Below are 57,671 nucleotides of genomic sequence, written 5' to 3'. Positions count from 1 at the left end.
ACTTAAAGCGGCTTCACACATTGGTTATTTTAAAAATGACTTAGTTGATGAGTATAAAAATAATGTTATTGATTTATTTTTAATGGCGTGCGAGCCACTAAGAGTAAATGGCGAGTTTGATTTTAAAAACAGCGAACTCGCGCTCAAAATTAAAAATGCAGGGCTTGCCCTTAGTGCGCAATCTAAGCAATGGCATACACCGCCCGTTGATGCGCTATTCATTCATCGAAAACTTGCAGGACTTTATTTAATTGCCGCAAGGCTAGGTGCAAAAATAGATGTAAAAACGTTATTTAAGCACTATTTATAGCTTTTTAACTTACGCGTAAGTGCACTTTAAGTAATGAGTGCACTTAGCGTATAAAATTGCCATAATGCTCGCGATATTTCGCGAGGTGTATTTATGATAAAACAATTTTTAAACGATCCTAAATTATTGCTAAACGCAGTAGGTGAGGGCATATACGGTTTTGACCTATCGGGTAATGCGGTGTTTGTTAACCCTGCCGCTGAGCGCATGACAGGCTGGTGCGCTGAGGAACTATTAGGTAAAAAAATACATCAATATCATCACCATACTCATGCTGATGGCACACCTTATCCCGCTAATGAATGCCAAATATATTGCACCATGTTTGACGGAAAACGTCGTGAAGTTAAAAATGAAGTTTTTTGGCGTAAAGACGGTAGCTCATTTGCAGTGGAATACACCTCAACACCGGTTTATCAAAATGATGAGTTAATTGGTGCTGTAGCGGTATTTCGCGACATATCACTGCAACAGCAAACACAAAATGCTCTGCAAGAAGCACTTACTCAAGTAAAGCATTTAAGTGAGCAGCTAAAAGATGAAAACAACTACTTAATTGCAGAACTTAACGAAGATTGGCAAGACTCAGGGCTAGTTGGACAAAGCCATATATTTCAAACCATGTTAGATCAAATAAAACTGGTAAGTGAAACCGACAGCACAGTGCTTATACTTGGCGAAAATGGCACGGGTAAAGAATTAGTAGCTCGTAATTTGTATCGGCTAAGCAAACGTAGCGAGCAAGCTTTTATAAAAGTAAATTGCGCTGCATTTACACCGAGCTTGCTAGAGTCGGAATTGTTTGGCCATGAAAAGGGCGCGTTTACAGGTGCCAATGAACGCCGTAAAGGGCGCTTTGAGCTTGCTGACAAAGGCACCTTGTTTTTAGATGAGATAGCAGAGCTTCCACTTGAGGCGCAAAGTAAATTACTGAGAGTCCTGCAAGAACAAGAGTTTGAACGCGTAGGTGGTAGCAATACGTTAAAAGTAAACATTAGAGTAATTGCAGCGACTAATCGCGACCTGTGGGAAATGGTACAAAAAGGCACGTTTAGAATTGATTTGTATTACCGGCTAAATGTATTTCCTATAAAAGTACCCGCCCTTAAAGATCGAAAAGAAGATATTCCTTATTTATGCGCTAATTTAATTGCACAGCTAAATAAGCGGCTCGGGAAAAACTTAAAAGGGCTAAGTAAAAAAGCAATTACGCAGCTGCAGGCTTACGATTGGCCAGGCAATATTAGAGAGTTGCAAAATGTACTTGAACGCGAAGCTATTTTATCTAATCAAGCGGTACTTCAGCTAAGCCAGCCTTTGCAAGCGGGTGGTGAAGTCGTTATTAATCCCTCACTTACGCTCGATGAAGCGCAAAAGCAGCATATAATCTCTGTTCTTGCGTTATCGCACTGGCAAATATCGGGTGATAAAGGGGCGGCAGTTAAATTAGGCTTACCTGAGAGTACACTACGCTCAAAAATGCGAAAGTTAGGTATTGCTAAAAATTCGTGATATATCGCGAATTTCGCTTTATATCGCAAGTTTGTCTTTTGTTTTTTAAAATAATTTCTTTAATATCAATGAAGTAATTAAAGTTTCAGCTTGGTCTGAAAGTTGCAAATACTTGCTTAATACCCGTCATTATGAAGCAAGTACTATGAAGTTTGATATTAAAGAAGAAGACATGATCATTAAGCCCTATAACACCGAAGGGCCAATTTATATCCGTGAGCAAAAAGGATTTTTTCAGCGCATACGCCGTAATTTAGGTTGGCTGTTAATGCTAACTTTTATTGCAATACCGTGGATTCAATATAACGGTCAACAAGCTGTGCTGCTTGATGTGGCAACGCAAACTTTTACTATTTTTGGTTTAACACTCCTTCCTCAAGATTTTATGATTTTAGCCCTGCTATTCATGGTGGGGGCTTTTGCGTTATTTTTTGTAACTAACTGGCTTGGTCGGGTTTGGTGTGGATATACGTGCCCGCAAACAATTTGGATGCTTATGTTTTCGTGGGTAGAGCAGCGCATAGAAGGTACACGAAATCAGCGAATTAAATTAGATAAATCTCAGTGGACGTTAAGTACTTGGCGCAAAAAAATTACTAAGCACAGTGCGTGGATTGTTATTTCAGTTTTAACCGCCACCTCGTTTATGGCGTATTTTATTCCAGCAAAAAGTTTGTATATGGAAATGCTTACATTTGAATGGTCAGGTATTACGAGCTTTTGGGTGTTTTTATTCGCTTTTTGCACCTACGGTAATGCAGGGTTTTTACGCGAAAAAATGTGCACAATTGCTTGCCCGTATTCTCGTTTTCAGGCAGTGATGTTTGATAAAGATACGTTGCTTGTTACCTATCATAGCGAGCGTGGTGAAAGCCGTGGACCACGTAAACGCAAAGCCGATCCAAAAGAGCTTAACTTAGGTGACTGTGTAGACTGTAACTTATGTGTAGAGGTATGTCCTGCAGGTATAGACATTCGAAATGGCTTGCAGTATGAATGTATAAACTGTGGCTTATGTATTGATGCTTGCGACGATACCATGAATAAGTTTGGTTACGAAAAAGGCTTAATTAAATACGCCAGTGAAAAACAAATGGAGGGTAAAAAAACCAATCCATTTAGATTAAAACTAGTAGGATACGGCGCACTAACGGCTTTGTTAATCATTTCTATGTTTGCATGGATGCTGCAACGCACACCAATAGAAGCCTCAGTACTACGAGATAGGAATGCGCTCTACAGAGTGAACTACGAGGGTCTGGTAGAAAACCCTTATACACTTACTATTATTAATAAAACGCAGCAAGCACTGCATTACAGTATTGCCATAGAGGGCTTGCCAGAAGCAACACTCTCAAGTCCAAGTTCTACACTTATACAGCCAGGTGCAATGAAAAGAGTTCCTGTAACTGTAACAGCCGATGGTTACAATATTGCGCACAAAGTGAGTAAGTTACAATTTGTAGTAACAGCGCAAGAAGATGCCAGCATTACTATAACCAAAGACAGCCAATTTTATAAAAATTAGTACAGTATATAAGCTCTATATAAACAATGATTTGAGCTTTACTTAGCTCAAGTCATTGTTTAATTCATTTAAAATAAAATGCTTTGCCGATTCTAGATTATCAAAAAGACAATCTTTGAAAGAAACGTCTCTTTTGGCGTTTTGCATTATTCGTTGCATTTGGCTTATAGCAATAGGTGATGTAAGCACAAACGCGCTAATTAAACAGTTGTTTTGCTGCATGCTGTGGCTTATGGCTACCATTTCTTGCTCGGCCTGTGGGGTTGCAGCTACAACGTTTGATGAGTCACTTATATAACCCCATTTCTCGCCTTTAAATGATTGAATGGTTTCAAAAAGTGCTGTTTTAAAATTACTTAAAAGCTCAAGTTCTAGGTTTCCGCTAAATTGTGCAATAACTATATTGCCTTCTAGTGATAAATTAACGTGTCCGTTTTTATTCTCGTATTCCATCAATACTTCCTAAATTAGCTTTTTATTTAAATTTAGTTTAGCAGCCAGCAGGATATAAGCGGCTGCAAACACACTAAAGTGCTTTAATATAGTTAAGTGCACTTTTAATAACCGCTACCTGAGCCAATATACATTCTTCATCTGTGGCTGTAGGGCTATCAGGATATACCTCTGTAGTGGTTACATAAGGGGCATCAGTAAAGCCCATACATAAACCAAGGTCGCGTGCTGCGTAATTAATAACGCCAAATTGCTCTTGAGGCACACCTATTAGCTGGTTGTTTTCATCGCTCGGTGCAATGTGCGTAACCTTTGCTACATCTTCGATAATTACTTTTTGAAATTTAGGCTCAGGCTTATTGGTATCGGCCACTAAATAAAACCCATCAGGTATATTCCAATTAGTGTTTGTAGTGCCTTCACGGGCAGCAAGTGCGGGTCTAAATTCACTGTTATCGCTGTCGGTTGTTTCGTGTAAATCAATATGAGCGATTAAGTCAGTACCTAATGATTTTACGAACGCCATAATAGCGGCTGATTCTTGAGCTGGGCTTCCCTCGTAAAATGAGCGATTAGGATCAATAGCGTCTGGGTTCCAGCGGTTTATTGTTTCATATCCCCAAGGGCTAATGCAGGGGGCAACAATAATATTAAACTGTTCGCAATATTGTATAGCGGATGTTTTAGCAAACCTAAGTGCGCCATGTACGCCACTGGTTTCGTAGCCATGTACACCACCGGTGATTAAAACAGTTGGTTTATTGGCATTAAAGTTAGGCGTTTTTAATATATATAATGGGTAAGTACCAGCGGCGTAATTAAGCTCGCCGTATTGCTCTATATCTAAGGTGCTTTTAAGGTCATTAATTAGCGTTACGACTTCGTTTTGGTAACTGCGTTTAATGTTTTGGCGTGCTAACCACTGGGCTTTATCGTTGTTATTCCATTTTTTGCCTGGTGTGCCAATAGGGTATGTGCTGTTAGTCATAATAAACCTTTATATCAATTGTAATTAGTTCTCCTATAAATAAGGAGGGTAATTACAATTGGTAAAATTACTTAATAAAGGCATAGCTTAACGCTGAGTAAATTAGCGTGCAAATTAAAACGTTAAAGTCATATTTTTAATAGCACGTGATTGCTGGGCTTTAATATAACTTTGATTTGCGAGCTCACCTGAAATACTACCGAGTCGTTCACGTTTTACACTAACTGTTAAACTACACGTTTTACTTTGATCTACTTGCGAGCTGCTAAACATATCTAAGCTTTGCAAATCTATTTCAAGGCGTGAAGTACTAAGCGTAAAAAGCGTTGATTGTAAAAGTGTTTCATTATTATTGTTAGTGCAGATACTGCTAAGTTCTACTTGATTAGTACTATTAGGATCAGTGCCATCTAGCTGAACTGTAAGGGGGTTACTAATATTAAAAGTTTGATTGTTACTCGGCGTTAAAATAATAAAATTTAAAGGTAGTTCCACAGCTGAGTTCGCATTTATGCCATCGTTTCGTTTAAATTTTATATCAAACTGTTGGTTATCGTCAGTGGCATTTATATATGCTTGGTAATCAACGTCTAAAATGTCGGTATCTTTTGTAAGTACAATAGTAGTGTTATTAACAACAGCTTGTAATGAGTCGCTGTCGCTTAAAACAATATTTGAGCCCTTAGCATCTCCCGCATTTAGTTCTGCGTTAACACGCGTGCGGTTACCGTCAGAAACCAGTTCAAAGCCTGCCCAAATTCCTTTTGTTTTTACTAAATTCGACTCTGTTTCTGACGTGCAAGCGCATAATGCTAAAATTAAAGCCGTTGTGGTAATGCATTTTTTAAGCATGTTAGCTCCTTTAAACCACTAAATTAGGCTGTAAATAATTGTTTAATTGGGGATATATCTAACAATTATATGAAGTATAAGTTTGTATGTGTGCATTGTTACACACCACGCTATCGATAAATGTTTAAATTTGTTAACGGGTGTAAGCAAAACATTAAGTATTAGGTTTTAAAAACTAATTTACCAATTAAATTGTTTGCTAAGTAAGCATCTATTTAGCGCTAAATGTATTACAAAAGAATATGTTACAATCAAGTCAAAGCATATCTTCATATTGAGTATTATGGCGCAGTATATTGCTACTCCAAGTTGGCTAGGCCGTTTTTTTACCCGTATTAAACACGTAACTATTGAACAAGAGCACCTTGTTGTGCACTTTAGAAGTGCTCCCGCGCGGACATTTTTAATTAAAGACTTTTATAATTACTCAATACTTAAAAATCGTTTATTTAGCGCCAAAATTAATTTGTGCGATAGTAGCAATACATCAATTAGCTTTTTAAACAAAGCACAAGCTAAGTCTTTAAATACCGCCCTTAACACGCAATTTTCAGCCATGCTTGAGCAAAAAGTAAATAACGCCAAGACTTTGCTAAAGCGTTATGCTTTAGATGAGTTTTTACGTGATAGTTCCATAAAAACACTTAATAACGAGGTGTTTTTACTTGCTAAACAATACGCTCAAAGTGCAAACACATGGCAACAACACTTATCGCCAAGTAGTATTAAATTTTTAAATATACTGAGCTCCACACCCAATACTCTCGATGCAATCACACAGTTGCGCCATAAGTATGAAAAAAAACAGCTAACTCTTAAAAATGAGTTTTTTAATCAAGTAGAGTCAAATCCATTAACAACAGAGCAGCGCTTAGCGGTAATACGCGATAACGATAAAAACCTAGTATTAGCGGCAGCAGGTACAGGTAAAACATCTGTGATGGTCGCAAAATCGTTAGATTTAATAGCGTGTGATATTGCCAAGCCTGAGCAAATTTTGGTGCTGGCCTATAATAAAACAGCAGCCAATGAGCTTAAAGAGCGCTTTATTAAACGCGCCGTGCATGCAAAATTACATACCAAAGCACCCACTATTTTAACGTTTCATGCGCTTGGGCTTAAATTATTACAAAGTGCTAAAAAGCCAATCGAATTGTCAAAATTTGCAACCGACCCAGTTCAATTAAATAGTTGGTTAACTGGGTGGGTAAGTAAAAAAATACAAACCGAACCACAGTTTTTAAAAGCATTTGTTGATTTACTCCATGAGCCGATTGATATATTTAGCTTTAAAGATAAGGCACAGTACGAGCGATACGTACGCGATAACGAATACCGTAGCCTTGCGGGTCATAAGGTAAAAAGTTACCAGGAAGTGATTATTTCAAACTGGCTGCATTTAAACAGCGTGGCGCACAGTTATGAGGTGAATTATCACTTTAATCAAGGTGCAGAGCTAAGTGGGCAATATAAGCCAGACTTTTATATACCTCAATACGATATTTACTTAGAGCACTTTGGCATTGATAAGCGAGGGAATACACGTGCCGATATAGATAAAAAACACTATAACGAGCAAATTGCATTTAAGCGTAAATTACATAAACAAAATGGCACCACCTTACTCGAAACCTTTCATTACAACTGGGTAGAAGGAAAGCTTGAGCAAACTCTCGCAAAGCAATTAAAGCAGCATAATGTTGAATTAACACCTTTAAGTAACGACGAAATATTTCATACTTTAAATAACTCAGGGCAGTTACAGCAAGGGGTTGATAAGTACATAAAATGCTTACAAGCTATTCGAGTGGAGCAGCTAAGTAATAAGCAAATAGCACAGCGCATTAAGCAAAGTGGTATTAAAAACTATCAACAATATGCAAATTTGTTAGTGCAAATTCATGACGCTTATATAAATGAACTAAACACGCAAAATGCCATTGATTTTGACGACATGATTATTCAAGCAACTAAGGCAGTAGTAAGCGGAGATTTTAATATTGTGTGGAGCCATATTTTAGTTGATGAATTTCAAGATATATCAAGCGCGCGTATGGGCTTTTTAAATGCCATATTAAAATATGGCAAAGGAATACGCTTTACTGCGGTCGGTGATGATTGGCAAGCAATTTATCGGTTCTCGGGTGGTAATTTAGCGCTTACCACACGCTTTAATGAATTAGTGGGCAGCCACTCACTTACCATGTTGCAAAAAACATTTAGATATAACAATAGTATTAGTGATGTAGCAGGGCGTTTTGTAATGCAAAACCCTGAGCAATATAAAAAGCAGATCAGCACACATACACAAGTAACTTCACCACAAGTCATTTTATTAGACGATTTATACCAAGGTACTAAATCGGTAGAAATAAAAGTACAGCAGAGCATAAGCACTATTCAAAAAAACGATGCATCAGCGAGCATTGCCATCCTTAGTCGATATAGGTACATGTTAAATAGCGTGCAGCAGCATTTAAAAGGTAAAAAGCATACAAACCCTCTTTATTTTTGGACATTGCATAGCGCTAAGGGGCTTGAAGCTGATTACTGTATTATTATTGGCTTTGAACAAGGTAAATTAGGGTTTCCTAGCGATAATCAAAATAACGTGCTGGTGGAGTCGTTATTACCAAAGCAAGATGAATTCACTCACTCAGAGGAAAGGCGTTTGCTTTATGTAGGTATCACGCGCGCTAAACATAAAGCGTATTTAATTGCCGACCCTTATGCATGCTCCGCGTTTGTAAAAGAACTAGTAAATGACGATTATCCTATTCAAATCGCTTCAACATTGTTTAACAAGTCGCAACTTAAGCAAAGAGAGTGTAATACGTGCAGCGACGGGTTAATTGTGCCAAAAACGGGTCAGTATGGTGACTATTATAGCTGTACTAATACGCAAATTTGCGAAACTAAATTGCGAGTGTGCAAAAGCTGTAGTAGCCCATCGGTTGATAAAAGCACATATTCTCAATGTGTGAATATAGACTGTAAAACGCAGCATCCAATTTGTGAAAAGTGTGGTCGCGAAATGTGTAAACGTAAATCTAAGCACGGTGAATTTTTAGGCTGCAGTGGTTTCGCTCTTAAAGAAGATAACTGTAAAAACACTCGAAAAATAAGTGCTTAACGGCTAATAAGCAGGTTTACACTTGTCTATTTTATAGAACAATGTAAATAGAAATTATATTCATTTGATTGATTTTAACAAGTTATCAATGTCTAATAGAATAATGAGCTTTAACTGTTGTTTATTATGCATTTTTTCAATAGATTCTTTTTATTAAATGACCATTATTCAGCCCCTGGTCAGGTTGCTAATTGGCGGATAAGTGCACTGCGCATTATTCTATCATTAGTAATGGTGTTATGTTTTGCTGTGGCGTGCCACACGTACACAAGCGCTATTGAATTCAACTTAATCTATATCATTGTACTAACAAGCAGCTTTTTTGCTACTGCATGTGGTTTACTTATAGCAAGTAAGCGTTTTTATCACTTTAGCGCTCATGCACTTTTAATCGCCATTGTAGCTGCTAGCGTGTCAATGAACTTATTTTTAACAGACCTAGAGCTTGCAAAAGTGGGCTCTATGTATATGTATTCCTGCCCAATAATCGCACTTATGCTGCTTGGGCATAGAACAGCCTTAGCTTATGGCATATTAAATATTGTACCGTTTTATATGATCATCAATAACGTTGATGTATCGGGCTTAACCGGCATTGCTCAACAACTTCCCGATGCCAGCTTATACATTACAGGGCTTATATTTTTATTTTTTAACATTTGTATTCCGCTTGCTGTAGCACGCACAATTGTGGCTGCTAAGCGTTTAAACAACACAATGATAAGCGCCAATACTCACCTTCAAGACAAAAATGAGCTTTATCGAAGCCTATTCACTGAATCAAATAAAGCAAAAATTATTGTTGACGAAAATCTAGTTATTACTGATTTTAATCAACATGCTATTGATATGTTTGGTATAAAAAAAGAATTAAAAGAAGAATGCGTTAACCTCTCTCATTTATTCCCCTCTTTAGTTTTTGACGATCCAAATGCGCAAAATAAAATTGTGAAGTACAAAAAAAGCTATTTTAAAGCCAGTTATCAGCAAATAACAATGAGCACAAACTACCGTGTATACGACTTTTACGATTGCACGCAAGAGCAGCTCATTAAACAAAATTTATCGATGATGGAACAAGAAAATAAACGTTTACGCTTTAGAGACTCGCAAACAAAACTACCCAATAGAGAATGGTTTGAGCTGCAATGCGACAGATTAACAAGCAAATACCAAAAAGGTTTTTATATCGTTGTTACCCAAAGTGCAAATAGTGAATATTTAAATTTAAAGCTTACTAAAGCCGACTCACAAGCATTACTTATTAATGCATACAAGCGTTTAAAGGCGATGGCGGATGGGCCGCTGTTGTGTGCCCATATAGGAGTAGGAAAGCTGGCTTTTATAATTGGGGCAAACTCGCAAAGTGGGCTTGAAGATAAGCTATTAATGCAAATAAAAAATACATTAGATAAAACATATAATGTGTTTGGCACTAAGTGTCAGCAATCATTTTTATTTGGTTTTGCAAAGTACCCTGATCACGGAAAAAACAGCACAACAGTACTTAGCAATGCATGTGAAGCGCTTAAAGTTGCAAACTGTAATATGCATCTTAGTGGTTATAACGAGAAACAATCACAAGCTTTTATCGAAAAATATGAAATTTCGATGTTATTAGATGAAGCCCTTCAGCAGGGCGATTTGTCGGTGCATTATCAACCTAAAGTAGATGCAACGGGTCAATGTATAGGGCTTGAAGCTTTAGCGCGTTGGAACAGTCCAATATTAGGTAATGTGTCGCCAGTGGTTTTTATTCCTATTGCCGAAGAATACAGAATGGTCAGTCGATTAACCGACCTGATTATTCAAAAGGTGTGCGCTCAAATTGCCGATTGGACCAAGGCGGGTTTACCGAGTGTGCCGGTGGCAATAAATATATCTCTAATTGATTTTAGCCAAACCGACTTTATGTCAAAACTGGTTAAATACCTTGCCGACTTTAACGTAAAGCCACCTCAGATTGAGTTAGAACTGACTGAAACCTCTCTTGAGGCAAACCAAGCACATTCGCTAAAGCTTATGCAAACACTGCAATCGTGGGGTTTTACTATTTCGGTTGATGATTTTGGAGTGGGGTATTCTAATATTGCACGCCTTGCCGATTACCCTATTAACAAGCTCAAGTTAGATCGCTCATTAATAAGCCAAGTAACAAGCTCTACGCGTCAAAAAAGTTTAGTTAAAGCGGTGCATGTTATGTGTGAAGAGCTTGATATTAAGTGTGTAGCTGAAGGCGTAGAAACCCAAGAGCAAGTAGCAATAATGACGCAAATGGGGTGTAAAGAATTTCAGGGCTTTTACTTTGCGAAGCCAATGCCTGCCGAAAATTTTGCAGCGCATGTTAGCCGCTATGGCTTAGTATTTAACTCCAACGAGATAGCGGCTCAACTTTAAATGTATAGCGGGTATTTTATTGCCTAATTACAGAGCTGTTGGGCGTTTATAGTTATTTCGCACTGATGAATAACTCCTGATCCCCAATGCTGTATATCTGATTGAGCGGTACAGCCTGCATCTTCAATTAAAGCAGTATTAGCATCACATAAAAGTAGCACTGCGTTATCATCTTGTACGTTTACAATAAGGGTGTATTTCCCAAAGGGTGCAAGTTTGCTTAAATCGTTATTAACGGCAGCTTTTAATAACTCATCAGTCGATGAATAGGATGTTTCACTAAACTTTAAAGTGCCGTCTACAGCTGTAGCAATATCTTTTAATTGCGAGGCTAAATCGGCCATTATTTCTGGATTGTTATTTTTTGAAGTGTAACAACCGCTAAGTAATACAATTAAGCTTATGCATAGTAAGTGTTTCATGTTATTTGCTCCATACCGTCATCGTATTGTGTTCATCGTAGCCTGTATCTAGGTTCCAATTTTTAATTGCACTGTAATCAGTATCTAAAAATACGGCATTGGCAATAATGGTTATGTAGTGCTGAATGTTACTAACGGCAAAGTCAAAAATATCGTTGTAATGCATAGGCTCGTGCGGCGTTTTTAGTTGTTCAATAAAGGTAGGGTCTACTTCGTTTGGACGGGGATAAAACAAACCTAAATCAGCAGCAACATGACGTGCACAGGCAAATAACCGATAGCTTTCTTCAACATTATTTACTACAAGCTGAAAACCGTTATGCCATGAATTTAAGTTAGGAGCGTGTTGTGCGGCGTAGCTTGGGTGAACTGTTAATAATGCATGTTGCCAAATTTGTGTAATATCGGTATCAAAATTATCGTCCTCATTAGTACAAGAGCCAATATTTTGTTGTACGCGATCAGCGTAGCCTAACTCACCTAAATTTAAACGTTGCCAAATAAACGCATCTTGATTCATTTCACAGGTACGGTGCGCCGTTTGGTTTTGCTCGTAAGGGCCTACTTTTAATTCAACAACCGGGTGCACTGTTATATCTGCAGCAACATGGGCCATATAACCGCATAACCAAGCAAAACACTTCTCAAATGCTTCACCTTCAAGTGTTTTACAGTGTTCAATCATGGCTTTTAGTAAATCGCCTGTGTGCTCGTAATGCATTAGATCGGCCCATGCATTTTGGCTAGGCTGCGCTACAGCTAAATAAGGGTAATCGGGGGCTACACAGCCTAGTTCAAGGTATGCTTGGCGTTGGCTTAAAATAAGTTTTGCCTTTTTAGGCATATCCATTTTAGCGAGTGACTTGGTTTGCGTTGCAATATTAACCGCAGTAATGTGCGCAAAAGCACCTGGCATTGTCATATCCTTATGATTTATAAATAGGGGTACAGATTAACATTGAGGCAGCGTTAAATAAAGTTAAGTAAGTGCAAGTTAGGTTGTTAAACGGTTATTAAATTAGCTGTTCAACTAATTGGCCATTTTCGTATAATTTAGCATATTGACGTTTATGTTCTTCAAATAGGTAAGCCCTTAGTTGTTCTTGTCCGCTATGAATTTGAGTTATTTTTGCTGCAATTCCTAGGCTACTTTGCCTAACGGGTTCTACATCCATTGATATGCTTTCTTTGTTGGGTAAGGTAAAGCTCATGTGCTGTAATTTTTTTACGCTCTTTCCACTTTTTAATGGTTTTAAAAATATACCTGTACTGGAAATCGATTCAATATTAAAACCTTGGCTTTTAATATTTAGTTTACTCCAACGCCAACTGCGCTGAGTGCCTTTTGTATCAATTACCTCTGGTGCGCTCAAAATGGGGTTAATTACACCTAAATCATCAATTTTTAATTGCAGGGGAAACCAAAGTTGATAATTAGCAACTTCAGCAAGCAAAGTTAAATTAGCATGGCTAAAAAGGTGAGCAATACTCGCGGGTACAGAGCTTTTCATTGTAAGCATATGATTACGGGGAGAGCGCTGCTTTGTATTTGGTTTGAATAACTCAGCTAAAAAATTTACCTCTTCATTAGAAAAGTCCATATTTCACCCCCAGTTACATAAAACAATACACCACCGTAATTTAAACAATGGGTTTGATCAATAAATGCTCGGTTTAAATTTGTTTAGTCAATATTTATAATGGTAAGTATGTAAACTAAACAATCTATTTAAATGAAGTACTTAACGCTATCGCTTTTTAGGGGGCTTGAATTATTTAACATTTATAAAAATATATTTAGGCTCAAGTGGCTAGCTGTTAAACTGCAACACATTAGTTTTATTATTTATATTAGAGTTTACATTATGATATGTGCATTTTTACGTAATCAACAGCCTAAATTACGAGGTATGTTAGTGGCGTTGCTGGGTGCTGGTTTTTCAATAAATGCAGTGGCTCAAGAGCAAAGCCAAACTTTAATTTTAGTGGGCTCAGAGCTTACTACCTGCACTAGCGCCAAGCTTAATAATTGTCAAAAAGACGCTGTTATTGATGGTAAGTCACATAATTTATATACACTTAGCAGCCCTCAAATAAAAAACATCGCGCAGCATTGGCCTGATAATAATGTTGAGACAAAAACGGCTGTATTAAAAACACTTAAAACCATACAAAGTAAATCGTCAAATAACGTATCAAAAACTGATTTACTCTGGCTATGGCGCGATATAAATAACCAGCAATTAGAAAGCCTGACTCAGCAAGAATACAACTTTGTATTTGATATGCTAGAAGTACCGCTACTTAATAAAAACGGTGAGCGTTTAAAAGAGCACGTAAATACCGATTTTAATAATGAGGTTGCGACTAATAATATTTTACAATTTGTGTCGGGTAGTTTAAAGGTTAATAACTCAAAACCCACCATGCTTGCTATTACGGCATCGAGCCGCGACCCTTATGAGTCGGCAGATGTAGCGCAAGGTCTTTTGGCACAATCAAATATAAGCACTCAATGGTTAGCACTAACGCCAGCGCTTGCTAAAGCGATTACGAGTAACTCGTGTGATGAATTACCCGCTTTCAGAAATACATTAATGAATGTGTATAACCGTGAAGTGATTTATCCCGATCGCACAAAGGCCGAATACACTTTATGTAAAAATGGCACTAATGCACTTGTGTCACTTATTAAAAATAGTACCGGTGTGATGTTTAATAGCGGTAATGCAGCATTAACTCACAAGGTATTATTTGATCAAAACAATAACCCATACCCGTGGACGCAAGCATTGCAAACTCGCCCAGTAATTGTAGGTGAAGGAGCGGGCGCTGCAATCCAAAGCAAAATAGCGGGCATATTTACGAATACAACAAGCCTTGAAGCTCTTCGTAAAAGTGAAACTAACGCTAATGCTGGTGGACTTGGCAGCTTTAACTTTGGTGTTATAGATACTCAATTTAGCGAACAAAACCGCACGTTTAGGCTTGCAGCGGCGTTAAATAAAAACGAAGTGAAAAATACTAAAGCAGAGATTCAACATGGCTTTGGTATTGATGAAAATACAGCTTTGGTTGTTATTAAATCACCAGAAGGTAGTTTAATGACCGTAATAGGCAAAAGTGGTGTTGTGCACTTAAGTGAGCAAGGCAAGCCTCAAAAAAATGCTAATAACTATCGTTATTCGTACTGGCCTACGGGCAGCGTAATTGATATTACCAATAACACGTTTACTCTGAGTGAGCGCACTATAAGCCAAGCGTTACCCGAGATAAAAATGCCGCCATTACCGGTACAGCGTTTTGGCTCAATTTTAACAAATTCAAAACTACGTTCACTTACTCAAGCTATGTGTTTAAGCCAAGAGCAAAGTGCGGTAGCCCAACAAGACGAGTTTATAATTAGCCTTACAGCAACGAGTGACACGCAGTATCATCGCATCAATGCAAAAGAGTTTGGTTGTGCGCTAAGCAATTTAGAGTTAGCTATAAAGTCGATTTAGTGACTAACCTGAGCCAAGGGTTTAAGTTTTTGGCTCTTCTCTATAAAATAGCCACCATAATGATTTAAAAGCCTTACTAAAAGAGTATTAAAATGAATAAAGAAAATGATGTAATTTCTAGTCTAGCCGAGCTAGAAAGCTTTTTATTAAATGTAGAAAACGGCGGTCTTGGCCTTAAAGGTGTTTCGGGCGTTGGTATGGCAACAAACAATAGTGATGGTAGTCGTTTTGTAGCCGTGTTTGACGACCAACAAAAGCTACTTTTAGCACGCGGTATTACAGAAGACGTATTCCAAACAGGGCAAGACATGGTACGTAATGGAGTAGGGCGCAAGCACTAGCACTTTAATAAAAAGCGCTTAGAGCGCTTTTTTATTTTAATTTCAATAAATTGAAATTAAATTGCTTCATATAGATTCCACAAAGACCACTTCAAGTAAATAACAATTCAATACAATCCACTCAAAAACCATAAAGTTTAATAGGTAAATTCTTTTTTTATTAAGTGCGCTTTGATAAATAAGATAGTGCCACAGGTAAGTTTTGGCTATATTTTGAAGAGAAGTTTAACTTTTTGATATAGAGGTATTAATTGGTCGGTATGGAGAGATTCGAACTCTCGACCCCTGCCACCCCATAAAAGTTACGATTAGATTTAAGTAGAGTTAAGTAGCTACAAGTAGTACTTAGTTTTCATTTAACTTATTGTTTTAAATGGTTTAAATTTAATTTATTAGTGTAGGTTAGCTCTAAGTAGAATTAAGTAGTTGAATACGGGTGATGCTACATATATGCTGCATGTACTTTATGTTTAATATTTGGTGCTACATATGTCTGTCGTGAAAATGTTATTAACTGATTCGTTATTAAGCTCAGTCCCTGAACCTATTAAACGGATAAATGACACAAAGTTAAGTGGTTTTCATGCGCGTGTAGGTAAAACACAAAATGATAAAAAGCGTAAAATTGCACTTTACTTAAATTATCGTTTTGGTGGCATCAAAGGTAAACAGCGTAATTACCATTTAGGATACTTTGGTGAGTGCGATTTAAAAGATGTTCGCAAGGAAGTTGAAAGCTTAAAAGGGCGAGTTGCTTTAGGTGAAGACGTATACGAAACAAAGCAGCTATCACTAAAGCAGCAGTTTATCGAAGATACATCCCCAACCGTTGAAGAGCTTGCCCAAGAGTTTATTGAAAGAGACATTAAAGTTAACCGAAAAGACGTAGATCCCGTAATGAGAATGTTCAAAAAAGACATTTTGCCCTTTATTGGAAATTATAAACTCAAAGAGATAACTCGGCGTGATGTTCTTAATAAGGTGCTTGACCCAATAAAAGATCGGGGCTCAAATACCCAAGCAAATAAAACACTCTCTATTTTAAAACAAATGTTCGACTTCGGTGTTGAGCGAGACCTTATGCAGGGCAATCCTGTTAGTACGGTTAAAAAGAAAAGTGTAGGCGGCCTTGAAAAGTCTCGAACCAGAGCGCTTGAGTTTGAAGAAGTTATTCAAGTATTTGAGCGCCTACCAAAGCTAGGTATAAGCCAGCAAGTTATTTACGCATTAAAGTGCATAACGTTAACCGGTTGCAGGCCAATAGAGGTCACAGGCGCACAATGGCAAGAATTTGATTTTGACAAAATGATATGGACAATCCCAGCTGAGCGAGTAAAGCAAAACAAAGATGGCGAGAGAACCCATAAAGTGCCAATTACTCAAAATATGGTTATTCTGCTTGATGAATTACGTGCAGCATTTGGCTATCTTAATTCTAAATATGTATTCCCGAGTACAACAACTAATAAATCAGGCCCAGGTGAGCAACCGATTGACAGGCACTCACTGTCACGCTCCATAAGCCGTAAATTAGAACAATTAGGAGTCCCAAAATTTGTACCTCACGATTTACGCAGAACGGTTGCGACTCGCTTAGGTGATACTGATATTAGAACAGATCCGATAGTAGTTGAAAAGATACTAAATCATCAGTTACAAGGTATGCAAAAAGTGTATAATCTTCAAGAGTATATGGAAAAGCGAACCATAGCTTTAGAAAGTTGGAGTAGGCGATTAAAGCGTGTTGTTTCGATAGGTACTTAAAATATAAGAACTAACTAAGAGGTTTCAGTGGGCAGTAAAAATAAAGCTAATTTAAGTCTGTATGCAGCGAAATTGTATGAGAGTCTATTAATCACTTTAAGAGATAATTTAGGCAAATTTGTTTTATCTATATTTGTCATTTATGGACTGACCCTGATTTATTTAGGTACTGTAGCTGGTGTATATTTTCAGGATGGTGATTCAAATCTATATTACATCCATGAACTGCTCGCTTGGTGGAAAGAAGTATCTGCTTTTCCAGAGTCTAAAGATAATTATACTATTTCATTTTATGCATCGGCAGAACAAGATTATTGGTTTTTTGCAATAATTGGTTTTGCTGTTTCTATTCCTTCAATGAAGCATCCAAGGTCTGATGGTCTTCGAGCTAAAATTCATCATTTTTTCCCCAGATTAACAGAAACTCATCCCTACATGGAATATCTTGTTACTATGATGAACAAGTCGTCTTGTATTACAGAGCAATATAAGAGAGCTGTTACAATCACGAATGTTGATGAAAAATTCTTTACATCAATTGTTTCGACTAGATTTCGATTAAAAAACTTACACCACAATCACTCACTAAATCATAATATTGGAAATTTCTCACTTGTTCCTGATGATGAAGTTCTAAAGCTGCATAAAGTTTGGGGGAAATTGTCGTGTTTTGTTGATGATGAGGGAGGAATTGTATCCCCACCTCAAAATTTAACTGGTAGTGCTTTTAAAGTTAAAGATTACAACATACGACTCGGGGCTGATGATACAAGAGAGTATCATTGTGTTTACGACCTACTAAGTGACATTAATGAAACTATGAGTATGTCTTTCATTCGATTTACTGAAAAGTTTGACTTATGTATCGAAAATCGAAGTGCTTCTAAGATATTTGTTTCGGTCTTTATTCAAAAAGGTGGGACGAACTCTACGCCAAAAATAGTATCAGAAAAGTCAGAGGTAGGTTTGAATGAGACTTTCAATTTGCCAGATAGCATAGAGATGCTTGGCATTAACGATAAAGTATCTGTACAAATATCTTCTTGCAAAGAAGATTCTTAGTAGCTACAATAAATTTATCCAACATCTGGAGGTTATATATGACTATTCAAAGTGAATCAAAAGGTATGTAAAATACTTTAAAACTGTTTAGATAATAAACTTATATTTCTTTAAGCCTCTTGTGAAGCGACATTAATGTCGCTTCATTTGTTACTGGCCATATCAATAAATTTTAACTTCAGATTACATATCTTTCCAGTAGAAAGTTAATCAGACTTTTTATTCCCATGCATTATTTTTAGGTTCCATTCAAATTGTACATTTTCGATTTAGCGAATAAGTAATTATTTATCGATAACAACCTCTAAATTTTTGTTTAAAGCTATACTCATAATTGAGGGACTTCCTCTTAATTGAAAGGATAACGATTATGGCTCTTAAACCTGGACCAAAACCAATTGCTGATTCAACTGGCAAACCTGATAAACGTAGACGTGATAACAAAAATACTCCAGGGAACACCCCAGGATTAAAACCTAGTAAATCTTCAAAGAAATAGATAAGACTTGAAATTAAGGCTATCTTCACGGTAGCTTTAACTTAACGTAAATACACTTCAGTGATTTCTGGCCTAAAATGCCCCATTTCTTGTGAAACGGTCTCTAATGCTATTTGATATGGATATTGGTTGAGTATCAGCTCTAATAACCTTTCTTGTGCGTAGCTATGCCTTAGGCCGTGAGCACCGTTGGAAAATGAAAGCGTACGGTTTGATGCTTTATTAAATGAATCAGACCATTTTTTACCACCTCCAATATTGTACCGCTGTAAGTAGCTTATTTTTCTATCAACAACAGTGATAGGCTTTTTAAATTTGCGAAGTTCTAATTTAGCTGATAAATCGTGAGGTATTAGTACTTCGCGTGTTAAACCTCCTTTACCTGTTACGGTATATATCACACCGTTTCTACCAGACCATTTTGAATCAAAAGCTGGTCGTTTATCTGCTTTGCGCTCTTCAACTTTGGCTATGGTCAATAATTCATGCGCACGAAGCCCCGCAGATAGTGCTATTTGTGTTGATAATGAATATTTAGATGTTTGGTGCTTACTTATTATTTGTGTTTGCTCTGTGGTGTAGGCGCGTGATTTAAGAATTTGCTGATTAATTGATTTAATAACGGGGAGGGTTTGCTTATCTTTAAGTTTGCCGTTTAGCCTCATCATTGCTTGTATAGCTTGGCGCTCCATATCCAGTGATTTTTGACCCACTATTTCTTTTCGGTAATCTAAATAATTGAGAGCTTGATCGATGGTCATTGCCTGAATACCGTTTATGCCAATATCTTTAGCCCAAGAGGCAACGGTGTTAAGTGATTGCTCGTAGTTTCTGGCAGTTCCAAGAGACTTTATAAGCTTACTTTTTGTAAGCCCTTTTATGACATTGTGTGCTTGAGTTTTTGGTTTCGCAAATTTAGCCATGTTTTTTAATCCATCTTTGAATTGTTGACCAATGAGCATTGATACCTTTACGCTTTAGCCAGCGCTGAAGCTCGACAATGTTTGACCCTTGCTTGTAAATTTCTATTAGCTCGAATTTATGTTTATCAAGCTTAGATGTTTTTTTACGGCTTCCTGCGATTAACTTACTTTCAAATTTTAGTTTTTGGACTTCGATTAGGGCATCGAATTTCATGGTATGACTCCAGTCGTATTAAGGTTGTAAGATTGACTGGCAATAAAGCTCAGCGGCACTTAAGCCTATTCGCCCCTGTTTTTCGCATATGCGAAAGGCTCGGACTGATCTCGCCTGATTATTAACCTCATTTCTACGTGTTGTCAGCAGCTGGAGTGCGCCGTTTTTGATTGGTTACTACCTTTTAAAAGATAGTATTTACCTCGTTACTACGTGTTGAAGGCAGCAGAATAGCGCCTGTTTTTTTCTGGCTCGTTAGAGCTTAAGTAACAATAAGATTACCACTTTAGAAATATTTTTCAATCTGCAAATAAAACCTGCGTATAAGAGTGTGAATGTGTTGTCCCCCGCTATGTGTAAGCCGATTTTCGGCTTCGACATAGCGGGGGACAGGGGCGAAGCCCCAATGTTTAAAGAGAGGCTATTGCTCATGATGCCTCTATTAAAATTGGTATTAGCTCATTTGTAGAAGTAAGGTATTAGAAAACCCTTATGATATCCGATGAAGTTTCGTTGGTTGTCGCTTATTTGTAAGCGGTAGAAATATATTAAGCTTGGTTGCTTTTTGACTATATTTTACCAAAAAGCAAACCAATACACTTATATTTAAATAGTTTCAGTAATACTTTTACTATCAATATTTCTATGGCTAATTTGTTTGATTAGGTGAAGCTTTATCTTCTTTCAAAGACTCAGAGACTTCTAATCCTTGATTTACTCTAATTTCTTGTTCCTTAATTATTTTTTGTGAACCTTCACTAAGCTTGGATGCTAATCGGCTAAATCCTGGTATTTTGGCTAAACGTTCAATCGAATCTGTTAATTTAGAGCTTCTATCTAATGCTTCCATGAGAGGATGATCACTCTTATCGTAGTTGGAAATCAATTTACCTGGGTTTTCAGCATTAATTTCCAATATATTAAATAGAAGTTTTGTTTTTAACTCAGAAGAAGCTTCTTGATCTTTGACGCCCTGGATTTGTGTCGAAAGGCCTTCATATGTTTTACTAAGAACTTCTTTGTGGGTGTATTCTTCAATTAAACGCTTAGATAGGTTAACTTTTTTATTATTTGAAAATGCTAGCCAAAGGAAAGGTAAATATATAGGCAATACACTCATAAACATTTTTGGAGAATCTAGAATAACTTCAGTTAGCTCTTTACCTTGCCACAGTAATACTCCAGAGAGCATAACAGGTACTAGGGAAACAATGACCATAGCAATGATGCTGTAGTAGAAATACTTATTTAGCTGCTCATGGTTTTTAACTTCATCAAGCTTTTTTGCTTCATAAGCATGACTTAGACCTGCGGTAAGTGCATTAGGAAGCAAAGATTTGATTTTTTCTTCAATTCCTCTTATGGTTTCCTCCTTTTCAGAAATAAAAGTGTCAATATCAGCTTTATTATTATCGATCTGTTGATCTAGCCGCTGATAGGCCGATTTAGAAAGCTCGGTTAAATCCTCTTTAGTTATTTCTAATTCAGATTTTATTTGAGAATGTTCAGACTCAAGTTTGTCTAATTTGCCAACTTCTTTATGAACCTCTCCTTCTTCGTCTTCTTGTTCATAGCCATAAAAGTCTTCATAAATTTCTGTTAACTTGTTTTTATGATTAATCGATTGTGTCAGTAGGCTTTTTATTTTTTGGGTATTCGATTCAGCAGTACCTATATTTTCTTCTAGCTCATTAAGGTCTTCTTCAAGTGAAGAGAATTTCTCAGGAAGTATAGATAAAGTATCGTATTGATCAGTTATCTGATCATGAATGCTTGTAGTTTTTTGCTTTAACTCATCTAGATAATTAACCGCTTCACGAGCATCTTCAAGAAGAGCTTGTGCTTGTTTATTATTTGATTCAGATTCGGAGTGATATTTTTTTATTTTATCAAGTAAGTTAATACTTTCTTCAGCAGCTTCTTCAGCGAGTTGTTTTGATTTATTTGATTTATTTTTATATTCGGTCACTTTTCGAGAAGAATAGTTAGCATCTTTTTGCAGCTCGGTACCGGATTTTATAAAATCCTCGCGGAGACTTGATTCTAGTTTCCTTAAATTCTCTTCAATTTCAGCAGTCTTTGACCATAAGTAAGATTTCTCTTTATTCAATAAATCTTCAAATTTACTAGTAAACATACCTGTCACTTCTTTTTATTTTTAATGGCTTATACATTATTGTAAGCAAGTATTAACAGCAAGGTAAATGTCTATACCTTACTAATTTAATGAGCTTTTTATTTATAATTCAGTATAGCATTAGCTATATCTTCTTCCTCACAATAAAAAAATGCTGTTGGCACTTCTAATACTTTAGCTAGTGCTCGCACTGTTTGAAAGTCGGGTGAATGAACGCCTTTTTCATACTGATTCATTCTAGGCGAAGCCGCAAACTGATCCATTCCCGCCAGTATTCCTAGTTTTTTTTGCGAAAGTCCTTTTGCTAGTCTTGCCTCTTTTAGCCGTTTTGGAAACGGTGAACCATCATTCGTTTTCATTATATTTAATTCTTAACTTGAAAACTAAGAGTTTCTTAGCTTTAATATGTTCACGATACTAAGGAATACTTAGATGTAGGCGGGTGAAGCAAATGTTGTGGAAAGCAGTTAAGTTTATAGGAGCCGTGACGGTTGATATTTTGCTGGATGTTGATGATAAGTCTGAGCAGGATAAGTTCATTGATGAATACAATGATGGAACTGGAAATGTCGATCATTATGGCGATAGCTACACAGAGCAAGAAGCGCGAGACGCCCATAGCCGTGGTGAGTTCTACAAATAGTTTTGACAGCTGCTCTGTTAGGTGCAATTGTTAGGTGGGTTTTTACACAAAATACAGGCTACGCAGTTGAAAAGCTGCGTAGTTTTTTATGATTAATTTTAATGTTTATGCATTTTTACCCGCGATTGATTTTTTATATATTAAACTGCAAGGCCAAGATAATAGCCGTGATAAGTTATTATCAATCAGGGATAACTTAAGTAAGCTTAATGAAGCACAAGTGCTTAGTGAGTTACTTACCTTAGACTTCATGTTTTACGATTATAGTAACGAGCAATCAGAGGTTTGGGATATACAGCTAGAGTCTTTTTCATCGTTTTATAATCGATCAGAAAAAGTGAAAAGACGCGATAATTACTATCCTGAGGCACATGTTCAATCAGTGTTTAAGTGGATGCTTATGCTTTGTGATGATTGTAGTGATAATTTGAAAACCCATCGTTCAGTAATTCATTAAACGGCACAAACAAAATTTAAAGGGATTTATTATGAAAAAAATTGGCGATTTTGATATTTATGTAGGTACTAAAGAAGAATATGAGCTTGCTAAATCAAAGGGTATGAAAATTGTTTGTGCTTTAAACAGAGCAAATGGCTATGTAACCCACCAATCTGTTGTTGGTTGGAGTGGCAGGGGATGCAACAAAGATAACCCTTACTACTTATTCAAAGAAACGGAGGAAGCGATTTATTTAAATATGATTGATGGTGATAACCCTGCATATGTAAGTAATGAAATGATCGATCCTGCGTTAGGCTTTATAAAAAGAGCTTTAGACAATGAAGAAAAAGTATTTATCTATTGCAGCTTAGGTGAATCTCGAAGCCCATCTATTGCTTTAATGTATTTACTTGAAAACGGTTTAATAGATAGGGAAGACGCGGATAAAGTATTTCGTGAAAACTACTACAGTGAATATAAGCCTAAATTTGGAAACTTGGGCTACATTCAAAAACGGTGGTTATAAATAGAGTGTTATAAAGCCCAATACCCGTTAGAGACTAAACTCCTTGATTTATACTCTTAAGTGATTTAAATTTATAAATAAGCATATTTTATATGCTTATTTATAACGCGAAGAAATTTCACTATTTAATTAAGTTCAGAACATTCTACCTATCACTTTCACAGTGAAAAAACAGGCGCTTACGGGCTGCCTTCAATACGTAACGAGGTACATACACGTATGTGTATGCAATTAAGCCATATCTATGTGGCGCATTTCTTCGCTTCTTTAACGTATTGGAGATTGTTATGCCTGGATATATTACCGCTCAACAAGCAGCTGCTTATTTAAGCTGTTCTACTCAACATATTTATAATATTCGTAATAAAAGTAAAGCCGCTTTAAAAGCGGGGGATCAGCAGTTGGCTAAAAAACTTTCGCCTGAAAGTATTAAGTTAGGTAACAAACTATTATTTGAAAAGTCGACTTTAGATACTTGGCTTCGAAAGTATGGTGACCGCACATAGCTTGCTAATATGGCAGGCATAAAAAATTACACTTCTTGCCTGCCATGTTGATTACTTTTGACATAGGTATTTTTATTATGAATTCAGCATTACAGCCATTAGTGGTTGAGAATAAGTGTGCTCAGTTGCTTTTAACACAAAGATTATTTCAAACCACACCACCTAGAACACTTAGTGCAGATATAAAACATGAAGCACGTTATCGGTATGGTGAGTTAGCGTTAAAAACTCATAAATATATTCAAATAAACCCTAAAAACATCGTGTTTTGGTTGGTTTTTGACATTGATGATGAAAACACTTTCAGCTGGGAAGATAAGTTATTACCGCCACCGAATATAATTGTAAGTGGTTTAGACCGAGCTGATAGCTCTAAAGTAGTTGGTGGCGCGCATCTATTTTACGCAGTTCAATTTGTACCTTCATCAAATGCATCGCGTGAAAAACCAGTCAGGTTTTTAGATGATGTAAAAAAGGGGATGACATTGCTATTAGGCGCTGATGCAGACTATTACGGCCCTTTGAGTAAAAATCCTTTAAATTCGAGTTGGAATACATCTTTCCTTCATGCACATGAATACAGTCTAAATGAATTAAATAATTATTTAACAAAGGTGACAAAAAAACGCCGATATGACTTTGATTGGTCTTTAGTTGCTGAGTCGCGAAACTGTATGGTATTTCATGAACTCAGATTCATAGCATATGAACGCATTAATTATGCGAAAGAAAATTGGACATATGAGCAATGGGAAAGTCATTTATTTAATATTGCTCAGTCGTGTAATGAGTTCAGTTCGTCAGACCTTCCTAAAATCCACCCATTAAACCACTCCGAATTGAAAGGGATTGTTAAGAGTGTGGCTAATTTCACTTGGTTTAAATATAGCTCGTCAAATAACCGTGGGAGAGCCGGACTATTTTTACTGCAAATTAAGATCGTAACTACAAAACTTGCTCAACAGCAGGGGGCTAAGTTTACACACAAAGCACGTAGAACAAACACAGAGGAAAAAATTACTAAAGCAATAACGAAGATACAAAGTGAAGGGAAAAAGCCTTCACAGGTGCTTATAGCCAACGAAATAGGAATGACTCGACAAGCTGTTGCTAAATATAAACATCTACTAGAAATATGTTAATTATGCTGCACATCAGGGTATTAGAAAATAAGATAGGGCATGATGTTACATATTAGAGTTATTTATCTAATAACTACATATGAGAGAGCTGAATTAGCTGTAAGTAGTGAAGCTACATATATGCTACATGTATTAATAATATTTATTGTGCGTGTAGCAATGTGTATTTTATTTAAATTATAAGTACTTAATATTTAAATGAATTAAATGGTCGGTATGGAGAGATTCGAACTCTCGACCCCTGCCACCCCATGACAGTGCGCTACCAAGCTGCGCCACATACCGACGTTTTATGCAATAGTACGTGTATTTTTTTAAAAATCAATAAGCGATTGTTTGTTTGGGTGTTTATTACGCAAGAGACCTAAAAAGGCACTCTTGCGGTGTATTAATTGGCTAGTCTTTATTTAACCACTTTTTGATCGAGTCATACATCTCATCTCGTATTAATGGTTGGGCTTTTTTGTTAGGGTGTAAACTATCGTTTTGCATTAGCTCAGGTTGACCAGCAACATCGAGCATAAAAAAGTTCATTAAATGCGCATTTGTTTCTTCGCTAACGCGCGAGAAAGTGTCTGTAAACATTTTGCTGTAACGCGGACCGTAATTAGGGGGAATGTAAATCTCCATTAAGGCGGTCATCGCATTAGCTGCTTGGCTTTTTTGAATAAGAGACGTTAAGTTAGTTTGCATTTTTTTAACTGGGAAACCACGTAAACCGTCATTAGCACCTAGCTCAATAAGTACATGAGTGGGTTCGTATTGCTCAAGCAATGCATCTAAACGGCGTAGGGCTCCACCAGATGTTTCGCCACTAATACTGGCGTTGATAAGTTCAATGTCGGCTTGTTCGTCATCGTATTTATCTTGTAACAATTTTACCCAGCCTTCTTCTTGTTGAAGTCCGTAGGCTGCGCTTAAACTGTCACCGAGTATTAAAATCGTGTTGTCGGCTGCTGCGCTCAGCGGTTTGATAACTAAAAATAAAATGAATACTAAACGAAGGATTGAATGAGTCATATGTCAGCGCTTTCTCAATTAAATATAATTCAGGTTAATGGTTTGTCTAAAGTAGTCTCTACCTTTGAAGGAGAGCTGCCCATCCTCAGTGACATCAGCTTTAATGTCAAGCATGGTGAGTCTGTTGCTATAGTTGGCACGTCGGGCTCTGGTAAATCTACGTTACTCAGTTTATTAGCAGGGCTGGATACTGCCACTAGCGGAGAAGTGTTTTTAGATGGCGAGCCATTACACAATTTAGATGAAGAAGAGCGTGCTGCACTGCGCGCGGCTAAAATTGGATTTGTGTTTCAATCGTTTATGTTAGTACAAAGCTTAACAGCACTTGAAAACGTGATGCTGCCAGCAGAGCTTGCTGGCGAAAGAGATGCGAAAGAGCAAGCAATTGCTTTGCTTGAAAAAGTAGGCTTGAGCCATCGAATTGATCATTACCCGTCGCAACTATCTGGTGGCGAGCAACAACGTGTTGCTATTGCGCGAGCATTTATTGGTACACCTAAAATACTGTTTGCTGATGAGCCTTCGGCTAACTTAGACAGCAAAAACGGTAAAATGATTGAATCCTTATTATTTGATTTAAATACGCAACATGGCACTACGCTTATTTTGGTGACTCACGATGAAGGGCTTGCACAAAAATGTGAGCATATTATTCAAATAGAAGCGGGTTTACTAGTAAAAAGCGAAGTAGAGGACGTTGCCGATGTGGGTTAAGTTAGCGCTTAAGTTATTTTCGCGAGAATTTCGACGTGGTGAGCTCACGGTTATAAGCGCAGCTATCGCTCTTGCTGTGTTAACCGTGCTTACACTGTCTATGGTTACTGAGCGAATAGGGCAAAGCATTGCGCAAAAAAGCAGTGCTTTTATTGCTGCAGACCGTGTACTTGCAAGCGATCATGTTCTGGACACCGCGTTTATTACTCAAGCACAAAGCCAAAATTTAAAAACGGCGCAAATGGTGTACTTCGACACTATGTTGTTTGCCAATGACGAAATGCAGTTTAGCTCAGTAAAAGCGGCATCTAATGCGTATCCGCTAAAAGGGCAGTTAAAAGTTAAAGATACCCTTACAGGTGAGACTAAAGTTGCCAGTAGCGGACCAACGCCTGGTAATGTGTGGCTAAGTGAATCTGTATTTTACAGTTTAAATATTGATATAGGCGCGCAAGTAGAACTTGGCGCTGCATTATTTAATGTTTCAAAGGTTATAGTAGAAGAACCTGATGCGCCATTTAATGTATTTTCCAGTAGCCGTCGTGTGCTTATTAATATTGATGATGTGGCAAAAACCGAAGTTGTGCAACCGGGTAGCCGTGTTTATTACCGCCAACTTTATGCGGGTAATGAGGCTGACATAAATAGCTTTTATGAGTGGCTTAAACCACAAATAAAAGAAAACCAACAATGGTACGGCGTTAAAGACCGCCAATCACCTATTTCAAATAGTTTAAACCGCGCAGAGAGCTTTTTATTACTAGCCGGCCTATTAGGTATTATTTTAGCTGCAGTGGCTATAGCGGTTTCAGCAAAACGTTATTGTGAACGCCAATACGACCCAGTAGCGATGATGAAAACGCTAGGCGGTAGCCGCTCAATGATCCGCAAAATATACATGCTCCATTTATTGCTTGTATGTGTAATGGCGGTAAGTATTGGGTTGTTAATTGGTTATGGCTTGCAAGAAATAGCAACAAGTTACTTATCAAAAAGTATGGGTACAGAGCTCCCTTTAGGTGGCTTTAAACCTTGGCTGGTGGCGATAAGCACTGGCGTAATTTGCGCCGTTATGTTTTCTATTAAACCGTTATTTGATTTATTCGATATTCCACCGCTTAGAGTGCTGCGCCGTAACTTAGGTGACAAGTTGGCAGTTAGTCGTGTTCATTTAGGTATGAGTGCGCTAACCGTGTTTTTATTAATGTGGTTATTTAGTAACAACATAAAAATAACGCTTATTTTGTTTATATCAACACTTGCGCTAATTGGTGTGTTGTTTTTGGTGTCTAAATTAATATTTGGTGGCGGTCGAATGCTCGGCTTAAAACCGGGTAACAGTTGGTCGCTTGCAATTGCGTCTATTCAAAAGCGTGCAAACGTAAATGCGGTACAGTTAATTAGTTTTTCGTTAGCAATTAAATTACTGCTGTTTTTAGTGGTACTTAAAAACGACATGATATCTGATTGGCAGTCGCAGCTACCAAGCGACGCGCCTAATGCGTTTTTAGTTAATATTACGCAAAATGAGCTTGAGCCAATTAATGAGTATTTGGCACAAAAAGATATTCAGGTATCAGAGTTTTATCCCACTATTCGTGGGCGCGTAAATGCGGTGAACGGCGAGTTGGTAGCGCGTTCCGTATCACTGCAAGACAACGAGAAAAAAGACGAAGAAGCACGTGCAGGTATTGGCCGTGAGCTAAACCTTACGTGGCTTAAAGATGTGCCTGATCAAAATGAAGTAACACAAGGCGCGTGGTTTGGTGAAAATGCAACAGCCGAAGCCTCGGTAGAGGAGTCGATGCTAGAACGTTTAGATGTTGAGATAGGCGATACGCTTACATTTTTAATTGGTTCGCAGTCGTTCGACGCTAAAATCACCAGTGTGCGCAAAGTAAATTGGGCCACGCTTAAACCTAACTTTTTTATTATTTTAAGCCCCGATGTACTTGCAGATTTTCCCGCAACGTATATTTCATCGGTACGTATAAACCCTGATCAAAAACGTGACTTCAGCCAGTTATTACGTACTTACCCTACTATTACAGCGATTGATATTGATAACTTTGTTAAGCAAATACAAACTACTATATCGCAAGTCTCTCTCGCCATTGGCTTTGTACTGGCTATTGTTGTGCTGTGTGGCGCGCTTGTACTTATATCGCAAGTGCAAGCTAGTTTAGGTGAACGTATGCAAGAAATTGTAATACTCAGAACGCTTGGCGCTAAAAGCCGATTAATTAAAAATGCGACCTTGTATGAGTTTTTATTACTCGGTGGTTTAGCTGGCTTAGTCGCTGCATTTTTTAGTGATATAGCGCTTTTAATTGTGCAGCAACAAATGTTTGATTTAGCCGGTAAGTTACACCCGCATATATGGATTATTGGTCCGGTAGCTGGCGGCGCTTTTGTGGCAGGTTTAGGCTATTTAATGATTGCCAGAACACTTAAACAAAACACTCAAGGGTTAGTGCGTGCCCTAGGGTAAGCTTAAACTAACATGCTCCTGTAAATGCCCACCTAGTTTGTGGGCATTTTTGTTTTTCTTTGTACTGGTAATTTATACAGTGCTCTGGCATTATTAGCGTAATTTAAAAATAACAATAATGAGAATGCAAGTTTGGCCATTATTTTAGGGATCGATCCTGGTTCACGTTTGACCGGATATGGCGTTGTTGCCCACCAAGGTTCTAAATTTACATACTTAGGCAGTGGCTGTATTAAGTTAGCCGATCATCCTTTTCCGATTAGACTTAAAATGATCTACCAAGGCATTACACAGCTTATTGAGCAGTTTTCGCCAGAAACCTTTGCCATTGAAAAAGTATTTATGGCGCACAACCCCGATTCAGCTTTAAAACTAGGCCAAGCTAGAGGCGCTGCGATTGTTGGCGCTGCAATGGCCGACTTACCCGTATTTGAATACTCAGCTAGGCAAATTAAGCAAGCAGTAGTAGGCAACGGTGGCGCAGATAAAACACAAGTGCAACACATGGTAAAAAATATTTTAAAACTACCCGGTACGCCACAGGCCGATGCAGCGGATGCACTCGCTATTGCGATGTGCCACGCCCACTCAGAACAAAATTTAATTAAACTAGCGGGCAGCGCAAGCAAAACCGTTAGAGGACGTTTAAGGAAATAATTATGATAGGCCGCTTAAATGGTATTTTAGTCGAAAAACAACCACCAGAAATATTACTCGAAGTAAGTGGTGTAGGTTACGAAGTACAAATGCCAATGACCTGTTTTTACGATTTACCAAAAATTGGTGAAAACGCGATTGTTTATACGCACTTTGTAGTGCGCGAAGATGCTCAGTTATTATTTGGTTTTAATAATAAAGTTGAGCGTGCTTTATTTAGAGAGCTATTAAAAGCAAATGGCGTAGGGCCAAAACTTGGTTTAGCTATTTTGTCGGGTATGTCGGCTAAGCAATTTGTGAGTTGTGTGAATAACGAAGACTCAACATCGCTTGTTAAATTACCGGGTGTAGGTAAAAAAACAGCCGAGCGCTTAGTACTCGAAATGAAAGACAGATTAAAAGATTGGGGCAATGATTTATTTACGCCATTTAGTGATAGCGCAGTAATAGAGCCAATGAGCGATGCCACAATTGCTAATAATGCAGCAGACGATGCCGTATCAGCACTGCTTGCGTTAGGTTATAAATTGCCACAAGCTCAAAAAGCAGTAAAATCGATAAGTAAACCCGATATGTCTACTGAGGTTCTTATTAGAGAATCTTTAAAATCTATGTTGTGAGTAACCCATGATTGAAGCGGATCGCTTAATTGATGCGACTGAAAAAACAAATGAAGACTCTATAGATCGTGCAATAAGACCAAAACTTTTAGCCGACTACAGAGGCCAGCCTCATGTTAAGCAGCAAATGGAAATTTTTATTGAAGCTGCCCGAACCCGTGGTGAAGCGCTCGATCATTTATTAATATTTGGCCCACCTGGGCTTGGTAAAACCACGCTTGCAAATATTGTAGCCAATGAATTACACGTAAGTATTAAAACAACATCAGGCCCTGTACTTGAAAAAGCAGGCGATTTAGCCGCACTACTTACCAATTTAGAAGAAGGCGATGTACTGTTTATTGATGAAATACACAGATTAAGCCCACAAGTTGAAGAAATACTCTATCCGGCAATGGAAGACTACCAGCTTGATATAATGATTGGTGAAGGCCCAGCTGCGCGTTCTATTAAATTAGACTTACCTGCATTTACACTTATTGGTGCAACCACACGAGCAGGCTCTCTTACATCGCCACTGCGTGACCGTTTTGGAATTGTGCAGCGATTAGAGTTTTATTCTGTAGAAGATTTATCGCACATAGTAGGGCGCTCTGCACATTACCTTGATTTAGAGATGTGTGACGATGGCGCTACCGAAATTGCACAGCGCTCACGTGGCACACCGCGTATAGCTAACCGCTTATTGCGCCGTGTTCGCGATTACACTCAAGTAAAATCTGACGGCACAGTAAACGCCGATGTAGCTAAGCAAGCCCTTGATATGATTGACGTAGATAAAAGTGGTTTTGATTATATGGACCGCAAGTATTTACTCGCCATAATCGAAAAATTTATGGGCGGCCCTGTTGGGCTCGACAATGTAGCGGCTGCTATTGGCGAAGAGCGCGAAACAATAGAAGATGTGATAGAACCATTTTTAATCCAGCAAGGATTTATTCAGCGTACACCACGTGGGCGCATAGTGTCTGACAGCGCATACCATCACTTTGGTTTACTTCCTAAAAAAGACTAGCCTATATACTTTACTTGCTGTGGTTTATTGCACAGCAGGTAATTGACTTAGTATCGCTTTCTTTCAAATATTTATACAGGTTGGCATTTCACCTAAAATCTCAGCACACTGTTGCAAGTGTTATTTTAAAATACTTATACGCTTTATAGTTAACTGTTAATTCACAGGGCGTTAAGACTAGCGAAGCTATCCTGCGTACCATTCAAACTAGTAAACGAATTACTTATTGCAAATTAGGTAAGGCAATTATTAGTTTATAAATAATACCAATCTGTTTATATATGGGGTCCACTTAACGTTAAGAAAATTACGCTAGAACTAGGCAAAAATTTTTGTATCTATTTGTTCTAAATAAAAAATTTTTAACGACGTTATAGTGCAATTTAATTCGTTAAATTGATCAAAGATTTATGCAGGTTGGTATAAAATATGTAGCGCACTAAATTGCAGGCAAAAAAAAGCCCGCAAAAAATGCGGGCAAACAACAAGTTGAAGGAAGTAATCCAGGGAACTACGTTTTACTAAATTTGGTTTTATCCAGATAGAGTAAAACAATGTAATACGATAAAATATCCTATTACTAAGAACTTGGCTTAATGAAACTATCTCATTCAGTGCGCTAGCTCGGTATGGGAGAATAATACGTAAGTTTACTTTTTTGTTCAAACTAGAAAATTTGTATTTTCAGATTAGAAAAACTAATTTAGTGAATTTTATTGTTGTTTGAATCTTGTGCGTTAATTAATCGTTAAATTTATAAGTTTATGAAATTTATAACTTAAGTAATTTGTTTCGTTATAGCTCGGTATTAGTTTTACTATTATGTGCAGGTGAGGCTTATAGGTTTTGAGTGTTTATGCTCTTATTTTGAATAAACGGCGCATTTTATGACGTTTCATGTATATATTTACGCATATTTATAGTTAGCGAGCTTAGTTAAAAGATTAAATAAAATACTGAGGCAAAGGGAAATGCCAACTAAAGCTGTTTTTTAACGTTTTTTGTTGCCTATTCATAGCAATACCGTTGTCAGCTTGAAATGGACTAGATACACTAGATGCAACTTTTGACCGTGTAAGCGGTCATATTTACACAAATTAATCAATTTGCCGTATTTTGAAATTACTTAGGAGTTTAACGTGGGATCAGGGCTTAATTTTTTAGATCTAATTTTAGAAGCAAGTTTGCTTGTTCAATTAGTAATGTTAGGGCTAGTTGCCATGTCTGTAATGTCGTGGACAATTATATTTCAACGTAAAAAAGCAATATCGGATGCACTATCAAATGCTAAGAAGTTTGAGCAAAAATTTTGGTCGGGTATTGATTTAAGCAAATTGTATAACGAGATATCGTCACGCAGCGGTCAGTCTCAAGGTATTGAAGCATTATTTACTTCAGGCTTTAAAGAGTTTGCTCGTCATAAAAAGAATACGTTTCAAAGTGCGAGTATTGTTATGGAAGGTACGCACCGCTCTATGCGTGTTGCGCTTTCTCGCGAAATTGAAAAAATGGAATCTAGCTTATCGTTTTTAGCAACGGTCGGCTCTATAAGTCCGTATATCGGTTTGTTTGGTACTGTATGGGGCATCATGAATGCCTTTATTGCACTAGGTGAAGTTAAGCAAGCTACATTACAAATGGTAGCACCTGGTATTGCAGAGGCTCTTATTGCGACTGCTATGGGTTTATTTGCGGCTATTCCTGCAGTTATTGCTTATAACCGCTTTTCAAATAGTGTTGAAAAGCTTGAGTCTCACTATATTAACTTTATGGAAGAGTTTGCTAATATTTTACACCGTCAAGCAGCTACACAAATAGAGGCACAAGCGAATGTATCAGCGTAAAAAGCGCCGTCCGGTCGCAGAAATTAATGTAGTACCTTACATTGATGTAATGTTGGTACTACTTATTATATTTATGGCTACAGCACCGCTTATTACACATGGTGTAAAAGTTGATTTACCTAAAATGGAAGAGTCTGATTTAGTTGATACTAAAGATGTTCCCCCCATTATTGCTTCAATAGATGCAGAGGGTAAATATTATGTGAGCGTAGGTACCGATCCTGAAGAACCTATGGAGGCACTTGACGTTGCTGCGGTTATAAAATTACAGTTAATGAAAAATCCTGATGTACCAGTTATGATTAAAGGTTCGGGTAAGGTGTCATATCAAGAAGTATTATTACTAATGGATTTTTTGAAAAATGCAGGCGTACCGTCAGTAGGGTTAATGACTGAATCCTTTGAGGGGAAGTAACTGTATGAATAGTTCAGTAGTAAAATCGATAGTGCTTCATTTAGGTATTGGTGGTTTTTTGTATGCGTCTGCAAACATTCATCCGCCAGCGCCTAAGGTAATGGAAGTAACGCTTAATTCGGCTATTCCAAGGCCAGATAAAGCAGTATCGGCTGTTACAGTTGATCAAAAACAAGTTGAGCAAAAAATTGCTGAACTTAAAAAGAAAGAAAAAGATAAAAAAAATGCAGAAGATAAACGTATTCGCGATTTAGAGCGCAGAGCGGCAAATGCGCGTAAACAACGTGAATCAGAAGCACGTAATATTAAAAAGTTAGAGCAACAGCGTAAAGCTAAAGAGAAAGAAAAAGCGCAAGCCGAGGCAGAAGCTAAAAAAGCACGCGCAATTGAGAAAAAAGAGCGCGCTAAAGCTAAGCAAGCCGAAAAGCAAAAGCAAGAAGCTGAAACTGCGGCAAAAGCAGCAGCTGATAAACGTAAAACCGAAGAAGACGCACTTAAAAAAGCAGAGGCTGCGCGTAAAAAACGTGAAGAGGAAGCTAAAGAGCGTGCAGCAGAAGCAGAACGTAAGCGCCAGCAAGCGATGCAAGAGCAAATGTTACAAGAGCAACTTGCCAAAGAGCAGGCTGCCCGTAGTAAAATACGTCAGCAACAAGTGGTGAGCGAAGTTGATAAGTACCGAGCATTAATTATGGCGCGTATTCAGCAAAACTTACTGATTGATCAAAAAATGAAAAACCAACAGTGCCGAGTCAATATTCGTTTAGGCTTTAATGGTTTAGTAACGCAAGTTAAGTCATTAGGTGGCGATAAGTTAGTATGTGAAGCTGCATTAAGAGCAGTACGCATGGCCGACACATTACCGGTATCTAAAGATAGAGACGTATTCGAACAACTTAAGAATATTAACTTAACAATCAAGCCAGAATTTTAAAGGAATGATATGTTCAACAAAATAAAAATAGCCTGTTTAATTTTACTGTTTGGATTTCAAGGTGTTGCTAATGCAGCGCTTGAAATTGTAATAACAGAGGGCGTAGACGGTGCAAGGCCTATTGCGATAGTCCCTTTTAAATATCAAGGTGTTGGTCCAATACCTGAAAAATTAAGCGGTGTTATTGCTGCTGATTTAATGCGCAGTGGTAAATTTAAACCTGTAGAAGTGGCACAAATGCCGCAACAGCCAAGTAAAGACAGCGAAATTGATTACGCGTCTTGGGTTAATAAAGGTGTTGAAGCTATTCTTGTTGGTGAAGTAGAGCAACAAACTGATGGCCGTTACTTAGTACGTTATGAGTTAATTGATGTGATCCGTGGCCAAATTACCGGTGGCAACACGCAAATGATGAGTAGTGGCAAACTAGTTAAAAGCCAAGCTCATGTTTTAGAAGCACGTGAAAGTGTTATTAGCGAAAGCGGTTTTCGTCGTTACTCGCACCGGATCAGCGATGTTATTTACGAAAAACTAACGGGTGAAAAAGGCGCGTTTTTAACTAAAATTGCTTATGTAATAGTACGAGATAATGACCCTAAACCTTATCAGTTAGTGGTTGCCGATTACGATGGTTTTAACGAGCAAGTATTACTTCGCTCAAAAGAGCCGTTAATGTCGCCAGCATGGTCACCAGATGGTACTAAGCTAGCGTATGTAACGTTTGAAAACCGTCAAAGCCAAATTTACATTCAAGACATATACACAGGTAAACGCGAAATTGTAGCAAGCTACCGTGGTATTAATGGTGCACCGCAGTTTTCGCCAGATGGTAAAAAATTACTGTTAGTGCTTTCAAAAGATAAAACAGGCGCAACAGAAGTTTACATGCTTGACTTGGCTACCCGTAAAGAAACACGCTTAACAAATCACCGTAGCATAGATACTGAACCATCTTGGTACCCAAATAGCCAAGATATTGTGTTTACATCTGAAAGGGGTGGTAATGCTCAGATTTATAAGTTAAATTTAAAAACAGGTAGGTCACAACGACTTACTTTTGATGGCGATATGAACCTTGCGGGTTCTATATCACCAGATGGAAAAGAATTAGTGATGGTTAACCGTACCAACGGGCAGTACCATCTTGCTAAGAAAGAGCTGGCTACAGGTGCGTTTCAAGTATTAACAAGAACACGCCTAGATGAATCACCGAGCATAGCGCCAAATGGTTCGATGATTATATATAGCACGCTTCATAATAATAAACAGGTACTTGCGCTAGTATCGATGGACGGCCGCTTTAAAGCACGGTTACCTGTGCTAGACGGACAAGTAAAGGCACCAGCTTGGTCGCCATACTTACAGTAATATTACTGGTTTACTCAAAATAGGAATCTACTCAATGCAACTTAACAAAATACTTAAAGGCCTGCTAATTGCTGTGCCAGTAATGACATTAGCAGCTTGTAGCTCATCTTCAGATATTGACGAAGGTGCTGCAAACCAATCAAACCAAGGTGTTGTTGAGCAATCAATGAATACTGATACGGTTGAAGTAGCTACAATTTCTCCTGAGCAACAAGCAGAAGAGCAACTTCGTCAAAAGTACGAAGCACTTCGTCAAGAGCAAGTAATCTACTTTGATTTTGATACTGCAACAGTTGAAAGCAAGTACGCAGACTTACTTCGTGCACATGCTGAGTTTTTAGTTCAAAACCCATCAGTTAAAGTACTAATTGAAGGCCACGCAGATGAGCGTGGTACGCCAGAGTACAATATTGCACTAGGTGAGCACCGTGGCCAAGCAGTTGAAAAATACTTATTAAGCTTAGGTGTTTCAGCTAGCCAAATGTCAGTGGTAAGCTACGGTGAAGAGAAGCCAATGGTTAAGTCTCGCACTGAATCAGCTTTCGCTAAAAACCGCCGTGCGGTACTAGTTTACTAAGATAAGAGATATTATGAAGCCGAAAATTATTTTGGCAGCCATGATATTGAGCGGGAGCACCCAGTTAATGGCTGCTCCCGCTCCTGTTTCAGAAGCTGCAAGTTCACAATCAAGTATTGAGAAGCGATTAGCGTCGCTTGAGAATATGATGCAACAGCGTAACTTTTTACAAGTAGAGTTACAGCAACAGCTTAATTTGTTACAAGACGAAGTAAGTCAAATTCGCGGTGTAACTGAAGAGCAAAGCTACAAGCTTGAAAAAGTACTGCAGCGCCAGCGTGAGTTGTACCAAGAAATCGAAAACCGTGTCAGCCAAGCTTATACACAGCCAGCAGCTCCGGTAGCCGAGCAGGCGCAGCCAAACGATGCACAGACCTATAGCAGTGATTTATCTGAAAACGAAGCGTACGAGCGTGCTGTTGCGCTAATAATGAAAGATAAACGCTATGATCAAGCGATTCCTGAGTTTCAAACGTTTTTAACTACTTATCCAAATTCTGTATATGCGTCTAACGCACATTATTGGTTAGGCCAGTTGCTTACGATTAAAAATGATGGTGTAAAAGCAGTAGAGCACTTTAAAGTGGTTGTTAACGAATACCCAAATTCGAATAAGCGCCCAGATGCCATGCTAAAGTTAGGCACACTTTTACAAGATCAGGGTTCAGCGGCGCAAGCACAAAAAATATTGAGCGATCTTATCAATCAATACCCAAGTACAACGGCTGCAAAACTAGCAACTGATCGTTTAGGGAACTAAAGTTCATCAGCGATTAAATTTCTAGTTAAGGCGAGTAAACTACATGGAAACTCTCGAAGAATCTTGGATTTGCATGTAGTTTGAGCACAAACGGTTTAATTTTGTGCATCTAGACATAAAAACTTAAAAAAAGAGACAATTTCGGTTGCACTCATTTTATAAATAAGTATTATAAGCGCCCGCAGCAAACGAATGGTTACCCCACTCGAAATGCGGCAAAAAGAGCGGGTTATTAGCTCAGTTGGTAGAGCAGTTGACTTTTAATCAATTGGTCGATGGTTCAAATCCATCATAACCCACCATTCTTTGAATGGTCTTTCATCGGCGGATTTACGTAGAATATTAAGTTGTTATAAAACGCAACGTCAGAGCGGGTCATTAGCTCAGTTGGTAGAGCAGTTGACTTTTAATCAATTGGTCGATGGTTCAAATCCATCATGACCCACCATTCTTTATTCCTTGTGAATACGGTTTGGCATAAATCGGCGGATTTACGTAAGCTTTAACTTAGTAATAAGTTAGCAACTGGAATGGGTTATTAGCTCAGTTGGTAGAGCAGTTGACTTTTAATCAATTGGTCGATGGTTCAAATCCATCATAACCCACCATTCTTTATTTCTTGTGAATAATGATTGGGTCCAATCGGCGGATTTACGCAAAGTAGTAAGTTGCATTTAAACGCAACAATAGAGCGGGTCATTAGCTCAGTTGGTAGAGCAGTTGACTTTTAATCAATTGGTCGATGGTTCAAATCCATCATGACCCACCATTCTTTATTCCTTGTGAATACGGTTTGGCATCAATCGGCGGATTTACGTAAGCTTCATTCTTAATTGAATAAGTGCATAGATTGGGTTATTAGCTCAGTTGGTAGAGCAGTTGACTTTTAATCAATTGGTCGATGGTTCAAATCCATCATAACCCACCATTCTATGAAAAGTTATATAAGAGCGGGTCATTAGCTCAGTTGGTAGAGCAGTTGACTTTTAATCAATTGGTCGATGGTTCAAATCCATCATGACCCACCATTCTTTATTCATTGTGAATACGGTTTGGCATCAGTCGGCGGATTTACGTAAGCTTCATTCATAATTGGATAAGCGCATAAGCGCATAAGCGCATAGATTGGGTTATTAGCTCAGTTGGTAGAGCAGTTGACTTTTAATCAATTGGTCGATGGTTCAAATCCATCATAACCCACCATTCTATGAAAGTATTAATCGGCGGATTTACGCAGCTTTTTACAAAGCAGATTTATATTAGAGCGGGTCATTAGCTCAGTTGGTAGAGCAGTTGACTTTTAATCAATTGGTCGATGGTTCAAATCCATCATGACCCACCACTCTCTAATACATTCCTTTATATTCTTTTTTAATTTCCCACTTTATTTTTTATAAACAGCCTTACTAGTTTGCTGTTATTTGCTTTCATATTCTCGTATAATTCGCCCTAATTAATGCACTGTAGATAAGTGGTCGAGAACATGAGTCTAGCTCAAACTATTATGCCTGAAGGTTATATCTTTCCCCCTAAGCCAGCACCGTTAACACAAGACGAGCAAGGCGAATATAAAGCGCGTATAAAACAATTACTAAAAGATAAAAATGCAGTACTTGTTGCCCATTATTATACCGATCCTGAAATTCAAGCACTTGCTGAAGAAACTGGCGGCTGCGTTGCCGACTCGCTAGAAATGGCGCGTTTTGGCGCACGTCACGATGCAGATATGATCATCGTTGCGGGCGTGAAATTTATGGGCGAAACAGCTAAAATTTTAACGCCAAATAAAACAGTTGTTATGCCTACGCTTGAAGCAACATGTTCGTTAGACATTGGCTGTCCGATAGACGAGTTTTCTGCGTTTTGCGATCAGCACCCTGATCGTAAAGTAGTTGTATATGCAAATACCTCTACGGCTGTTAAAGCGCGTGCAGATTGGATTGTAACGTCATCATGTGCACTTGAAATAGTAGAGCACCTCGATGAGCAAGGCGAAAAAATCATTTGGGGCCCAGATAAGCACCTTGGTAGTTATATTCAAAAAAATACCGGCGCAGATATGCTTATGTGGAATGGCGCATGTATTGTACATGACGAGTTTAAAACAAAAGCACTTAAGGACATGAAAGCGCTACACCCAGATGCAGGCGTTTTAGTTCATCCTGAGTCACCAGCAGAAATAGTTGCTCTTGCCGATTCGGTTGGATCTACGAGCCAATTGATCAAAGCAGCGCAAACAATGGACAACAAAAAGTTTATTGTAGCAACCGATCGCGGTATCTTTTATAAAATGCAGCAACTATGTCCAGATAAAGAGTTTTTTGCGGCTCCTACGGCAGGTGAGGGCGCTTCATGTAAAAGTTGCGCACATTGCCCTTGGATGGCAATGAATGGCTTAAAAGCGATTGAGGAAGCCCTCATAAGCGCTAAAGGTAAAGAAGTATTCGTTGATATGGATTTACGCGAAGGCGCACTTAAATCCTTAAATCGCATGCTTGAGTTTACTGCGAGCATGGCTAAGTAACTTTTAAAGTATAAATTAAAAACGGTTAAGTCTTAGATTTAGCCGTTTTTTTGTGCCTATAGGTATGTGTTGCTTGATTAATAAGCATTTAAAGGCCCAAATTTAAAAATGCCTTGCACCTTAAGGGTCTATTTCATACTATAGCGCGCTGTTGCATTACACAATTGCAGCACCGTGGAGGGATGGCTGAGTGGCTGAAGGCGCACGCCTGGAAAGTGTGTTTAGGTTTATCCCTAACGAGGGTTCGAATCCCTCTCCCTCCACCATTATTCTTAGAGCCCAGTTATTAATATCGAAAGGTAACAATAACTGGGTTTTTTAATGCCTTCAGTATGACTAATTACTTACTAAGCTAAGTGTCGATAACATGCCGACAAGCTCATGTTTTTCTATTGGCTTAGAAACATAGCCATCAAATAATTGTTTGTATATTTCTTTTTGTTCTGTAAACACATTCGCAGTTAAAGCAATAACAACTTGCTCACTATCAAGTACTTTAATTTGTTTACATGCTTCAAGTCCGTCCATTTTAGGCATTTGTATATCCATAAAAATAATATCGGGCTTATGCGACTTGTACAGCTCAATTGCTTCTAAGCCGTTGTTGGCTATTACAACTGTTGCTTTAGTAGGTTCAAGCATGGCTGAGGCTACTAATTGGTTTATTTTATTATCTTCTGCTAATAAAATAATTTTTTCAGACAAGTCAGGAAATTCTGCACAGCTTGTTTTTAATTCGCTCTCGTCTACTTTAGCCTGCTCTAAAGGTAGGTAGACGTAAAACTGGCTACCAGAACCTAACTGGCTCAATACTTTTATTTCGCCATGCATTAAATTGATTAACGATTTAGTGATAGGCAAACCAAGGCCAGTGCCGCCATATTCACGAGTGGTTGATTTTTCTGCTTGTTCAAAGCGCTCAAATAAGCGCTCAATTGCTTGCTCTGATATTCCTATACCTGTGTCTGAGACCTTGCAGCATATTCTTTTTTCATTCGTTAAGTTAAAGCTTATCGTTACACCGCCTTGTGAGGTGAACTTAATTGCGTTGGATATTAAATTTAAAAATATTTGTCTTAATCTAACAGGGTCGCCAATCCAGAATTTATGTTTAATATTAATTTCAAATTTAAGGTATATGTTTTTATCGTGTGCTTGTAGGGCTAAATCAGACTCCAAGTGATGAATAAGTTCAAAAAGATCAAAAGGTTTATGCTCTAATGAAAGCTTGCCGGCCTCAATTTTAGAAAAATCGAGAATATCATTAATAATAGTGGTGAGTGCTCGAGTTGAATACAGTGATTTTTTTAAATACTCTTTTGACTTTTCATTGAGTGGCTGCTCTTGTAGTAGCTGCAATGTGCCAAGTATACCGTTCATTGGGGTTCGTATTTCGTGGCTCATATTTGCTAAAAACTCAGATTTAGCTTGGGATGCTTGCTCAGCAAGTTCTTTTGCGTGACCGAGTGCTTGCTCGTGGTCAATTTGTTCGGTTAAATCATATGCTACCCCCAAATAACCAACAACGTCATTTTCATTGCTCAATAAAGAGGTTACGCTTATATTAACTTGTATTTTTTTACCCGTAGAGGAAATGTATGTCCACTGATTAATATCAGGCTTAGTTGCTGTTGCTTTTAATATCAAAACTTCAAAACTAGGGGAGACAGGTTTATTTAATTCAGTACTTAGTTGCTGAGCTTTTTTTATAATTTCTTCTTCTAAATGAAAAATGCCAGGGTTTTCAATTCCAATAACATCTTGCGCTCTATAGCCTAATAACTTTTCAGAGGCGGGATTAAATAATGTAATTAAGCCATTTATGTCGGTAGCAATAATCGAATAGCTAGCACTATTTAAAATGCTACGCTGAAGCATACTTATATCCGCAATTTCTTTGGTGCGTTGTTTTACTTCACTTTCTAGTCTTAAATTTGCTTGTTGTAATGCGAGCTTATTTTTTTTTGCTTGTAGTGCTTTTCTTTTAATTCTTTGGTTTCGTCTAAAAATAAATAACTGTATTAAAAAAGCCATAAGCATACAGCCTAGCGTGTAAAACATACCATTGACTAATACTTTATACTTACTTGGTAAGTGAAGTGTTTCAATAAATTCATCTGAGGCATTAATTGTTATTTTCCACTTTCTTCCCATAACCTCTATTACTTCACTGTGATAGAAATTTGTAGAAGTACTTTTAGCGCCATAACTAAAAAAGTCGGCGCTACTATTAAGGTCGGTAATAATGAGGTGATTTTCATCTACCTGTGATAAAGAGTCCAAAATATTATTAATTAATAAAGGGGAGTAAACCCATCCTAGTAACTGCTCTAAACGTTGATTTTTGTTTTTAGGAATAATCGTTTTTTTATAAACTGGCAGTAAGATTAAAAAGCCTTGCTGTGCTTTTTTATCAGCTTGCACCAACGTAATGGGAGCTGTTAGTTGAGTGCTATTATTAATGGCTGCATTTAGAGCCGTTTGTTGACGCATTTCCTCTGAACTAATATCTAACCCAATGGCTTGTAAATTGCTTTTTTCAGGAAATATGTATTGAATAATAAAAAGTTCATTACTCTTGTTCGTGAGTTTTTTTATATTAAATATATGATCAGGGCGATCGTTTTTTGCAGTTTGTAGAAATTGATTTAAGTTTTCAGAGTTTACTTTTCTTATAAAACCAATACCGTTTGCGCCGGGGAATTCTTGGGCATAGTTACGGCTGTTAGAGTAATTAGAAATTGCTTTGTAGTTTAGGTTGTTAACACCTATGCCGTGAACAAAGCCTTTTAAACCAAATAGACCATACTTATATAAATCGAGCCTGCTTTCTACGCCTGATGAAAGCGTAGAAAGTCGACTAGTAAGGGCTTCATTTATTTTGTTGTTAAGTGCATCTTGATGCTTAATATGAGCAATATAAGTTAACCCAACACCGATGGTGAGTAAAATGGTATGAATAAGTACAGAGGTTAATAGCCCTTTACTAACCGGTCGTCCTGAAAACATTAACCCATCCTTTATTATGAATACACTAAGCATATATCTGTCTTATCAACGTGATAAATATAGCACTTATTATTCAGGATACAACTTTGTTCTTAATTAGAATATATACTTAATAGGGAGTTGGAGTGGCTTTTATTCAAGAGGTAAATTATCGGCGTACTGGCTTAATGTAATTAATTTTTATGATACTTTATTGTTAGTAATGAAGTGATACAAAAATAACTTTAAAGTACGGTATGTTATTGGTATTCGAATAATGCATTTTCCCATTCTTGTAAAATTATTTGGCGCTTCATCTCATCATTAATCACTAAAATTTGAATGCCTAAAGGAACTGGACGCAGTTGCCCCTCTGAGGTGTCGAGTAAATGTGGCTGTGTTGTGCGTACTTCGTTATTTATTGGCTCAAAGTTGGTAAAATTAGCCATATCTGTTTGGCCTTTAGTTGAGAGCAAGTAATCAAGAAATTGCTGCGCACCTTTTACGTTTTTTGACTTTTTAGGAATAATAGCACTGCGCATAATAACAGACGTATAGTCCTTTGGTTGGACTACAATAATGTTTGGATGTTTCGCGGCCCACGTGCGCGCATAGGAGCTTAAAATATTATAGCCTACGGTAATCTCTCCTTTAGATATTGCTTGGAGTATATCGGCACTGCGTCTAAAAACACGTGTGTCGTGATACCCGAATGACTCAAGCATTCTACCGTAGCTAGAACTTTGCTCTCTATCGTGTGCCCACAATAAATAACCTATTCCTACCTTGGTTATATCGTAAATACCAATACGGCCTTTAATTTTATTACTTCGCCTACGGATCAAATCCAGTAATTCATTGCGGCTACTAGGGGCTGGCTCATTAGCTAAAAAATCTTTGTTAAATGCTATTACAGCGGTTTCGTATGTAAAGCCAAATACTTCATTTCGCCATTTTGCCCAACGAGGCAGTTTTTTTGTTTCTTCTGACTCATAAGCCTGAGCATAGCCGTCGTTAACCAACTTAATTTGTAAATTCATTGCAGAACTTAATAAAATATCAGGTGGGTTATTTATGTCTTTTAAAAACGAGGAATACACACCGCGAGTGCTCAACTCATGGTAGTTAATTTGCACGTGTGGACTGATTTTTTGAAATGCTTTTAAAAAAGGGGCTATTTCCATTTTATCAGCGCCACCAAATATAGTGAGTTCAGTTTGTTGTGTTTTTAATGCATTAAATATAAGTGGCTCTTGCGCTAAAGTATAAGTATTAAAAAAAGAGCAACTAAATAAAAATACAAAGGTTTTAACTAATTGCGTTCTCATTGTTCACCTTCAGTGAGTTTTAACTTAAAGTTAATTTCAAATATTAATCCCGATGGGGTGTTATCGAGTAGTTGTATAGTTGCGTTGTGATGCTCTGCAACTTCTTTGGCAATGCTTAACCCTAAACCACTGCCAGCTCGTGGATCGCCCTTACTTTTATAAAAGCGCTCAAACACGTGTTGCTTTTCACTATTTGGGACGCCTACGCCTTGATCTGCTACGCAAAGACGAGCTATATAGCCATAGCCAAATTCGGTGCTATGTAGCTCAGTTGATACATTAATTTCCTTATCGGTCGGACTAAACTTAATGGCATTCTCGAGTATGTTACGCAGCATTTGGCTAAGTGCAAATGCATCACCTTTAATCATTAAATTTTCGTCGCCCTGATAGGTAATAATGACCCCGCGTTGTATAGCTGAAACCGCGACATCTCGGCATACCGATTTTACTAGTTCAGGTAACGATAAAGTAATAAATGGGTGGCTATGAAACCGATGTGCAAGCGTTGCTTGGTTTAATAGCTGAGTTACTGTGCTGTCGAGTAAATCAGTAGAGTAAAGTACGCGCTTTAATTGCTCTGTTCGTATTTTTGTGTCAGCTTCTTCTAATGCATTTTGGGCTTGGCTCTTTAGCCCCGCAAGTGGCGTTCTTATTTGATGAGCTACTTCACCTGTAAAGCGTTTTAAATGATCAAGCGATACTTCAAGTTGAGCCATAAAATGGTTAATAGTAGCTATAAGATCGGCCATCTCCTTAGGAATGCTCATATCTATCGGCCTTAAATCCATAGGCGAACGCCTGCGGATTTTTCTATTTATAGCATATATTGGTTGCAGAATTTGCCTAACACCTAGCAAAATAAGCACAATAGCAATTACAAATATTAGAGTAACCATTTGCAGTACTTTTAAGTTCATCTCGTAAGCAAGTTGGTCTCGAGCTTGGGTGGTTTGGCCTATTAAAATATTAATATCGAAGGCTTTTCCCACTTCATATAATTTGTCTGAGAGCATGATAAATCGGTAGTTTTCGCCTTTGTAATAACCTTCCCAAAACTTAATTTGTAAGTTGTCTCTAGGATCATATTCAGAGCGTTGCCAATTATTGCCGGCTGTATCGATAATGTGTGAATATAGTCCTTTATAACCGGTTAAATGCTCACCTTTATTTTGAGTAATTTGATACACCAAACGATCGGTTGATGCCATTGAAAGGGTTTCAAACGTGGCACTGGGTAAATCAACAATTACTTCATGGTAGTCGATATGGGTGTTTTCAAAAATTTGCAAAGCAGCGCTTGCAAGTAGTCTATCGTAAGAAAGCTTAGCTGCACTTTTACTGTAATTATTTGCAATTATGTAAGTGAAAAAAGTGATAATAAGCATCAGGCTCATTGTAATTGTGAGCAGTTGCCGACGGATGGACGGAAGCGCTATATTACTCATTACACTCTGCTAAAAGATAGCCTAAACCGCGTAATGTTTTTATATCAACACTGCTATTAATCAGCTTTTTACGTAGCCTGGCTACATAGGTTTCTATAGCGTTGGGGCTTGGTGAGTCGTCAAACGAATATAAGTGATCGAGTAACTCGTCTTTATTAAGCACTTTACCTTGATGAGTTAAAAATATTTCGAGTAATCTAAATTCGCGTTGTTTTAAATCAATAAGCTCTTTGGCAATAGTAACTGTGCAAGATTTGCGGTCAAAGTCGAGATTGCCATAGCTAATTACATCTTTACCTAAGCCTTGGTTTCGTCTAAGTAGCGCGCGGCAACGGGCTTCTAATTCACCAAAATCAAAAGGTTTAGTGAGGTAATCGTCAGCGCCTAAATCGAGTAATTCAATACGGTTTTCTACCTCTGCGCGGGCAGTTAAAATTAATACAGGTGTGTTTGAAGAGCGAGCTCTCAGCTTTTTTAATATTTGTTCACCGTTCAAATTAGGTAAGTTTAAGTCGAGTAAAATCAGGTCGTATTCATGGCGTTTTAGAAGCGAATTAGCTACATCGCCGCAGGTTACAAGGTCAATGCCTTGGCCCATTTTACTAAAGCGTTGGCAAATTGCTTCGCCTAAAACTTCGTCGTCTTCTACCGCTAAAATTCTCATTTATTACACCCAAGAGCAAAATTAGTTACATCGCATGGTTTACAATGCGCTCGACATTAAACAAAAACTTAACACTTTACAATATGCAAATTAAGACATTAAAAGCATTATATTGTTCTATATTTTAGTTTTATGAAATAAAAACTATTGCTTTAAATGTAATTATCTTGTGACAGGTTTGTGACAGGTTTACCGTGTAGATTGTAAAACGTACACGCTGTTATGCACTACACAATCAAATTTAAACAAAAACAAGGTAGCGGAGATAACTATGGCTAAACGGATCTCTAAATTATTTGCGGCATCAAGCGCAGTATTAACATGTGTTGCTATCCCTTCGTATGCTGCTGTTAACGGGCTTACAGAGCAAGATGAATTTAATATAAAACTCAGAACAATCTACTTTGACCGTGACTACGACAATGATGAAAGCGACGATTCTACTTTTGCACAAGGTATTGAGCTTAATTACACGTCAGGTTACTTAAACGATTTAGTTAGCATGGGTGTCTCTAATTACACCGTACTTAATTATAACTCGACCGGTAGTGCGCAAAATAACATTTTACCCGCAGGCAGTGAGAAAGGTGGTGTTGATGACAGCTTTTCTAAATTTGGACAATACTTCTTAGATTTTAAACTCAGCGACAAAGGCCATATAAAAATAGGCGGGCAAAAAACCAAAAGCATGCTTTTAAAAAGTTCGGGTAGCCGTGCTATCCCAAATACTTTTAGAGGTGTTTTTGGCGACTATAAATTTGGTAACACCAAGGTGTATGGATATGCATACGATAAATGGAGCCGCCGACACGACGACCGCTGGGAGGATTTTTCTACCGATCAATCAGCAACTGGTGCTATTAGTGTAATTTGGGGTGTAGGGGGCGCGTACAAAAAAGACGGATTAAAACTTGAAGCAGAATATTTAAATTCGCATGATTACCTACGTAAAATGGGCTTAACAGGCAGTTACGACATCAAATTTGAGCAGAGTAAGCTAACACTTTCAACAGGTATTTTCACTTCTCAAGACGACGGCGACTTATTTGTAACTGGCGCTGAGGGTGGCGATTTAGATGATGAAGATGCAGCAGATGCATTAACCGGTTTAACTAAAAGTGAAAACGATGGTTTTGCTTATTATTTAGATGCTAATTGGAAAAAAGATATTTGGACATTTGGCGCAGCGTTTACCAAAGTTAGTGATGCGTGGATTGAAGATAATTTCAGTGGTGACCATGGAACTAACCCATTCCCAACTCGCTCACTTATTGGTGCTGATTTAACAAATCAAAACGAAACTACGTGGCAAGCTCGTTTAGGTATTGACTTAAAAGCAGTATCCCCAGGCTTAACCACTAAACTTTATTACACTGATGGTAGCGATGCTGAAAACTCAGCACTGGGGAAACTAGGTGGTACAGCAGATGAAAAGTACTGGGCAATAGATACCCGGTTCAAAGTGGCTGAAATTAAAGGTTTGAGCTTACGCTGGTTATATTTAGATTACACGACAGACAAAACAGGCAGCGTAGATGGTGTTAAAGGCGACCGAGCTGATCATCGTGTTTATGTTGATTACACTATCAAATTTTAAATTCCCCTCCGATATGGTCTGAAAAGATAAAAGGCCTTTTGTTTTGGTGCGCTAATTCATTGTAATTGCGCACCTTTTTTATGCTAATAAAAATATATTACTTTTTATACAATTATTTTTAACATGACAGGTTAGTGACAGCTTAGCTGATTACTCTTAGATAAAGAGCAAGATTTAAGCATGTAACTCGGGCTCTATCCGTTCAAAGTGTTAAACAACGTAAAAAAGGTGATTATCATGAATATATTATTTGCAGCTAAACAGTTAAAACCCGCTCCACGAGCGATTCATGTTCGCGAAAATCAACATGATAAGTCACCTTCTAAATTATCGCATTTGTCGCCAATGGCTGTTCAGCATAACGTATTTGAAAACATAAGCTCACAAGAGCAAACGTTAGAATGCGTTGTGGTTTTAAGTAATAACTAACAGTGTAAGCCACGTATTTAATTAGATTAATTGGTTGGATTATTATGACTATTCAAAAAAAAATACCCTGTGTCATTATGCGCGGTGGCACATCACGCGGAACCTACTTTTTAGCAAATGATTTACCAAGAGAGTGGGAAAAAAGAAAGCAAATACTCATGGCAGCAATGGGATCTGGTGATCCGCTTCAAGTAAACGGAATAGGAGGCGGTAACTCGCTAACCAGTAAAGCGGCTATTATTTCTCGATCAAACGAAGCCGATGCCGATATAGATTACTTGTTTGCGCAGGTTGCCATAGAAGATATGGAGGTAGACATTACCCCTTCTTGCGGCAACATTTTATCGGGTGCTGCGCCTATGGCAATTGAATACGGCTTAGTCACTGCAAGTGAAGGCGAAACCACCGTAAGAGTAAGAAACGTAAACACCAACACACTTATTGAAGTTATTGTACAAACTCCAAATGGCTTTGTTGAATACGAAGGCGATGCCACCATTGATGGCGTACCTGGATCTGGTGCGCCAATTCTACTTAAATTTTTTGACGTATGCGGCACTAAGACGGGTGAGTTACTACCTACAGGGTCTGTGCGTGATACATTTGATGGTATTGAGGTAAGTTGCGTAGATGCTTCTATGCCTATGGTACTTATTCCGGCTAAATCATTGGATGTTACAGGTTGGGAAACTAAGCATGAGTTAGATGCAAATAAAGCGCTATTACAAAAAATAGAGAGTATTCGTTTACAAGCATCATTAAAAATGGGGTTAGGCGATGCAACTGGTAAGGTTATTCCAAAAGTCGGGCTTCTTTCTCCAGCACAGTTTGGTGGCACAATTACCTCTCGCTACTTTGTACCGCAAAACTGCCATACGAGTCACTCAGTGACTGGCGCAATATGTGTAAGTGTAAGTTGTATGTTACTTGGCAGTATTACCGAAGATATTATTACTCAAAGTGAAGAAGAATCTCAGAATATTGTAGTTGAGCACCCAAGTGGAAAAATTGACTTATTACTTGAGGGTAACTACAACAATAATACCTTAAATATAAAGTCAGCGGGCTTAATGCGCACCGCTAGAATGTTATTTAAAGGTGAAGTGCATATTCCTGGCAAAGTGTGGGATATACCTGCCGCAAGTTAACAACCTCAACCAACCCAATTGAGCGATGACAGTTTTGTTATCGCTTTTTTATGTCGTCCAAAAAATAAAAATAAATATTAATCTCATAAAATCAATGTCTTAGGTTTTATTTTGTAAAGAGTATATTAATATTAAAAGTTTATTAACGATGACAGGTCGATGACAGTTTCGAAGGCTAGTCTAGGTGTTGTTAACTTCTAGTAACGAAATAATTTCATTTAAGTAATGAATGTAGAGCCGTTATTAGGACCTATTTAAATAATTAAAGTGAAAATCAGAGGTCGATTTATGAATATTAAATTAAGTACTTTTACACCTAATCGATTAAAAGCATTACTTGTTGTTTTAGCAGCATCAAGCGGTTTGAGTTCAGTATATGCAAACGCAGATGAAGTAAATTTTGAAGGCGAGCGAGTAGAGTGGGTTGTGCCATTTAAAGAAGGTGGAGGTTCTGATACGTGGGCACGCTTTTTTGGTCCTCGTTTTTCACAGCACTTAAATGGTAAGCCCGTTGTTGTTGTTAAAAATATTCCTGGTGGTGGTTCAACCAAAGGTGCAAACCGCTTCGAGCGACGCGCTAAACCTAATGGCTTAAATGTTTTTAGTACGTCAGCATCTACGCAAATACCTTATTTACTTGGCGATTCACGCGTTAAATATAATGTAAAACGCTGGAACGTTATTATGGCTACACCAACGGGTGCGGTTGTATATGTGCGCCCAGAGCTGGGTATAAAAAGCGCAGCAGAGCTTACAAAATTACAAGGTCAAAAACTTAAATTTGGTAGTCAACGTGCTGCATCAATGGATTTAGTTGGCTTATTAGCTTTTGACATGCTTGATTTAGATATTCATGCGATTTTTGGTATGAAAGGTCGCGGTAGCGCTCGGTTGTCGTTTGAACGTGGGGAGGTTGATATCGACTTTCAAACAACATCAGCGTACTTAAAAAAAGTACAACCATTAGTTGATGAAGGTAAAGCAATTCCGCTTATGTCGTTTGGCGTACTAAATAAAGACGGCGTTATAGTTCGCGACCCGACTTTTCCAGATTTGCCACATGTAGGTGAAGTGTACGAAATGATCCACGGTGAAAAACCGACTGGTGTTGAATACAACGTATGGAAAACTTTTTTCATTGCTGGATTTGCAGCTCAAAAAGGTTTGTTTTTACCACAGGGCACGCCTGATGACGTGATTGAATCTTGGCGCAGTGCTGCGCAGCGTGTGATAGACCAAGACAACTTTAAAGAAGAATCAGAATTAGTACTTGGCGAATATCCGCAGTTAATTCACGAAGATGCGGTTAACACATTGAGCTCAGCACTTACTATCTCAGAAACAGATAAAGAGTGGGTAAGACAATACCTTAACGACAACTACAACACGCGTTTTTAGAACCATGTTGATGTGTTTTATTCAAACTGGCTCTATGAGTGTGAGCCACTTTATTAATCAAAGGAGAGCAGTATGTTAGATGCATTTTTAATTGCGCTACAAACTATTCTTACCCCAACTCATTTAATGTATTTATGCGGCGGCGTTTTTTTAGGCTTGCTGATTGGTATTTTTCCGGGTTTAGGCGGCATAGCGGGTCTATCGTTATTACTGCCATTTTTATATGGTATGGACCCCATTTCAGCACTTGCCATGCTTATTGGCTTAGTAGCTGTTATTCCCACCTCTGACACATTCACTTCGGTATTAATGGGAATTCCTGGCTCAAGTGGCTCTCAGGCAACCGTGCTTGATGGCTTTCCTCTTTCTAAAAAGGGCCAAGCAGCACGAGCGCTTTCAGCTGCGTTTGCCTCATCGTTGTTTGGTGGTCTTTTTGGCGCAATTATTTTAACGCTGTTTGTACTTATTGCGCGCCCCGTTATTTTAGCGTTTGGCTCGGCCGAATTATTTATGCTGACTTTGCTAGGTTTAAGCATGGTAGGCGTACTGGCAGGTAATAGCCTGGTAAAAGGCTTAAGCGCCTGTGGTTTAGGGCTATGTTTAGGCTCTCTTGGCGGCGCACCTGCAACAGGTGAATACCGTATGGTATTTGATAACGGTTACTTAATGGATGGAATTCCGTTAGTGGTTGTTGGTTTAGGCATTTTTGCATTACCAGAAATTATTGATTTACTGCGTCAAAATCGCTCTATTTCAGAAGCTTCTGAGCTAGGTAGTGGTTGGTTTGAAGGCGTAAAGGATGTTGTTAAAAATAAATGGTTAGCAACTCGTTGTGCTGCTATTGGCTGTGTTGTTGGCGCATTACCAGGCCTTGGCGGCAGTGTAGTTGATTGGATCTCTTATGGTCATGCGGTGCAAACCTCTAAAGACACCGAAAATTTTGGTAAAGGCGATATTCGCGGTGTTATTGCGCCTGAGTCATCTAATAATGCTAAAGAAGGCGGTGGCTTAATTCCTACCTTACTATTTGGTATTCCTGGTTCTGGCAGCATGGCTGTATTTTTAGGTGGCATGGTGCTTATTGGTCTAGAGCCAGGCCCTGCTATGATCACAACCGACCTCGATGTTACTTACACAATTGTGTGGTCACTTGCACTAGCTAATGTAATTGGCGCGGGCGCGTGTTTACTTATCTCTAAATGGGTTGCAAAAGTAACCACTATTCCTTACACGCTAATGGCACCTTTTATGGTTATGGTGATCTTTTTTGCAGCATTTCAGGCAACCCGCGATTTAGGCGATTTAGTAGCACTTATAGGCATTGGTATTTTAGGCGTTTTAATGAAACGTTTTGGCTGGCCTCGACCTGCATTTTTAATTGGTTTTGTACTAGCAAGCGGTATGGAAACTTACCTTTATCAAGCAATTCAGTTTGATGGCATCGAGTTTTTATTAAAACCGGGCGTTATTATTATTGGTGTTTTAACAGCGCTTTCTATTTTCTTTGCGGCGCGTCACTCAATCAAGGCCGCTAAAAAAGAAAAAGCCAATAAAAATACGGCTAATGCCGAGGTTAAACCAACTAACCTAAAACCACAAATCGCGTTCTCGGCGTTTGTTAGTTTAGTGTTTGCTTATGGTTTATATGACTCATTCCAACGCTCTTTTTTAGGCGGTGTATTCCCCGCAGTAGTGTGCTCGTTCATGTTAATACTTTCTTTAGTCGTCCTTATAAAGCTACTACTTAACAAAGTAGATGACGCTGTAAATTACGATAATGAAGTCTCAGCAGGATACGAAAATGACTCAAGTGTTACCGGGCTTTGGCATTATGTATTTTGGCTATGCGGCTTGTTAGTTGGGTGTTTTTTAGTGGGGTATGTGATTTCGATAGGGTTATTCTTTATTACATTTTTACTTATAAAAGCGCGTATTTCGATTGTTAGAACATTAACTTTAACCACCTGTGCCTTGGCATTTTTACTTACCCTTGCGCACTTTATGGTACTTGATTTACCGACAGGCTATTTACAAGAGGTAGCCAGCTTTACGGCACTTTAATGACAAGTTGAGCGTTAAAAATCGCTCAACTTTTTAAGCTGTCATGCTTGGATTGTTTCCTTTAATGTAATGAGGATATAAAAATGATTTCACCGAAATTAATTTTAATGCCGCTCTCTACCAGCGGACATGTAACGGAGCGTTTAAATGGGGGGTTAGCCATTGCTAAATATTTTAATGCTCATCTTGATGTATACCATAACCACCTTGATCCAAAACGCTTTTTACCAATAGGTCAGCTCGGATTACCTTCTAAGTTGGTAAAAGAACTTGATTTAGTTGCTGGACGCTTTGCAAGTACTGAGTCAGCAAACTTAAAAGGTGAGTTTATCAGCCTATGCGACGAGCAAAATATAATATATAGCGACAAAAGTGGCTCAAGTTTAACGTACCCAAGTGCCACATGGCACGTAAACTCGGGTTTGCGCAGTGAAGTAATTGCAGAGCAAGGCAAAGTAGCCGATTTAATTATTATTCCACAGTCAAAAAGTGGTAAATCGACTTCTACTTTTGAAGCGTCGGTTATGCGAAGTGGTAAACCCATATTGTTAGTGCCGCGTGAAATGACCAACTTTAATATAAAAACGGTAGTGATTGGTTGGAACGCAAGTACAGAAGTTGCCCGTGCGCTTACATATAGTTTGCCATTATTGAAGCAAGCTGAAAAAGTAATTATTTGCACCAGTGCAGACAGTATTAATAAAAAGCCAAATGGCAATGAGGTCGTCAATTACTTAGCGCAGCATAGTATTAAAAGTGAATTTGTTACCTTTAATAATGGTAGGCAATCAACTCCAAAAGCGTTTATGTCAGTGGCGCAAATGCATAATGCTGATTTAGTTGTAATGGGAGCATTTACGCACAGACGTATTCACGAGCAAATTTTTGGTGGCATGACCAACTACGTGCTTGCAAACACCACGCTACCTATATTTATGGCGCGTTAATGCTTTAAATTTATTAACTAAATTTTACCCAAAAGCCGATGTTTACGTTCAATATCGGCTTTTTATTTTTAGTGACACTTAAGCTCACTGTGATAAAACTAACTATTACAATAACAAAATTAATGGGTTGCAGCCTATGTATACGCTTTCGCAGTGGCAAACAAACGGTCAGTTTATTGATATAAATGCCAATCAAATTTTTACTAAAACAGCGGGGATGAAAATAACCCCGCGCTGCTTTTAATACATGGCTTTCCAAGTGCTAACTGGGATTGGGAAGGTATGTGGCAAACGCTTAGTGAACATTATTTTGTAATTACGCTCGATATGCTAGGTTTTGGTTTGTCGGATAAACCAATAAACGCTACTTATAAAATTACCGAACAAGCCGACTTATATACCCAATTTTTAAAAACGTTAAATATTAATGATGTACATATTTTAGCTCATGACTATGGCGATACAGTGGCTCAAGAGCTATTAGCAAGGCAAGTGGTTAGCCAAAGTGACTTTAAAATAAACAGCGTGTGTTTTTTAAATGGTGGGTTATTTCCTGAGGTGCATTAACCATTATTTATACAAAAGCTTTTACTTTCAAAGCTAGGTTGGATAGTGCCAAAATTAATGAATAAACAAAAATTTGCCAATAATTTAGTTACTATTTTTAGTAAAAGTACACCGCCTTCAAAACAAGTGATAGACACACTTTGGGAGTTGCTAATTTATAAAGATGGTTTAGCCGTTATGCCTAAACTCATTAGTTATATAAAGCAGAGGCAGCAAAACAGAGAACGCTGGGTTGGTGCCATCATAAATAGCAATATACCACTTACGTTTATAGCAGGCGCAGAAGATCCCATCTCTGGTAAGCACATGATTGAGCATTATAAAAAGCTTACTCCCAATGCGCGCGTACAAGAGTTTGTAGAGCTTGGGCATTATCCGCAAGTAGAAAATCCAGACGCTATTACGCAGGCTTATTTGGATTTTAGAAATTACCAATAAAAACGCGGCACTAAATTAAGTGCCGCGTTTATAAATTAATAACTCTAAATATTTAGGCTTTGAGCCTTAATATTTTTTCTTTGGTGCTCTTAATTGTTTTTCAAACTCATCTGAAAACAATATCGTGCCATCATCTTCCTCTGTAGGGAAGGCAGCAATAAGTAAGTCATCTTCTTCAAGGCCTGGTGTCCAGCGACTAAACCAGTCAGCAAGTGGAATTGCTTTAGCGCTGCAGCCAGCCCATTCGCCAGTAGCCCATGCCTCTGCAAATTCACGAGTTGGCCAAACTGGCACACAGTCGTCATCTTCGTTGGCAAGCATAACGCAGCCATCATCGTCGTTTAAAATCCATACTTGTTTAAATTGCTGTACGGTTTCGAACATATAGGCGAGACGTTTTTTTGCTCCAAGTCCTAAAATTACTGCTTGTTCTTCGCTTAAATTTGGCGTTGTCATAATTAGCTCACTCTTAATTACTATATCTAAATTATATGCACACAAGTATATCGAGTTATATGACAGAGTGTTGAAAAGTTGCTATTTAATTTCAGCAATGCAGATCTAATTTGTATGTTGAACAGTATAATTCACCACTAATTTGAGCGATCATTCAAAAATAAGCTTGAATGTTTGTAAAAAGGCCACATTGTAGTAAGCATATACTTAATGAAGGATTGAAAAATGACTACTGATCTACTTGCTCCGTTTAAACTAAATAATACGGTTGAGCTTAAAAACCGCGTACTTATGGCACCATTAACGCGTTGTATGGCTGACGATAACTTAGTGCCAACACAAGATATGGTTGAATATTATGCTCGCCGTGCCGAAACTGGTTTAATTATTAGCGAAGCAACTATTATTCGTCCAGACGCGCAAGGTTACCCAAATACACCGGGTTTATTTACCAGTGAGCAAATTCAAGGTTGGAAAAAAGTAACAGACGCAGTGCACGCTAATGGCGGCAAAATTTTTGCACAGCTTTGGCATGTTGGCCGTGTTGCACATCCTCACTTTTTTGATGGCGATGTACTAGCACCATCGGCAATTGGCGTTGAAGGCTCAGTACCACGTATGCGTGAGCTTACTTATATTACGCCAAAAGCTGCGACAACTGACGATATAAAATCGCTGGTTGCAGATTTTGCTAAAGCAGCTGAAAACGCAATGGAAGCAGGTTTTGATGGCGTAGAAATTCACGGCGCAAATGGTTACTTAATTGACCAGTTTTTACATTACGAAGCTAACGTACGTGAAGATGAGTATGGCCAAACACCAGAAAATATGTCGCGTTTTGCTCTAGAAGTAACCGATGCAGTTATTGCAGCTGTAGGCAACGAGCGCACTGCTTTGCGTTTAACACCAGGTGCGTACTTTAACATGAGCGAAGATAACCGTGATAAAGCGGTATTTGACTACTTATTACCAGAACTTGAGAAGAGAGATTTAGCATACTTACACGGCGGTATTTTTGACGACAGTACAACGTTTGAATCACTTGAAGGTAAAACGACGTCTGAATTTTTACGTGCAGGCTACAAAGGGACATTAGTCGGTGTAGGCAGCTATAGTTTTGAGTCAGCAAAAGAGGCTATTAACAATGCTAAGTTCGACTTAATCGCGATTGGTCGCCCACTTATTGCAAATCCAGATTATATTAGCAAGGTTGCAAACGGTGAAGAGTTAGTACCATACAGCGATGAAATGCTTGCACAATTGAAATAAAGTACTATTTGTAATAAGTTCTAAAAAATAATTAAGACACCTGAGGAAAAACCCTTGGGTGTCTTTTTTTGTACATATTCCCGCCATAAATGTCCCATATTTGTTTAACCTTTATGTAAATAAAGTTCATCCTCGTTGTCATATTTGAAATTCATACTGTGCTCGTTTTCATATTTTATAATTAAAATCAAACGGGACAACAATGTACGCTTTAAAAAACAAATCGCTTTTGAGCATGGCTATTGCCATGGCTGTATCAACATCTACTTATGCTAACGACAGCACCATAGAAGAAGTAATCGTTGTAGCTAAACCAACGAGCTACGCTAACAATGTTATTGAGCCTGCAATGCTTGAGCAGCAAAGTTCGGTATCGAGCATATTATCGGTTATTGATAACTTACCAGGTATTAGCATAAACGAAGGTGATGCATTTGGTGGCGACGATTGGTCTACTACAATCACCATGCGTGGTTTTAGTATTGATGGGAACCAACAGCAATTAGGGATGACCGTTGATGGCATTCCCAATGGTGGCTCTAATTATGGTGGTGGTGCTAAAGCTAACCGTTACTTGGAGAGCGAAAATTTAGCAACAGTAGAAGTAGGCCAAGGTACCTCTGATATTAAGTCGGCTTCACTTGAAGCACTAGGCGGGACATTTAACTTTGTAAGTAAAGACCCAAGCCTTGAAAAAGGC

General features: G+C 38.1%; 50 protein-coding genes, 10 tRNA genes and 1 pseudogene (2 of these 61 only partly in view). 44 read left to right on the top strand and 17 right to left on the bottom strand.

The window, feature by feature from the left end; all coding sequences use genetic code 11:
• The 3 genes from EU510_RS05925 to ccoG all read left to right on the top strand — a co-directional run.
• Nucleotides 1-310: the 3' portion of an ABC1 kinase family protein gene (locus EU510_RS05925; RefSeq protein WP_149592662.1), read on the top strand. It extends 995 nt beyond the left edge of the window; 310 of the gene's 1,305 nt are visible here — the last part of the coding sequence; the start codon falls outside the window, past its left edge; its stop codon occupies nt 308-310.
• 93 nt (nt 311-403) lie between these two features.
• The gene (locus tag EU510_RS05920; protein ID WP_149592661.1) at nt 404-1,822 is read left to right on the top strand and encodes a sigma-54 interaction domain-containing protein; all 1,419 of its coding nucleotides are present in this window, start codon (nt 404-406) and stop codon (nt 1,820-1,822) included.
• Nucleotides 1,823-1,967: 145 nt separating this feature from the next.
• On the top strand, nt 1,968-3,350 hold the full coding sequence (ccoG, locus tag EU510_RS05915) for a cytochrome c oxidase accessory protein CcoG (protein ID WP_149592660.1): 1,383 nt from the start codon (nt 1,968-1,970) through the stop codon (nt 3,348-3,350).
• 42 nt (nt 3,351-3,392) lie between these two features.
• On the opposite strand, the gene EU510_RS05910 is transcribed toward ccoG, so the two are convergent.
• The 3 genes from EU510_RS05910 to EU510_RS05900 all read right to left on the bottom strand — a co-directional run bounded on the left by EU510_RS05910 (nt 3,393) and on the right by EU510_RS05900 (nt 5,643).
• Complete coding sequence (locus tag EU510_RS05910; RefSeq protein ID WP_149592659.1) at nt 3,393-3,803, bottom strand: hypothetical protein; 411 nt, start codon at nt 3,801-3,803, stop codon at nt 3,393-3,395.
• Between the two features lie 73 nt (nt 3,804-3,876).
• Nucleotides 3,877-4,791, bottom strand: coding sequence for a M14 family metallocarboxypeptidase (locus EU510_RS05905; protein WP_149592658.1), 915 nt, complete (start codon nt 4,789-4,791; stop codon nt 3,877-3,879).
• 114 nt (nt 4,792-4,905) lie between these two features.
• Entirely contained in the window at nt 4,906-5,643 is a 738-nt protein-coding gene (locus tag EU510_RS05900) for a hypothetical protein (protein ID WP_149592657.1), read from the bottom strand.
• Between the two features lie 283 nt (nt 5,644-5,926).
• Between EU510_RS05900 and EU510_RS05895 the strand changes: the two genes are divergently transcribed.
• A complete protein-coding gene (locus EU510_RS05895; RefSeq protein WP_149592656.1) occupies nt 5,927-8,776 on the top strand; it encodes a UvrD-helicase domain-containing protein in 2,850 nt (949 codons plus the stop codon).
• A gap of 126 nt (nt 8,777-8,902) precedes the next feature.
• Entirely contained in the window at nt 8,903-11,173 is a 2,271-nt protein-coding gene (locus EU510_RS05890; protein ID WP_149592655.1) for an EAL domain-containing protein, read from the top strand.
• Nucleotides 11,174-11,196: 23 nt separating this feature from the next.
• On the opposite strand, the gene EU510_RS05885 is transcribed toward EU510_RS05890, so the two are convergent.
• From EU510_RS05885 to EU510_RS05875, 3 genes are all read right to left on the bottom strand, one after another.
• Nucleotides 11,197-11,595, bottom strand: coding sequence for a hypothetical protein (locus EU510_RS05885; RefSeq protein WP_149592654.1), 399 nt, complete (start codon nt 11,593-11,595; stop codon nt 11,197-11,199).
• Between the two features lies 1 nt (nt 11,596).
• A complete protein-coding gene (locus tag EU510_RS05880) occupies nt 11,597-12,511 on the bottom strand; it encodes a zinc dependent phospholipase C family protein (protein WP_149592653.1) in 915 nt (304 codons plus the stop codon).
• A 97-nt stretch (nt 12,512-12,608) separates the two neighbouring features.
• Nucleotides 12,609-13,196, bottom strand: coding sequence for a hypothetical protein (locus tag EU510_RS05875; RefSeq protein WP_149592652.1), 588 nt, complete (start codon nt 13,194-13,196; stop codon nt 12,609-12,611).
• Between the two features lie 264 nt (nt 13,197-13,460).
• On the opposite strand from EU510_RS05875, the gene EU510_RS05870 reads away from it, so the two are divergent.
• From EU510_RS05870 to EU510_RS05855, 4 genes are all read left to right on the top strand, one after another.
• On the top strand, nt 13,461-15,098 hold the full coding sequence (locus tag EU510_RS05870) for a cyanophycinase (RefSeq protein ID WP_149592651.1): 1,638 nt from the start codon (nt 13,461-13,463) through the stop codon (nt 15,096-15,098).
• 92 nt (nt 15,099-15,190) lie between these two features.
• Nucleotides 15,191-15,439, top strand: coding sequence for a hypothetical protein (locus EU510_RS05865; RefSeq protein WP_007378343.1), 249 nt, complete (start codon nt 15,191-15,193; stop codon nt 15,437-15,439).
• 489 nt (nt 15,440-15,928) lie between these two features.
• A complete protein-coding gene (locus tag EU510_RS05860; RefSeq protein WP_149592650.1) occupies nt 15,929-17,203 on the top strand; it encodes a tyrosine-type recombinase/integrase in 1,275 nt (424 codons plus the stop codon).
• A gap of 27 nt (nt 17,204-17,230) precedes the next feature.
• On the top strand, nt 17,231-18,265 hold the full coding sequence (locus tag EU510_RS05855) for a hypothetical protein (protein WP_149592649.1): 1,035 nt from the start codon (nt 17,231-17,233) through the stop codon (nt 18,263-18,265).
• 540 nt (nt 18,266-18,805) lie between these two features.
• Here the strand turns inward: EU510_RS05855 and EU510_RS05850 are convergent.
• From EU510_RS05850 to EU510_RS05835, 4 genes are all read right to left on the bottom strand, one after another.
• A complete protein-coding gene (locus tag EU510_RS05850) occupies nt 18,806-19,687 on the bottom strand; it encodes a site-specific integrase (RefSeq protein ID WP_149592648.1) in 882 nt (293 codons plus the stop codon).
• Nucleotides 19,680-19,901 carry a hypothetical protein gene (locus EU510_RS05845; RefSeq protein ID WP_008136222.1) on the bottom strand — a complete coding sequence of 74 codons (222 nt, stop codon included), beginning with the start codon at nt 19,899-19,901 and terminating at the stop codon, nt 19,680-19,682. Before EU510_RS05845 ends, EU510_RS05850 begins: the two co-directional genes overlap by 8 nt.
• 649 nt (nt 19,902-20,550) lie before the next feature.
• Nucleotides 20,551-22,038: a hypothetical protein gene (locus EU510_RS05840; RefSeq protein ID WP_149592647.1), complete on the bottom strand. Its 1,488-nt coding sequence runs from the start codon at nt 22,036-22,038 to the stop codon at nt 20,551-20,553.
• Nucleotides 22,039-22,136: 98 nt separating this feature from the next.
• Nucleotides 22,137-22,397: a helix-turn-helix domain-containing protein gene (locus EU510_RS05835; RefSeq protein ID WP_149592646.1), complete on the bottom strand. Its 261-nt coding sequence runs from the start codon at nt 22,395-22,397 to the stop codon at nt 22,137-22,139.
• 92 nt (nt 22,398-22,489) lie between these two features.
• Here EU510_RS05835 and EU510_RS05830 point away from each other — a divergent pair, with 92 nt between their 5' ends.
• The 5 genes from EU510_RS05830 to EU510_RS05810 all read left to right on the top strand — a co-directional run bounded on the left by EU510_RS05830 (nt 22,490) and on the right by EU510_RS05810 (nt 25,297).
• Nucleotides 22,490-22,681 carry a hypothetical protein gene (locus EU510_RS05830; RefSeq protein WP_149592645.1) on the top strand — a complete coding sequence of 64 codons (192 nt, stop codon included), beginning with the start codon at nt 22,490-22,492 and terminating at the stop codon, nt 22,679-22,681.
• An 88-nt stretch (nt 22,682-22,769) separates the two neighbouring features.
• Entirely contained in the window at nt 22,770-23,138 is a 369-nt protein-coding gene (locus EU510_RS05825; protein WP_149592644.1) for a hypothetical protein, read from the top strand.
• Between the two features lie 31 nt (nt 23,139-23,169).
• Nucleotides 23,170-23,649, top strand: a complete 480-nt coding sequence (locus tag EU510_RS05820; RefSeq protein ID WP_149592643.1) for a dual specificity protein phosphatase family protein — start codon at nt 23,170-23,172, stop codon at nt 23,647-23,649.
• Nucleotides 23,650-23,936: 287 nt separating this feature from the next.
• Nucleotides 23,937-24,155: a helix-turn-helix domain-containing protein gene (locus tag EU510_RS05815; RefSeq protein ID WP_008137059.1), complete on the top strand. Its 219-nt coding sequence runs from the start codon at nt 23,937-23,939 to the stop codon at nt 24,153-24,155.
• Between the two features lie 77 nt (nt 24,156-24,232).
• Nucleotides 24,233-25,297 carry a replication initiation protein gene (locus tag EU510_RS05810; RefSeq protein ID WP_149592642.1) on the top strand — a complete coding sequence of 355 codons (1,065 nt, stop codon included), beginning with the start codon at nt 24,233-24,235 and terminating at the stop codon, nt 25,295-25,297.
• Nucleotides 25,298-25,505: 208 nt separating this feature from the next.
• On the opposite strand, the gene EU510_RS05805 is transcribed toward EU510_RS05810, so the two are convergent.
• Nucleotides 25,506-25,582, bottom strand: a tRNA-Pro gene (locus EU510_RS05805).
• A 111-nt stretch (nt 25,583-25,693) separates the two neighbouring features.
• On the bottom strand, nt 25,694-26,317 hold the full coding sequence (locus EU510_RS05800) for an arylesterase (RefSeq protein ID WP_007580376.1): 624 nt from the start codon (nt 26,315-26,317) through the stop codon (nt 25,694-25,696).
• Here EU510_RS05800 and EU510_RS05795 point away from each other — a divergent pair, their 5' ends adjacent.
• The 21 genes from EU510_RS05795 (at nt 26,318) to EU510_RS05695 (ending at nt 40,499) form a co-directional block, all read left to right on the top strand.
• Entirely contained in the window at nt 26,318-27,031 is a 714-nt protein-coding gene (locus EU510_RS05795; RefSeq protein WP_149592697.1) for an ABC transporter ATP-binding protein, read from the top strand. It begins immediately after the preceding gene.
• Nucleotides 27,021-29,522: an ABC transporter permease gene (locus EU510_RS05790; RefSeq protein ID WP_149592641.1), complete on the top strand. Its 2,502-nt coding sequence runs from the start codon at nt 27,021-27,023 to the stop codon at nt 29,520-29,522. The genes EU510_RS05795 and EU510_RS05790 overlap by 11 nt, the downstream gene beginning before the upstream one ends.
• Nucleotides 29,523-29,654: 132 nt before the next feature.
• Nucleotides 29,655-30,179 carry a crossover junction endodeoxyribonuclease RuvC gene (gene ruvC / locus EU510_RS05785; protein ID WP_149592640.1) on the top strand — a complete coding sequence of 175 codons (525 nt, stop codon included), beginning with the start codon at nt 29,655-29,657 and terminating at the stop codon, nt 30,177-30,179.
• 2 nt (nt 30,180-30,181) lie between these two features.
• The gene (ruvA, locus tag EU510_RS05780; protein WP_002960647.1) at nt 30,182-30,799 is read left to right on the top strand and encodes a Holliday junction branch migration protein RuvA; all 618 of its coding nucleotides are present in this window, start codon (nt 30,182-30,184) and stop codon (nt 30,797-30,799) included.
• Nucleotides 30,800-30,806: 7 nt separating this feature from the next.
• A complete protein-coding gene (gene ruvB, locus EU510_RS05775) occupies nt 30,807-31,814 on the top strand; it encodes a Holliday junction branch migration DNA helicase RuvB (RefSeq protein WP_039490135.1) in 1,008 nt (335 codons plus the stop codon).
• 1,139 nt (nt 31,815-32,953) lie between these two features.
• A complete protein-coding gene (tolQ, locus tag EU510_RS05770; protein WP_149592639.1) occupies nt 32,954-33,658 on the top strand; it encodes a protein TolQ in 705 nt (234 codons plus the stop codon).
• Complete coding sequence (gene tolR / locus EU510_RS05765) at nt 33,645-34,073, top strand: protein TolR (RefSeq protein WP_149592638.1); 429 nt, start codon at nt 33,645-33,647, stop codon at nt 34,071-34,073. Before tolQ ends, tolR begins: the two co-directional genes overlap by 14 nt.
• A 4-nt stretch (nt 34,074-34,077) precedes the next feature.
• Nucleotides 34,078-35,004: a cell envelope integrity protein TolA gene (gene tolA / locus EU510_RS05760; protein WP_149592637.1), complete on the top strand. Its 927-nt coding sequence runs from the start codon at nt 34,078-34,080 to the stop codon at nt 35,002-35,004.
• Nucleotides 35,005-35,013: 9 nt separating this feature from the next.
• Entirely contained in the window at nt 35,014-36,372 is a 1,359-nt protein-coding gene (gene tolB, locus EU510_RS05755) for a Tol-Pal system beta propeller repeat protein TolB (RefSeq protein ID WP_149592636.1), read from the top strand.
• 34 nt (nt 36,373-36,406) lie between these two features.
• Nucleotides 36,407-36,949, top strand: coding sequence for a peptidoglycan-associated lipoprotein Pal (gene pal, locus EU510_RS05750; RefSeq protein ID WP_149592635.1), 543 nt, complete (start codon nt 36,407-36,409; stop codon nt 36,947-36,949).
• A 13-nt stretch (nt 36,950-36,962) separates the two neighbouring features.
• Nucleotides 36,963-37,709 (top strand): tol-pal system protein YbgF, encoded by a 747-nt coding sequence (gene ybgF / locus EU510_RS05745; protein ID WP_149592634.1) that lies wholly within the window; start codon nt 36,963-36,965, stop codon nt 37,707-37,709.
• A 226-nt stretch (nt 37,710-37,935) separates the two neighbouring features.
• Nucleotides 37,936-38,011, top strand: a tRNA-Lys gene (locus tag EU510_RS05740).
• 70 nt (nt 38,012-38,081) lie between these two features.
• Nucleotides 38,082-38,157, top strand: a tRNA-Lys gene (locus EU510_RS05735).
• Nucleotides 38,158-38,241: 84 nt separating this feature from the next.
• Nucleotides 38,242-38,317, top strand: a tRNA-Lys gene (locus EU510_RS05730).
• An 85-nt stretch (nt 38,318-38,402) separates the two neighbouring features.
• Nucleotides 38,403-38,478 (top strand) — tRNA-Lys (locus EU510_RS05725).
• 83 nt (nt 38,479-38,561) lie between these two features.
• Nucleotides 38,562-38,637, top strand: a tRNA-Lys gene (locus EU510_RS05720).
• 24 nt (nt 38,638-38,661) lie between these two features.
• A tRNA-Lys gene (locus EU510_RS05715) sits at nt 38,662-38,737 on the top strand.
• Nucleotides 38,738-38,836: 99 nt separating this feature from the next.
• Nucleotides 38,837-38,912: transfer RNA gene (locus tag EU510_RS05710), tRNA-Lys, on the top strand.
• 63 nt (nt 38,913-38,975) lie between these two features.
• Nucleotides 38,976-39,051 (top strand) — tRNA-Lys (locus EU510_RS05705).
• Between the two features lie 141 nt (nt 39,052-39,192).
• Nucleotides 39,193-40,233, top strand: a complete 1,041-nt coding sequence (gene nadA / locus EU510_RS05700; protein ID WP_149592633.1) for a quinolinate synthase NadA — start codon at nt 39,193-39,195, stop codon at nt 40,231-40,233.
• A gap of 176 nt (nt 40,234-40,409) precedes the next feature.
• A tRNA-Ser gene (locus tag EU510_RS05695) sits at nt 40,410-40,499 on the top strand.
• A 70-nt stretch (nt 40,500-40,569) separates the two neighbouring features.
• Here EU510_RS05695 and EU510_RS05690 read toward each other — a convergent pair.
• The 4 genes from EU510_RS05690 to EU510_RS05675 all read right to left on the bottom strand — a co-directional run bounded on the left by EU510_RS05690 (nt 40,570) and on the right by EU510_RS05675 (nt 46,661).
• A complete protein-coding gene (locus EU510_RS05690) occupies nt 40,570-43,242 on the bottom strand; it encodes a CHASE domain-containing protein (RefSeq protein ID WP_149592632.1) in 2,673 nt (890 codons plus the stop codon).
• Nucleotides 43,243-43,481: 239 nt separating this feature from the next.
• A complete protein-coding gene (locus tag EU510_RS05685; RefSeq protein WP_149592631.1) occupies nt 43,482-44,549 on the bottom strand; it encodes an ABC transporter substrate-binding protein in 1,068 nt (355 codons plus the stop codon).
• A complete protein-coding gene (locus tag EU510_RS05680; RefSeq protein ID WP_188085400.1) occupies nt 44,546-45,937 on the bottom strand; it encodes a sensor histidine kinase in 1,392 nt (463 codons plus the stop codon). Before EU510_RS05680 ends, EU510_RS05685 begins: the two co-directional genes overlap by 4 nt.
• 52 nt (nt 45,938-45,989) lie before the next feature.
• The gene (locus EU510_RS05675) at nt 45,990-46,661 is read right to left on the bottom strand and encodes a response regulator transcription factor (RefSeq protein ID WP_149592629.1); all 672 of its coding nucleotides are present in this window, start codon (nt 46,659-46,661) and stop codon (nt 45,990-45,992) included.
• A gap of 271 nt (nt 46,662-46,932) precedes the next feature.
• Between EU510_RS05675 and EU510_RS05670 the strand changes: the two genes are divergently transcribed.
• The 7 genes and pseudogenes from EU510_RS05670 (at nt 46,933) to EU510_RS05640 (ending at nt 55,246) form a co-directional block, all read left to right on the top strand.
• On the top strand, nt 46,933-48,258 hold the full coding sequence (locus tag EU510_RS05670) for an OprD family outer membrane porin (protein ID WP_149592628.1): 1,326 nt from the start codon (nt 46,933-46,935) through the stop codon (nt 48,256-48,258).
• A gap of 237 nt (nt 48,259-48,495) precedes the next feature.
• The gene (locus EU510_RS05665) at nt 48,496-48,687 is read left to right on the top strand and encodes a hypothetical protein (RefSeq protein ID WP_149592627.1); all 192 of its coding nucleotides are present in this window, start codon (nt 48,496-48,498) and stop codon (nt 48,685-48,687) included.
• Between the two features lie 44 nt (nt 48,688-48,731).
• Nucleotides 48,732-49,835, top strand: a complete 1,104-nt coding sequence (locus EU510_RS05660) for a 4-oxalomesaconate tautomerase (RefSeq protein WP_149592626.1) — start codon at nt 48,732-48,734, stop codon at nt 49,833-49,835.
• Between the two features lie 288 nt (nt 49,836-50,123).
• Nucleotides 50,124-51,233: a Bug family tripartite tricarboxylate transporter substrate binding protein gene (locus tag EU510_RS05655; RefSeq protein ID WP_149592625.1), complete on the top strand. Its 1,110-nt coding sequence runs from the start codon at nt 50,124-50,126 to the stop codon at nt 51,231-51,233.
• A 72-nt stretch (nt 51,234-51,305) separates the two neighbouring features.
• The gene (locus EU510_RS05650) at nt 51,306-53,294 is read left to right on the top strand and encodes a tripartite tricarboxylate transporter permease (protein WP_149592624.1); all 1,989 of its coding nucleotides are present in this window, start codon (nt 51,306-51,308) and stop codon (nt 53,292-53,294) included.
• 83 nt (nt 53,295-53,377) lie between these two features.
• Nucleotides 53,378-54,241, top strand: a complete 864-nt coding sequence (locus EU510_RS05645) for a universal stress protein (RefSeq protein WP_149592623.1) — start codon at nt 53,378-53,380, stop codon at nt 54,239-54,241.
• A 136-nt stretch (nt 54,242-54,377) separates the two neighbouring features.
• A pseudogene (locus EU510_RS05640) lies at nt 54,378-55,246 on the top strand (alpha/beta fold hydrolase).
• A gap of 66 nt (nt 55,247-55,312) precedes the next feature.
• Here EU510_RS05640 and EU510_RS05635 read toward each other — a convergent pair.
• Entirely contained in the window at nt 55,313-55,702 is a 390-nt protein-coding gene (locus tag EU510_RS05635; RefSeq protein ID WP_024595957.1) for a DUF2750 domain-containing protein, read from the bottom strand.
• Between the two features lie 225 nt (nt 55,703-55,927).
• On the opposite strand from EU510_RS05635, the gene EU510_RS05630 reads away from it, so the two are divergent.
• Complete coding sequence (locus EU510_RS05630) at nt 55,928-56,971, top strand: alkene reductase (RefSeq protein WP_149592622.1); 1,044 nt, start codon at nt 55,928-55,930, stop codon at nt 56,969-56,971.
• A 202-nt stretch (nt 56,972-57,173) separates the two neighbouring features.
• A protein-coding gene (locus tag EU510_RS05625) for a TonB-dependent receptor domain-containing protein (protein ID WP_149592621.1) crosses the window boundary here: on the top strand, nt 57,174-57,671 show its beginning. Its footprint extends 1,872 nt past the window's final position; 498 of the gene's 2,370 nt are visible here — the first part of the coding sequence; its start codon is at nt 57,174-57,176; its stop codon lies beyond the right edge, outside the window.

The organism is Pseudoalteromonas sp. FUC4 (genome assembly GCF_008370255.1).
GTDB lineage: Bacteria > Pseudomonadota > Gammaproteobacteria > Enterobacterales > Alteromonadaceae > Pseudoalteromonas.
This window is presented reverse-complemented; position numbering and strand designations above follow the sequence as displayed.

What these genes read in the sequence shown, in the direction of transcription:
- EU510_RS05920 (WP_149592661.1), top strand. Translation starts at nt 404, where the DNA reads ATGATAAAACAATTTTTAAACGATCCTAAATTATTGCTAAACGCAGTA.
- ccoG (WP_149592660.1), top strand. Translation starts at nt 1,968, where the DNA reads ATGAAGTTTGATATTAAAGAAGAAGACATGATCATTAAGCCCTATAAC.
- EU510_RS05910 (WP_149592659.1), bottom strand. Translation starts at nt 3,803, where the DNA reads ATGGAATACGAGAATAAAAACGGACACGTTAATTTATCACTAGAAGGC.
- EU510_RS05905 (WP_149592658.1), bottom strand. Translation starts at nt 4,791, where the DNA reads ATGACTAACAGCACATACCCTATTGGCACACCAGGCAAAAAATGGAAT.
- EU510_RS05900 (WP_149592657.1), bottom strand. Translation starts at nt 5,643, where the DNA reads ATGCTTAAAAAATGCATTACCACAACGGCTTTAATTTTAGCATTATGC.
- EU510_RS05895 (WP_149592656.1), top strand. Translation starts at nt 5,927, where the DNA reads ATGGCGCAGTATATTGCTACTCCAAGTTGGCTAGGCCGTTTTTTTACC.
- EU510_RS05890 (WP_149592655.1), top strand. Translation starts at nt 8,903, where the DNA reads ATGCATTTTTTCAATAGATTCTTTTTATTAAATGACCATTATTCAGCC.
- EU510_RS05885 (WP_149592654.1), bottom strand. Translation starts at nt 11,595, where the DNA reads ATGAAACACTTACTATGCATAAGCTTAATTGTATTACTTAGCGGTTGT.
- EU510_RS05880 (WP_149592653.1), bottom strand. Translation starts at nt 12,511, where the DNA reads ATGCCAGGTGCTTTTGCGCACATTACTGCGGTTAATATTGCAACGCAA.
- EU510_RS05875 (WP_149592652.1), bottom strand. Translation starts at nt 13,196, where the DNA reads ATGGACTTTTCTAATGAAGAGGTAAATTTTTTAGCTGAGTTATTCAAA.
- EU510_RS05870 (WP_149592651.1), top strand. Translation starts at nt 13,461, where the DNA reads ATGATATGTGCATTTTTACGTAATCAACAGCCTAAATTACGAGGTATG.
- EU510_RS05865 (WP_007378343.1), top strand. Translation starts at nt 15,191, where the DNA reads ATGAATAAAGAAAATGATGTAATTTCTAGTCTAGCCGAGCTAGAAAGC.
- EU510_RS05860 (WP_149592650.1), top strand. Translation starts at nt 15,929, where the DNA reads ATGTCTGTCGTGAAAATGTTATTAACTGATTCGTTATTAAGCTCAGTC.
- EU510_RS05850 (WP_149592648.1), bottom strand. Translation starts at nt 19,687, where the DNA reads ATGGCTAAATTTGCGAAACCAAAAACTCAAGCACACAATGTCATAAAA.
- EU510_RS05845 (WP_008136222.1), bottom strand. Translation starts at nt 19,901, where the DNA reads ATGAAATTCGATGCCCTAATCGAAGTCCAAAAACTAAAATTTGAAAGT.
- EU510_RS05840 (WP_149592647.1), bottom strand. Translation starts at nt 22,038, where the DNA reads ATGTTTACTAGTAAATTTGAAGATTTATTGAATAAAGAGAAATCTTAC.
- EU510_RS05835 (WP_149592646.1), bottom strand. Translation starts at nt 22,397, where the DNA reads ATGAAAACGAATGATGGTTCACCGTTTCCAAAACGGCTAAAAGAGGCA.
- EU510_RS05830 (WP_149592645.1), top strand. Translation starts at nt 22,490, where the DNA reads ATGTTGTGGAAAGCAGTTAAGTTTATAGGAGCCGTGACGGTTGATATT.
- EU510_RS05825 (WP_149592644.1), top strand. Translation starts at nt 22,770, where the DNA reads ATGATTAATTTTAATGTTTATGCATTTTTACCCGCGATTGATTTTTTA.
- EU510_RS05820 (WP_149592643.1), top strand. Translation starts at nt 23,170, where the DNA reads ATGAAAAAAATTGGCGATTTTGATATTTATGTAGGTACTAAAGAAGAA.
- EU510_RS05815 (WP_008137059.1), top strand. Translation starts at nt 23,937, where the DNA reads ATGCCTGGATATATTACCGCTCAACAAGCAGCTGCTTATTTAAGCTGT.
- EU510_RS05810 (WP_149592642.1), top strand. Translation starts at nt 24,233, where the DNA reads ATGAATTCAGCATTACAGCCATTAGTGGTTGAGAATAAGTGTGCTCAG.
- EU510_RS05800 (WP_007580376.1), bottom strand. Translation starts at nt 26,317, where the DNA reads ATGACTCATTCAATCCTTCGTTTAGTATTCATTTTATTTTTAGTTATC.
- EU510_RS05795 (WP_149592697.1), top strand. Translation starts at nt 26,318, where the DNA reads ATGTCAGCGCTTTCTCAATTAAATATAATTCAGGTTAATGGTTTGTCT.
- EU510_RS05790 (WP_149592641.1), top strand. Translation starts at nt 27,021, where the DNA reads ATGTGGGTTAAGTTAGCGCTTAAGTTATTTTCGCGAGAATTTCGACGT.
- ruvA (WP_002960647.1), top strand. Translation starts at nt 30,182, where the DNA reads ATGATAGGCCGCTTAAATGGTATTTTAGTCGAAAAACAACCACCAGAA.
- ruvB (WP_039490135.1), top strand. Translation starts at nt 30,807, where the DNA reads ATGATTGAAGCGGATCGCTTAATTGATGCGACTGAAAAAACAAATGAA.
- tolR (WP_149592638.1), top strand. Translation starts at nt 33,645, where the DNA reads ATGTATCAGCGTAAAAAGCGCCGTCCGGTCGCAGAAATTAATGTAGTA.
- tolA (WP_149592637.1), top strand. Translation starts at nt 34,078, where the DNA reads ATGAATAGTTCAGTAGTAAAATCGATAGTGCTTCATTTAGGTATTGGT.
- tolB (WP_149592636.1), top strand. Translation starts at nt 35,014, where the DNA reads ATGTTCAACAAAATAAAAATAGCCTGTTTAATTTTACTGTTTGGATTT.
- pal (WP_149592635.1), top strand. Translation starts at nt 36,407, where the DNA reads ATGCAACTTAACAAAATACTTAAAGGCCTGCTAATTGCTGTGCCAGTA.
- ybgF (WP_149592634.1), top strand. Translation starts at nt 36,963, where the DNA reads ATGAAGCCGAAAATTATTTTGGCAGCCATGATATTGAGCGGGAGCACC.
- nadA (WP_149592633.1), top strand. Translation starts at nt 39,193, where the DNA reads ATGAGTCTAGCTCAAACTATTATGCCTGAAGGTTATATCTTTCCCCCT.
- EU510_RS05690 (WP_149592632.1), bottom strand. Translation starts at nt 43,242, where the DNA reads ATGTTTTCAGGACGACCGGTTAGTAAAGGGCTATTAACCTCTGTACTT.
- EU510_RS05685 (WP_149592631.1), bottom strand. Translation starts at nt 44,549, where the DNA reads ATGAGAACGCAATTAGTTAAAACCTTTGTATTTTTATTTAGTTGCTCT.
- EU510_RS05680 (WP_188085400.1), bottom strand. Translation starts at nt 45,937, where the DNA reads ATGCTTATTATCACTTTTTTCACTTACATAATTGCAAATAATTACAGT.
- EU510_RS05675 (WP_149592629.1), bottom strand. Translation starts at nt 46,661, where the DNA reads ATGAGAATTTTAGCGGTAGAAGACGACGAAGTTTTAGGCGAAGCAATT.
- EU510_RS05670 (WP_149592628.1), top strand. Translation starts at nt 46,933, where the DNA reads ATGGCTAAACGGATCTCTAAATTATTTGCGGCATCAAGCGCAGTATTA.
- EU510_RS05665 (WP_149592627.1), top strand. Translation starts at nt 48,496, where the DNA reads ATGAATATATTATTTGCAGCTAAACAGTTAAAACCCGCTCCACGAGCG.
- EU510_RS05660 (WP_149592626.1), top strand. Translation starts at nt 48,732, where the DNA reads ATGACTATTCAAAAAAAAATACCCTGTGTCATTATGCGCGGTGGCACA.
- EU510_RS05655 (WP_149592625.1), top strand. Translation starts at nt 50,124, where the DNA reads ATGAATATTAAATTAAGTACTTTTACACCTAATCGATTAAAAGCATTA.
- EU510_RS05650 (WP_149592624.1), top strand. Translation starts at nt 51,306, where the DNA reads ATGTTAGATGCATTTTTAATTGCGCTACAAACTATTCTTACCCCAACT.
- EU510_RS05645 (WP_149592623.1), top strand. Translation starts at nt 53,378, where the DNA reads ATGATTTCACCGAAATTAATTTTAATGCCGCTCTCTACCAGCGGACAT.
- EU510_RS05635 (WP_024595957.1), bottom strand. Translation starts at nt 55,702, where the DNA reads ATGACAACGCCAAATTTAAGCGAAGAACAAGCAGTAATTTTAGGACTT.
- EU510_RS05630 (WP_149592622.1), top strand. Translation starts at nt 55,928, where the DNA reads ATGACTACTGATCTACTTGCTCCGTTTAAACTAAATAATACGGTTGAG.